Source organism: Thalassobacillus devorans (assembly GCF_011761345.1).
GTDB lineage: Bacteria > Bacillota > Bacilli > Bacillales > Halobacillaceae > Thalassobacillus > Thalassobacillus devorans.
This window is the reverse complement of record NZ_JAASRY010000010.1, coordinates 1-51,059: the sequence shown is the minus strand read 5'-3', so window position 1 is coordinate 51,059 and position 51,059 is coordinate 1. Positions and strand designations below refer to the sequence as shown.

The 51,059-nt window shown below is 43.3% G+C and carries 51 protein-coding genes and 2 tRNA genes; 3 read left to right on the top strand and 50 right to left on the bottom strand.

Going from position 1 to position 51,059, the window contains the following annotated elements:
* Positions 1 to 896 precede the first annotated feature (896 nt).
* The 14 genes from lysS to spoIIE form a co-directional block, all read right to left on the bottom strand.
* Entirely contained in the window at positions 897 to 2,381 is a 1,485-nt protein-coding gene (lysS, locus tag FHS45_RS19620; RefSeq protein WP_062438535.1) for a lysine--tRNA ligase, read from the bottom strand.
* 294 nt (positions 2,382 to 2,675) lie between these two features.
* The gene (locus tag FHS45_RS19615) at positions 2,676 to 2,903 is read right to left on the bottom strand and encodes a helix-turn-helix domain-containing protein (RefSeq protein ID WP_062438525.1); all 228 of its coding nucleotides are present in this window, start codon (positions 2,901 to 2,903) and stop codon (positions 2,676 to 2,678) included.
* Positions 2,855 to 3,388, bottom strand: coding sequence for a 2-amino-4-hydroxy-6-hydroxymethyldihydropteridine diphosphokinase (gene folK / locus FHS45_RS19610; RefSeq protein WP_062438523.1), 534 nt, complete (start codon positions 3,386 to 3,388; stop codon positions 2,855 to 2,857). Before folK ends, FHS45_RS19615 begins: the two co-directional genes overlap by 49 nt.
* Complete coding sequence (gene folB, locus FHS45_RS19605) at positions 3,389 to 3,751, bottom strand: dihydroneopterin aldolase (RefSeq protein ID WP_062438520.1); 363 nt, start codon at positions 3,749 to 3,751, stop codon at positions 3,389 to 3,391.
* A 2-nt stretch (positions 3,752 to 3,753) separates the two neighbouring features.
* Positions 3,754 to 4,578 carry a dihydropteroate synthase gene (gene folP, locus FHS45_RS19600; protein ID WP_062438517.1) on the bottom strand — a complete coding sequence of 275 codons (825 nt, stop codon included), beginning with the start codon at positions 4,576 to 4,578 and terminating at the stop codon, positions 3,754 to 3,756.
* 235 nt (positions 4,579 to 4,813) lie between these two features.
* Positions 4,814 to 5,743: a cysteine synthase A gene (gene cysK, locus FHS45_RS19595; protein ID WP_181949509.1), complete on the bottom strand. Its 930-nt coding sequence runs from the start codon at positions 5,741 to 5,743 to the stop codon at positions 4,814 to 4,816.
* 91 nt (positions 5,744 to 5,834) lie between these two features.
* The gene (gene hslO / locus FHS45_RS19590; RefSeq protein WP_062438514.1) at positions 5,835 to 6,722 is read right to left on the bottom strand and encodes an Hsp33 family molecular chaperone HslO; all 888 of its coding nucleotides are present in this window, start codon (positions 6,720 to 6,722) and stop codon (positions 5,835 to 5,837) included.
* Positions 6,723 to 6,728: 6 nt separating this feature from the next.
* Positions 6,729 to 7,520: a type III pantothenate kinase gene (locus tag FHS45_RS19585; protein ID WP_062438510.1), complete on the bottom strand. Its 792-nt coding sequence runs from the start codon at positions 7,518 to 7,520 to the stop codon at positions 6,729 to 6,731.
* 462 nt (positions 7,521 to 7,982) lie between these two features.
* Positions 7,983 to 10,031, bottom strand: coding sequence for an ATP-dependent zinc metalloprotease FtsH (gene ftsH, locus FHS45_RS19580; RefSeq protein ID WP_062438507.1), 2,049 nt, complete (start codon positions 10,029 to 10,031; stop codon positions 7,983 to 7,985).
* 119 nt (positions 10,032 to 10,150) lie between these two features.
* Positions 10,151 to 10,687: a hypoxanthine phosphoribosyltransferase gene (gene hpt / locus FHS45_RS19575; protein ID WP_062438504.1), complete on the bottom strand. Its 537-nt coding sequence runs from the start codon at positions 10,685 to 10,687 to the stop codon at positions 10,151 to 10,153.
* 12 nt (positions 10,688 to 10,699) lie between these two features.
* Entirely contained in the window at positions 10,700 to 12,097 is a 1,398-nt protein-coding gene (tilS, locus tag FHS45_RS19570; RefSeq protein ID WP_062438501.1) for a tRNA lysidine(34) synthetase TilS, read from the bottom strand.
* 93 nt (positions 12,098 to 12,190) lie between these two features.
* Positions 12,191 to 13,147: a serine/threonine protein kinase gene (locus FHS45_RS19565; protein WP_062438498.1), complete on the bottom strand. Its 957-nt coding sequence runs from the start codon at positions 13,145 to 13,147 to the stop codon at positions 12,191 to 12,193.
* Complete coding sequence (locus FHS45_RS19560) at positions 13,113 to 13,850, bottom strand: vWA domain-containing protein (RefSeq protein WP_062438496.1); 738 nt, start codon at positions 13,848 to 13,850, stop codon at positions 13,113 to 13,115. The genes FHS45_RS19565 and FHS45_RS19560 overlap by 35 nt, the downstream gene beginning before the upstream one ends.
* Positions 13,851 to 13,924: 74 nt before the next feature.
* Positions 13,925 to 16,369 carry a stage II sporulation protein E gene (spoIIE, locus tag FHS45_RS19555; protein ID WP_062438494.1) on the bottom strand — a complete coding sequence of 815 codons (2,445 nt, stop codon included), beginning with the start codon at positions 16,367 to 16,369 and terminating at the stop codon, positions 13,925 to 13,927.
* A gap of 297 nt (positions 16,370 to 16,666) precedes the next feature.
* Here spoIIE and FHS45_RS19550 point away from each other — a divergent pair.
* Both FHS45_RS19550 and FHS45_RS19545 read left to right on the top strand, forming a co-directional pair.
* Positions 16,667 to 16,743, top strand: a tRNA-Met gene (locus FHS45_RS19550).
* 34 nt (positions 16,744 to 16,777) lie between these two features.
* Positions 16,778 to 16,849, top strand: a tRNA-Glu gene (locus FHS45_RS19545).
* Between the two features lie 154 nt (positions 16,850 to 17,003).
* On the opposite strand, the gene FHS45_RS19540 is transcribed toward FHS45_RS19545, so the two are convergent.
* From FHS45_RS19540 to metG, 25 genes are all read right to left on the bottom strand, one after another.
* On the bottom strand, positions 17,004 to 17,396 hold the full coding sequence (locus FHS45_RS19540; protein WP_062438490.1) for a S1 domain-containing RNA-binding protein: 393 nt from the start codon (positions 17,394 to 17,396) through the stop codon (positions 17,004 to 17,006).
* A gap of 73 nt (positions 17,397 to 17,469) precedes the next feature.
* The gene (locus FHS45_RS19535; protein ID WP_062438488.1) at positions 17,470 to 17,844 is read right to left on the bottom strand and encodes an FtsB family cell division protein; all 375 of its coding nucleotides are present in this window, start codon (positions 17,842 to 17,844) and stop codon (positions 17,470 to 17,472) included.
* A 13-nt stretch (positions 17,845 to 17,857) separates the two neighbouring features.
* Entirely contained in the window at positions 17,858 to 18,448 is a 591-nt protein-coding gene (yabQ, locus tag FHS45_RS19530) for a spore cortex biosynthesis protein YabQ (protein ID WP_062438485.1), read from the bottom strand.
* Positions 18,445 to 18,747, bottom strand: coding sequence for a sporulation protein YabP (gene yabP / locus FHS45_RS19525; protein ID WP_062438483.1), 303 nt, complete (start codon positions 18,745 to 18,747; stop codon positions 18,445 to 18,447). The genes yabQ and yabP overlap by 4 nt, the downstream gene beginning before the upstream one ends.
* A 114-nt stretch (positions 18,748 to 18,861) precedes the next feature.
* Positions 18,862 to 19,125: an RNA-binding S4 domain-containing protein gene (locus FHS45_RS19520; protein ID WP_062438480.1), complete on the bottom strand. Its 264-nt coding sequence runs from the start codon at positions 19,123 to 19,125 to the stop codon at positions 18,862 to 18,864.
* A 19-nt stretch (positions 19,126 to 19,144) separates the two neighbouring features.
* Entirely contained in the window at positions 19,145 to 20,596 is a 1,452-nt protein-coding gene (yabN, locus tag FHS45_RS19515) for a bifunctional methyltransferase/pyrophosphohydrolase YabN (RefSeq protein ID WP_062438477.1), read from the bottom strand.
* Positions 20,583 to 22,187 carry a putative polysaccharide biosynthesis protein gene (locus tag FHS45_RS19510; protein ID WP_166761442.1) on the bottom strand — a complete coding sequence of 535 codons (1,605 nt, stop codon included), beginning with the start codon at positions 22,185 to 22,187 and terminating at the stop codon, positions 20,583 to 20,585. The genes yabN and FHS45_RS19510 overlap by 14 nt, the downstream gene beginning before the upstream one ends.
* A gap of 257 nt (positions 22,188 to 22,444) precedes the next feature.
* Positions 22,445 to 22,981 (bottom strand): stage V sporulation protein T, encoded by a 537-nt coding sequence (gene spoVT, locus FHS45_RS19505; protein ID WP_062438472.1) that lies wholly within the window; start codon positions 22,979 to 22,981, stop codon positions 22,445 to 22,447.
* 384 nt (positions 22,982 to 23,365) lie between these two features.
* Positions 23,366 to 26,902 (bottom strand): transcription-repair coupling factor, encoded by a 3,537-nt coding sequence (gene mfd, locus FHS45_RS19500; protein ID WP_062438469.1) that lies wholly within the window; start codon positions 26,900 to 26,902, stop codon positions 23,366 to 23,368.
* A 65-nt stretch (positions 26,903 to 26,967) separates the two neighbouring features.
* Complete coding sequence (fin, locus tag FHS45_RS19495) at positions 26,968 to 27,198, bottom strand: anti-sigma-F factor Fin (protein WP_062438466.1); 231 nt, start codon at positions 27,196 to 27,198, stop codon at positions 26,968 to 26,970.
* Between the two features lie 129 nt (positions 27,199 to 27,327).
* A complete protein-coding gene (pth, locus tag FHS45_RS19490) occupies positions 27,328 to 27,888 on the bottom strand; it encodes an aminoacyl-tRNA hydrolase (RefSeq protein ID WP_062438463.1) in 561 nt (186 codons plus the stop codon).
* 202 nt (positions 27,889 to 28,090) lie between these two features.
* Positions 28,091 to 28,750 (bottom strand): 50S ribosomal protein L25/general stress protein Ctc, encoded by a 660-nt coding sequence (locus FHS45_RS19485; protein WP_062438460.1) that lies wholly within the window; start codon positions 28,748 to 28,750, stop codon positions 28,091 to 28,093.
* Positions 28,751 to 28,837: 87 nt separating this feature from the next.
* Positions 28,838 to 29,791: a ribose-phosphate diphosphokinase gene (locus FHS45_RS19480; protein WP_062438459.1), complete on the bottom strand. Its 954-nt coding sequence runs from the start codon at positions 29,789 to 29,791 to the stop codon at positions 28,838 to 28,840.
* 15 nt (positions 29,792 to 29,806) lie between these two features.
* Positions 29,807 to 31,186: a bifunctional UDP-N-acetylglucosamine diphosphorylase/glucosamine-1-phosphate N-acetyltransferase GlmU gene (glmU, locus tag FHS45_RS19475; RefSeq protein ID WP_062438456.1), complete on the bottom strand. Its 1,380-nt coding sequence runs from the start codon at positions 31,184 to 31,186 to the stop codon at positions 29,807 to 29,809.
* Positions 31,187 to 31,398: 212 nt separating this feature from the next.
* Entirely contained in the window at positions 31,399 to 31,689 is a 291-nt protein-coding gene (gene spoVG, locus FHS45_RS19470; protein ID WP_028781775.1) for a septation regulator SpoVG, read from the bottom strand.
* Between the two features lie 205 nt (positions 31,690 to 31,894).
* Entirely contained in the window at positions 31,895 to 32,716 is an 822-nt protein-coding gene (gene purR, locus FHS45_RS19465; protein ID WP_062438452.1) for a pur operon repressor, read from the bottom strand.
* A gap of 59 nt (positions 32,717 to 32,775) precedes the next feature.
* Positions 32,776 to 33,642: a 4-(cytidine 5'-diphospho)-2-C-methyl-D-erythritol kinase gene (gene ispE / locus FHS45_RS19460; protein WP_062438450.1), complete on the bottom strand. Its 867-nt coding sequence runs from the start codon at positions 33,640 to 33,642 to the stop codon at positions 32,776 to 32,778.
* 73 nt (positions 33,643 to 33,715) lie between these two features.
* Positions 33,716 to 33,895 carry a small, acid-soluble spore protein, alpha/beta type gene (locus FHS45_RS19455; RefSeq protein ID WP_062438445.1) on the bottom strand — a complete coding sequence of 60 codons (180 nt, stop codon included), beginning with the start codon at positions 33,893 to 33,895 and terminating at the stop codon, positions 33,716 to 33,718.
* 174 nt (positions 33,896 to 34,069) lie between these two features.
* A complete protein-coding gene (veg, locus tag FHS45_RS19450) occupies positions 34,070 to 34,327 on the bottom strand; it encodes a biofilm formation stimulator Veg (protein ID WP_062438443.1) in 258 nt (85 codons plus the stop codon).
* 303 nt (positions 34,328 to 34,630) lie between these two features.
* Positions 34,631 to 35,548 carry a sporulation peptidase YabG gene (gene yabG, locus FHS45_RS19445; RefSeq protein ID WP_062438440.1) on the bottom strand — a complete coding sequence of 306 codons (918 nt, stop codon included), beginning with the start codon at positions 35,546 to 35,548 and terminating at the stop codon, positions 34,631 to 34,633.
* A gap of 71 nt (positions 35,549 to 35,619) precedes the next feature.
* Positions 35,620 to 36,507: a 16S rRNA (adenine(1518)-N(6)/adenine(1519)-N(6))-dimethyltransferase RsmA gene (gene rsmA / locus FHS45_RS19440; protein WP_062438437.1), complete on the bottom strand. Its 888-nt coding sequence runs from the start codon at positions 36,505 to 36,507 to the stop codon at positions 35,620 to 35,622.
* Positions 36,500 to 37,063 (bottom strand): ribonuclease M5, encoded by a 564-nt coding sequence (gene rnmV / locus FHS45_RS19435; protein ID WP_062438434.1) that lies wholly within the window; start codon positions 37,061 to 37,063, stop codon positions 36,500 to 36,502. Before rnmV ends, rsmA begins: the two co-directional genes overlap by 8 nt.
* Before the next feature lie 98 nt (positions 37,064 to 37,161).
* Positions 37,162 to 38,448, bottom strand: a complete 1,287-nt coding sequence (locus FHS45_RS19430; RefSeq protein ID WP_062438430.1) for a G5 and 3D domain-containing protein — start codon at positions 38,446 to 38,448, stop codon at positions 37,162 to 37,164.
* A 348-nt stretch (positions 38,449 to 38,796) separates the two neighbouring features.
* Complete coding sequence (locus tag FHS45_RS19425) at positions 38,797 to 39,567, bottom strand: TatD family hydrolase (protein ID WP_062438427.1); 771 nt, start codon at positions 39,565 to 39,567, stop codon at positions 38,797 to 38,799.
* A gap of 808 nt (positions 39,568 to 40,375) precedes the next feature.
* Positions 40,376 to 42,325: a methionine--tRNA ligase gene (gene metG, locus FHS45_RS19420; protein WP_062438423.1), complete on the bottom strand. Its 1,950-nt coding sequence runs from the start codon at positions 42,323 to 42,325 to the stop codon at positions 40,376 to 40,378.
* 510 nt (positions 42,326 to 42,835) lie between these two features.
* Here metG and FHS45_RS19415 point away from each other — a divergent pair.
* Positions 42,836 to 43,111 (top strand): AbrB/MazE/SpoVT family DNA-binding domain-containing protein, encoded by a 276-nt coding sequence (locus tag FHS45_RS19415; RefSeq protein WP_062438421.1) that lies wholly within the window; start codon positions 42,836 to 42,838, stop codon positions 43,109 to 43,111.
* A gap of 103 nt (positions 43,112 to 43,214) precedes the next feature.
* Here the strand turns inward: FHS45_RS19415 and rsmI are convergent, their stop codons facing one another.
* The 11 genes from rsmI to FHS45_RS19360 all read right to left on the bottom strand — a co-directional run bounded on the left by rsmI (position 43,215) and on the right by FHS45_RS19360 (position 50,857).
* Complete coding sequence (gene rsmI / locus FHS45_RS19410; RefSeq protein ID WP_062438418.1) at positions 43,215 to 44,087, bottom strand: 16S rRNA (cytidine(1402)-2'-O)-methyltransferase; 873 nt, start codon at positions 44,085 to 44,087, stop codon at positions 43,215 to 43,217.
* Positions 44,088 to 44,351, bottom strand: a complete 264-nt coding sequence (locus FHS45_RS19405; protein WP_062438415.1) for a GIY-YIG nuclease family protein — start codon at positions 44,349 to 44,351, stop codon at positions 44,088 to 44,090. It abuts the gene before it with no gap.
* Positions 44,341 to 45,084, bottom strand: coding sequence for a tRNA1(Val) (adenine(37)-N6)-methyltransferase (locus FHS45_RS19400; protein ID WP_062438412.1), 744 nt, complete (start codon positions 45,082 to 45,084; stop codon positions 44,341 to 44,343). The genes FHS45_RS19405 and FHS45_RS19400 overlap by 11 nt, the downstream gene beginning before the upstream one ends.
* 86 nt (positions 45,085 to 45,170) lie before the next feature.
* Positions 45,171 to 45,524 carry a DNA replication initiation control protein YabA gene (gene yabA, locus FHS45_RS19395; protein ID WP_062438530.1) on the bottom strand — a complete coding sequence of 118 codons (354 nt, stop codon included), beginning with the start codon at positions 45,522 to 45,524 and terminating at the stop codon, positions 45,171 to 45,173.
* 16 nt (positions 45,525 to 45,540) lie between these two features.
* Entirely contained in the window at positions 45,541 to 46,368 is an 828-nt protein-coding gene (locus FHS45_RS19390) for a PSP1 domain-containing protein (protein ID WP_062438409.1), read from the bottom strand.
* A 6-nt stretch (positions 46,369 to 46,374) separates the two neighbouring features.
* Positions 46,375 to 47,361, bottom strand: coding sequence for a DNA polymerase III subunit delta' (holB, locus tag FHS45_RS19385; protein WP_062438406.1), 987 nt, complete (start codon positions 47,359 to 47,361; stop codon positions 46,375 to 46,377).
* 13 nt (positions 47,362 to 47,374) lie between these two features.
* Positions 47,375 to 47,815, bottom strand: coding sequence for a YaaR family protein (locus FHS45_RS19380; protein WP_062438403.1), 441 nt, complete (start codon positions 47,813 to 47,815; stop codon positions 47,375 to 47,377).
* 20 nt (positions 47,816 to 47,835) lie between these two features.
* Positions 47,836 to 48,165: a cyclic-di-AMP receptor gene (locus tag FHS45_RS19375; protein ID WP_062438399.1), complete on the bottom strand. Its 330-nt coding sequence runs from the start codon at positions 48,163 to 48,165 to the stop codon at positions 47,836 to 47,838.
* 43 nt (positions 48,166 to 48,208) lie between these two features.
* Complete coding sequence (tmk, locus tag FHS45_RS19370) at positions 48,209 to 48,853, bottom strand: dTMP kinase (protein WP_062438397.1); 645 nt, start codon at positions 48,851 to 48,853, stop codon at positions 48,209 to 48,211.
* A 17-nt stretch (positions 48,854 to 48,870) separates the two neighbouring features.
* Complete coding sequence (locus FHS45_RS19365) at positions 48,871 to 50,298, bottom strand: aminotransferase class I/II-fold pyridoxal phosphate-dependent enzyme (RefSeq protein WP_062438394.1); 1,428 nt, start codon at positions 50,296 to 50,298, stop codon at positions 48,871 to 48,873.
* A 376-nt stretch (positions 50,299 to 50,674) separates the two neighbouring features.
* Positions 50,675 to 50,857, bottom strand: a complete 183-nt coding sequence (locus FHS45_RS19360; RefSeq protein ID WP_229717962.1) for a sigma factor G inhibitor Gin — start codon at positions 50,855 to 50,857, stop codon at positions 50,675 to 50,677.
* Positions 50,858 to 51,059: the final 202 nt, after the last annotated feature.

Here is a 51,059-nt window from a genome sequence, read left to right as displayed (position 1 = left end):
ATGTTTGCACTGCTAAAGTGCGTTGTTCATTTCCTCATATAATGAAGAAATTATATTGACGTACTGGTTGGTTCGTTCAGTTTTCAAAGATCAAATTGTTTTGCCGCTCAAATTGGCGACTTAATTAATTTATCATGTGGTTGTTTTAATGTCAACAACTTTTCATGAATATTTTTGCTCGGTTGCTTTCTCTCTTAACGCAACGTTTAATAATTTATCATGGTTCCAGAAATGAATCAAGGGGAAATTAAAATATAAATTAATTCTGATTATTTAAGCGGGAGACTCTGTTAAACTTTTTTGCTTTTCCATGAGAGAGTTATTCCACAAAAGGGCCGAAAAGTCAAAGACTTGATTTCGAGACATTGTTTGAGGAATAGGGGCATTGGGGAAGGATTCGCTTTCCTGCGGGGGACCTGGCAAGCTTCCTCGGGCTGCGCCCTGCGGGATCTTGCCTTGCTCCTTCTCCCGCGGGAGTCTCACCCTTCCCCCACGCCCATTGCCATATAAAGATACTCGAAATCGTGTTTGGAAAGTCCAGCCCTATTTTGTGAGAGAATCCTATTACAATAGTAAGTTGACCGTATTTTCTGCTCCAAAAGCACTCTAATTCTGATGGAGGTTTCGAGAAACTAACCAACGTATGGTGGCTGGGTAAACGGTGAGACTCCTGTGGGATGAACATGAGCGGTGAGATCCCGCAAGGCGAAGCCTGAGGAAGCTCACCACATACCCACGGAAAGCGATCCGTTTTCCCAGCCACCATAATCGCAATCAAAAGTCTCGAAACTGAGTCTTCAGTAAAAGGGAGCTTTTATTGTAAAACACATCAAGATTTGACTGGCCAAACAAAAAGAACCCCAGCCGGTTATCAGCTGGAGTTCTCTTCTTCTTGATTAGTCACGATTTCTCATTTGCGGGAACAGTAACACATCTCTAATCGATGGTGAGTTCGTCAATAACATAACGAGACGATCAATACCGATACCTAACCCGCCAGTCGGTGGCATTCCATATTCCAGGGACTCTAAGAAATCTTCATCCATCATATGGGCCTCATCATTTCCTTGCTCTCTTTCTTTCAACTGGCCTTCAAAGCGTTCACGCTGATCAATCGGATCATTTAGCTCAGAGAAAGCATTCGCATGCTCCCGGCCAACGATAAATAACTCGAAACGATCTGTGAAGCGAGAATCTTCCGGGTTCTTTTTAGCCAATGGTGAAATTTCAATTGGATGACCATACACGAATGTAGGCTGAATCAATTTCTCTTCCACACGCTGTTCAAAGAATTCATTCAGGATATGGCCGAATGTCATCGTATCCTGAATTTCTATGCCATGCTCCTTGGCCAGGGTTTTGGCTTCTTCATCGCTCATGTCTTTCCAGAAATCTACGCCAGTATGCTCTTTCACTAAATCCACCATATGGCGTCGAGCCCACTTAGGTTCAAGGTCGACTTCTACTTCACCGTATGCAACTTTTGTTGTGCCTAGAACATCTTTTGCAATATGAGCAACGAGGTTTTCAGTCAAGTCCATTACATCATGGAAGTCGGCGTATGCTTCATATAACTCAAGCATGGTGAACTCAGGGTTATGGCGGGTAGATACCCCTTCATTTCGGAAGACTCGTCCAATTTCATAAACTTTTTCCAGACCGCCTACAATCAGGCGCTTCAAGTGTAACTCGATTGCGATTCGCATATATAAAGGAATATCTAATGCATTATGATGGGTAATGAAAGGTCGGGCAGAAGCTCCACCTGGAATTCCATGCATCATTGGCGTTTCTACTTCAAGGAAGCCAAGGCCATCTAAATAACGGCGCATCGACTGGATGATTTTGCTTCGTAATACAAAAGTGTCGCGGCTGTCCGGGTTCGTAATCAAGTCAAGGTAACGCTGGCGGTAGCGTTGTTCTACATCCTTCAGGCCATGAAACTTTTCCGGAAGCGGGCGCAATGATTTTGTAAGCATAGTGAATTCATCCGCTTTTACAGATAATTCACCGACTTTTGTTTTGAATACTGTCCCTGTTACACCCACGATGTCTCCCATATCTGCCGTATTGAATAGTTCATACGCGTCCTCTCCAACACGGTCTTTCCTGACATAGATCTGGATTTGACCGCTTAGATCCTGGATATGAGCAAATCCTGCTTTCCCCTTTCCACGCTTGGTCATAATCCTTCCTGCTATAGTCGTGTTGATTTCTTGTTCTTCTAGTTCCTCTTTGGTATAAGACTCATACTGTTCTTTCAGATCATCAGCTACATGGGTCCGGACAAACTTGTCGCCAAATGGATCCAGGCCTTTTTCGCGATAGGCTTCTAATTTTTCTCTCCTCACCCGCATGTGCTCATTTAATTCTTCTGTCACTTCAACCACTCCGTTTCCCTTACTGGTGTAGATATACAAACGACCTTTTCAGGCTGGCTCATGTTATTTCAAACTCGATTCGTTCCTCCATATAAAAACTGCCAGTATAGCACCTGGCAGTATTACAACTATGATTTAGTATAGAAAAGACTCAGGAAAGTGTCAATGTAAAGCACCAAGACCCGTTCATGCGGCGTCCAGCTTATTTGCCCAGCAATCACATGGATGCCTGTAATTTTGCCTGATAAAGGCAGGGGTAGCACTCACCTTTTACTTTCAGGTCTGTCTCCGCAATTAAACATAGAGGTCTTCCTCTTGGTTGTAATAAGCTATCTCTTCAAAAGTGATGTCCAATGTCTCTGCAATTTGCTCCAGATTAGAACGGCTTGGCTTACGGGCGCCGCGTTCTAACTCTCCAAGCACCGACACTGACATATTCATTCTCTTAGCGAACTCTACCTGAGTCATACCTTTTAATTTTCGGAATCCTTTAATCCTTCTTCCCCACTGATTGTCTGCCATGGAATTACTCCTTTTGTTTCATTCTTGGGTATTTTATTTAATATATCTTCAACTGTCCTATTAAGGTTAGGCAGGATAACTTCCGGGCTGACCTCTCCCAGCGGCACCATTACAAATGCACGCTCATGCATTGCTGGATGCGGAACAATAAGACGCTCAGATACGATATTTTCTTGATTATAGAGTAAAATGTCAAGGTCTATTGTCCGTGGCCCCCACTTAACTTCCCTTTTCCTTCCTAATTGCGCTTCAATGGATTGGCATATGTCGAGAAGTTCGAGAGGACGGAGTGTCGTCTTGATTTCAACCACCATATTTAAAAAATCACTTTGTTCCGTATATCCAACAGGCATGGTTTCATAAATAGAGGAGCTGCGGGTTAACTGGATAGCATGGTGAGACTCCAACTCAGTAATGGCTTCATCTAGATATTCTTTTCTTGGTTCAATATTGGAACCCAAGGCAATGTATACCTGGTTACCCATTCAACCACGGCTCCTGTATATCTCAATTGCCACCGATTGATAATGCCCGGGAATTGGCGGGTCTGGTTTGATCACCTTTACGCGGCAGCCTTCCATTTTCGAAAAAGCGCCAAGCAAACGGTCCGCCACGTCTTCCGCTACTGCTTCAACCAACTTTTTCGCTTCTCCCTCAACGATCCCTTTAGTGACTTGATATATTTCTCCATAATCAATGGATGCATTCATATCATCTGTTTTTCCTGCCTGCTCCAAATCAACATCCAGTTCCAAATCCACGTAAAATCGCTGCCCAAGCTTGTTTTCTTCTGGAAATAATCCGTGATATCCATAGAATTCCATCTTATTCAAATATATTTTATCCATGCTCATTCTCCTTTACCAACCATTGCGTCCATCATTTTAGCCATTCGCGCGACTGGTTTTACATCATGGACACGCACCATATGGACACCCTTTGATATCCCAAGACAAACCGTGGCGCCTGTCCCTTCCATGCGTTCTTCTGCCGGAAGGTCCAGTATTTGTCCGATGAACCTCTTCCTGGAAGTCGCCAGCAGCATTGGATAGTTCAATTCCTGGAAGGAATCAAGGTGACGCATTACCACCAGGTTGTCGTCATGATTCTTAGCAAAACCGATGCCCGGATCCAGGATAATATTTTCTTCCCGTACGCCAGCTTCCTTTGCAATGGTGATACTTTCTTTTAAATCCTCTTTCATATCCACAATCAGGTTTTGATATTCTGTATTGGCCCGATTATGCATCAAGATAATCGGAACATTTAAGCTTGCTGCAACCTCAGCCATTTTCGCATCTCTTTTAGCTGCCCAGACGTCGTTGATTATGTCAGCTCCCGCCTCAACTGCCTGGCGCGCCACCTCTGCTTTATACGTATCAATAGAGATCGGAATAGTAAGCACACTGGAAAGCTTTTTGATAACCGGGAGTACCCGTTCCAGCTCCTCACGTTCTGATACTGGATCATGACCCGGCCTGGTGGATTCTCCACCAATATCAATAATATCGGCTCCGTCCCTTTCCATCGCTGCCGCTTGTTCCACTGCTTTTTCTAAATCAGAAAACTTTCCCCCATCGGAGAAAGAGTCTGGAGTGACATTCAGGATTCCCATGATTAATGTCTTTTTATCTAAGTCGTATACTTGCTTCTTTGTATTTAATGTAAAGCCCATCGTTATTTCCTCATTTCCGTACGAAAATATTCCTTGTCTATTTTACACTATTTGAAAAATAAATTCATGATATAGAAAAGAACAAAAGCGCAAGCGCCTTGCTCACCAACAACAAGCTTAATTGGAGCTGGATGGAACCAATCACGTAAAGTTATCCACAAAAAGAAAATTTAATATTTTCCTTAGAAAACCAAAAAGGACTGCGTCACTTTTGCTTGTGACACAGTCCCTTACATTATTGCTGATCTTCAAATTGATATAGCGGTGTGGATAGGTATCTTTCTCCGTTACTCGGAAGGACAGCGAGTACCTTTTTGCCTTTTCCTAACTCTTTGGCGATTTTCCTGGCAGCGTGGATGGCTGCTCCGGAGGATACCCCTCCCAGAATACCGTCTTTTCTGGCTGCTTCTCTGGCTGCTTCATATGCATCATCATTAGATACCTGGATGACTTCATCATAGATAGCTGTATCCAGTATGCCAGGAACAAACCCGGCACCGATACCCTGAATTTTGTGCGGTCCTGGCTGCCCGCCGGATAATACTGGGGAAGCGTCCGGTTCCACAGCATATATTTTGATATCGTTATAGTGCTTCTTTAGCACCTTTCCTGCACCAGTTATCGTTCCACCCGTTCCTACACCTGATACGAAGGCGTCTAATTGGTCACCCATTTGCTCGACTATTTCAGGTCCGGTTGTTTTTTCATGAATGGCGACATTTGCCGGGTTATTGAATTGTTGCGGCATGTAGTAGCCATGTTCCTTTTGCAGTTCTTCCGCTTTTTTAATCGCACCTTTCATGCCATCAGCACCTGGTGTAAGTACCAATTCAGCTCCATAGGCACGTAGCAGATTCCGTCGTTCCTGACTCATCGTATCCGGCATGACCAGCACGGTCTTATAGCCTTTGGCTGCCGCTATCATTGCCAGCCCGATACCAGTGTTGCCACTTGTTGGTTCTACAATCGTATCGCCTTCGTTCAACTGACCGCTTTCTTCGGCGGCTTCAATCATCGCTAGTGCAATACGATCTTTTACTGAGCTTCCTGGATTCATGAATTCCAATTTCAGATAGATATCGGCACTGTTTTCATCTGCAGCGCCATTCAATTTAACTACTGGTGTATTACCGACCAGCTCACTGACATTCTTCGCAATTCTCATTATCTCACTCCTAAACCCGAGTATTTTTATAGGATTTATTAATAATGTACGCAAAACTCACGGAAATGTCAAACAATTCATGAACTTTATTTTATTCTCCACCCTTGTTACTGGATTGCAGCTCTTTTAAATCTTTCACGTCAAAGTGATAAGCTTCATTACAAAAATGACAGGTTGCCTCTGCACCATGATCTTCTTCAATCATCGTCTGAAGTTCTTTATCATCTAGGCTGGCAAGGGCAACTTCTACCCGCTCTCTTGAACACTGGCATCTGAACTCCACAGGTACACGATCGAGTATATGCACATTATCTTTACCTAATAACCGGTCCAAAATCTCCTCCGGAGTATTGCCTTCCCGGATCATACTGGAAATAGGGGGGATTTCACTTAACCTTTTTTCAATGGTACTGATGGTCTCATCATCAGCCCCCGGCATCATTTGAATAATAAATCCACCTGCTGCAAGAATGGAGTGATCCGTATTGACCAGTACACCCGCACCTACTGCTGAAGGCACCTGCTCAGAATTCGCAAAGTAATACGTAAAGTCTTCGCTCACTTCTCCCGACACAATAGGAACTTGTCCGGTGAAGTGGTCTTTTAATCCCAAATCTTTGACTACACTTAAGGTCCCTTCTGTACCAACTGCACGGGCTACGTCCAATTTTCCCTGGGCATTCAAGTCAAAATCAACATGCGGGTTCTTGACGTATCCCCGGACATGACCACGGGCATCAGCATCTACAATTACCGCTTCGATCGGGCCATTTCCCTCAAGTTTGATAGTTAACTTATCATCGCCTTTTAGCATGGTACCCATCATCGCACTGATCGTCAGCGTTCGGCCAAGTGCTGCAGAAGTGGTAGCCCAAGTATCCTGCCTGCGACGTGCTTCTTCTACGGTTTTCGTGGATTGTATGGCATAGGCGCGAACTTTTCCTTCAAATGCAGTAGCACGAATTAAATAATCTGTCATCTATCATCATTCTCCTTTGAATTCTTTTTTTCCTTTATTCCGTTGATAAATGGTATATAGACCTTTCAAGGTCAAATAAGGGTCAACGATATCAATCGTAGCAGATTCATCAGCAATCAAACCAGCTAAACCACCGGTAGCGATAACTTTAGGATTAGACGGAGCGGCTTCTTTCATTCTTCTCACCACTTCATCCACCTGACCGACATACCCAAAAAACACGCCGGACTGCATCGCTTCCACTGTACTCTGACCGACAACCTGTCCCGGATTTCTGATTTCAATCTTCGGTAGCTTAGCAGCTTTTGCATACAGAGCTTCCATGGACACATTGATACCAGGCGATATGACACCGCCGACATATTCCGCATTTTCGTTGATATAACAATAGGTAGTTGCTGTTCCGAAATCAATGATTACCAGCGGTGCTTTATGCTCCTGCAAAGCACCGACAGCATTAACGATGCGGTCTGCTCCTATTTCCTTCGGGTTCGGATAAGTCATTGCCAACCCTTCATCTACTTCATCAGCTCCGATGATCATCGGCTTTCGCTTAAAGTAATTTCGGGACATCCTTTCCAAAGCAAACATGATCGGTGGAACAACCGAGGAGATAACCACTCCATGGATATCGGAAAAAACCAAACCCTCATGCTCAAATAAGGATTTGATCAACATTCCATATTCATCTTCTGTTTTATAACGGTCCGTTTTGATACGCCATTGAAATTTCAGTTTATCTTCTTCAAAAACACCCAGCACGGTGTTTGTATTCCCTACATCCAGCACAAATATCATGACATGACCCCACTTTATATATCATTTCTGAAAATTCATCATACCACACAACACATTCTTGCTTTATGATATATTTTCCTGCCGAGTCAAAGCAAGGCCAAAGGCTTAAAAGTCATTTCAAGTACAAAAGCGCAAGCGCCTTGCTAGTAATGACGTTCGACTAAAAACGGCACGTCCTCAAAAAAGACCTTGTCTTTTTCTGCGATGTACTTTCGTAGAAGTAGTTCTAGTGTGCCAACGTCGAACTGACCTGCGTCCTCGAAAAAGAAAACCACTTTTTCTTCGTGCGATGTCTTTCTAAGAAGCATTCCTTGTCCTGCAGGCCTCCGACAAGCTTAAGCCAAGCCTCGCCGTGACGTTTTTGGTCACAGAGAGGCTTGACTTAAGACCTCGAGGGGGTAGGCGCTGGAGCTGGAGACAAGAAAAAAGTCACGCTGCACTGGGCAGCGTGACTTTTTGTATTTATTCTTTACGTTCAGAATCATTTTCTTCTTCTGTTTCCTTATTATCTACGGTTGGACCTTCTTCTGGACCCGTAGGCTTGTTGTCCGTTTTGATTTCATCCTCTTTCGATTGGACGTTGACACGGACATCGGAAGTAGCGTCTTTATCAGCTTTTTCCTTTTTTCTCGCTTTCTCTCTTTCTTGTGCCAATTCTTCTATTTCTTCCTGTGTAGGAAGGCGGCCTTTTTCGAAAAGGGATTTGATTTCCGTCGCATCCAACGTTTCGATTTCCAGCAATGTAGAAGCGACAAGCTCTAACTTATCACGATTTTCTGTCAAAATCGTCTTGGCACGGTCATAACAGTAGTTGATAAAGTTTTGTGTTTCTTTATCGATATCATAGGCGATTTGATCACTGTAATTCTGTTCATTCTGGATGTCACGGCCAAGGAATACCTGTCCGCCAGAGTTAGAACCGAATTGCAATGGACCCAACTTCTCACTCATGCCATACTCGGTAACCATCTTACGAGCAATGCTGGTAGCACGCTGGAAGTCATTGTGGGCGCCTGTACTTACTTCACCGAAAATGACTTCTTCCGCTACACGTCCACCGAGCAAGCCGGTAATTTTATCAAACAGTTCCGGTTTAGTCATGAAGTAACGGTCTTCACGTGGAAGCATGACAGCATATCCGCCAGCCTGGCCACGTGGCACGATGGTAACCTTGTGTACCATGTCCGCATCATCCAATACCATGCCGATGATGGTATGGCCACTTTCATGATAAGCAACGATATTGCGCTCTTTCTTAGAGATGACCCTGCTCTTCTTCGCTGGACCAGCAATGACACGGTCGATGGCTTCATCGACATCTTCCATATCAATCGAGTCTTTATCAGCACGGGCAGCTACAAGTGCCGCTTCGTTCAACAGGTTCTCCAGGTCTGCACCTGAGAAACCAGGTGTACGCATAGCTATCGTCTTCAAATCGACATCTTTACCTAATGGTTTATCTTTAGCATGAACCGCAAGAACTTCTTGTCTTCCTTTAACATCTGGACGATCGACCGTGATTTGACGGTCAAAACGACCAGGACGTAGTAATGCCGGGTCTAAAATATCCGGACGGTTGGTCGCTGCAATGATGATGATCCCTTCATTGACACCGAAACCATCCATTTCTACTAATAGCTGGTTCAAGGTTTGTTCACGCTCATCGTGACCGCCGCCAAGACCTGCTCCACGCTGACGACCGACCGCATCGATCTCATCAATGAAGATGATACACGGAGCATTCTTTTTCGCATTTTCAAACAAGTCACGGACACGTGATGCACCAACACCGACAAACATTTCAACGAAATCCGAACCACTGATAGAGAAGAATGGAACACCTGCTTCTCCGGCAACAGCACGGGCAAGCAAGGTTTTACCTGTACCCGGTGGTCCGACTAGCAGGACACCTTTCGGAATACGTGCGCCAACTGCAGAGAACTTGCGAGGATCTTTCAAGAAGTCTACGACCTCTACCAGCTCCTGCTTCTCTTCATCAGCACCGGCCACATCTTTGAAACGGACCTTTTTCTTCTCTTCAGTATACTGTTTCGCTTTACTCTTCCCGAAATTCATGACACGACTTCCGCCGCCTTGTGCCTGGTTCAACAGGAAGAAGAATAAAATGAATATAATGATGAACGGAATCATGGTTGTCAGGAAAGAAACCCAGGCACTAGGCTGTTCCTCTTCTTCCACCTTCAGGATACTTTGTTCCTGAGCGGTATCCGTTACATTTGTAATCATTTGATCATTCGCAGGAATTTTAGCTGTGAAGGAATTATCACCCTCTTCACCGCCGCCGCCTGTAAGCGTCCCTTGAACTTGATACACTCCATTGACAGGTTGAATCGTCATTTCTTCGATCTGACCGCTGTTCAAGTATTCATTGAACTCGTTAACAGTCAGCGTTTGCTGTGGTTCACCTTGTCCTCTAAATAGACCGACTACGCCGATTACTACGAGGAAGATAAGTAAATAAAATATTGTGTTACGAAATATTCGGTTCATTGCCTACCTCCTCCCAATCAACAAAAACTATATTAAATAGTATCATACTAAAAAGTACCAGCACAACTAATTACCCTTAAACAATATGTGAACATTTTGTGTTTCATGTACCATCATTTTTACCCACCATAAACTTCCGGCTTAAGCACACCGATATAGGGAAGATTACGATATTTTTCATCATAGTCCAACCCGTAGCCAACAACGAATTCATCCGGCACTTCAAAACCGACAACATCAGCTTTAATATGGGAAGTACGGCCGGTAGGCTTATCCAGTAATGTAACGATTTTGATGGATTTCGCTTTCCGGTATTTGAACAGGTCTACCAGGTAGCTCAAAGTCAAGCCACTATCAATGATGTCCTCAATAATTAAAAGATCTCGTCCTTCCACCTGGGTGTTCAAGTCTTTTTCAATTTTCACTTCACCAGAAGAACGCATGCCATCATAGCTGGAAACATCCATGAAATCCATTTCCAAATGGGTTTCTATCCGTTTCAGCAAATCCCCCATAAATGGCATGGCCCCTTTTAATACGCCAATAGCCAGCGGGAATCTTCCTTCATATTCTTCTGTCAGCTGATCACCGATTTCTTTGCACTTTGCCTGGATCTCTTCTTCTGAAATCAGAACCTCTTTAATTTCGTTATGCATAGTTCGCTCCTCCTACCTGTCTTCCTTTGGCTGTGAATAATTTATTTCCAGCCACTCTCCCGATGTTCCTCCACTGCATACCGTACTTTTCTTCAAACCGACCAACCATAATATTTTTCCATTCTGATCCGTTATTAAAGGCCAACTATCCCTCGCTTCTTTAGGAACCTTCTGATCAATGAATATATCTTTGATTTTTCTTGAGCCATTCAAGCCTTTCCATGTCATTCGATCTCCCGGGCGTCGAGTCCGTACAATCAAAGGAAGCTCTACGTGAGTCACATCACAAGTGAGCGTGCACTTGTCTTCCTTGTTCTTGCAAGTCGTCAGCTTGACAGAAAGTTCCGAACCGTCAGGCAAGCGGTATGTATCACCGATCCCAAGCTCGCTCCTGTAAGAGGCGGGCTTGTATGAACTGTTAAAATGAAAAGTGATTTTTCCATAATTACGCTGCAACCATAAGCCACCAGGCCAGTCCAGCTTGCCATTGGCTATATCCCGTGTCAAAAAATCAAAGAATTGCTGCTCATGTATATAAGAAAAATCCTCAGAGTTTCCATCATAAAGATAGTTTAATATTAGATGAAAGGCCCTTCTTTGTAAAGCTATCGGATAGGTATTAAATTCAGAAACGGAAAAAGAAATATTCTTCTTATCCTTTTCAAAAACCGCCACCTTTTCCAACAGTTTCTCCGCCTGCTGTTGCAGGTATTCCTCATCCTCTTTCAAATCCTGGCTCAGCTTCCATAAATGCTCATTCAACTTCGGGTTTTCTGCCTTCATAAGCGGGAGAATCTTATGCCGAAAGTAGTTTCTCGTATATTTCGTATCTTTATTCGAAAGATCTTCCCTCGGGTGGATATGATACTCTTTACAATAAGCCAATATCTCCTCTTTGGTTACCCCTAAAAACGGACGTATAATCTTCCCGCCTGCAAAGTCTCTCTTCACGGGGATTCCAGTGAGCCCTCCCGGAGTAGTCCCTCTGACAAGACGCATCAGCATCGTTTCTGCCTGATCATCCCCATGGTGGCCAAGCGCAAGAATTCCCGCTCGTTTCTTGTTCATTTGTTCCTGGAAAAATTGATAACGTAAAATCCGGGCTGCTTCTTGTGTATTCAGGTTGTACTGTTTCTTATACGTAGGAACATCCACGGAGGTTCCCACAAAATCGATATTCCATTGTTTACATACTTCTTTCACATACGTTAAGTCCTCGATGGAAGCTGCTCCACGCAGGCCATGATCGACAGAAGCAGCAATCAAAGAGAGCCCCCATGGCTCTCGTATCGTTTTGAAATAATGCAGAAGTGCCATAGAATCCGGTCCGCCGGAAACAGCAATCAGTACTGTCTGTCCTTGTTCTAACAATCGATTTCGCTCGATGAATGCATCGACGGCCGTTTTCATGTTACTTCCACCTCAAGTAGTATTAGTATTTGATCAATACTGAACACCATTATCCTATCATTTGTAGCCTTGCTACTGCAAAACATAGCAGTTCTACCAGGCAATTATAGAAAAGAGAAAATAGAAAAGGAGGAGAGACAAAAATATCACTCCCAGCTCTGCCGCGGCGAATGACGTTTTCCGGGCTTCTTTTCTTCTCGAGACCCTCGTATGCCTGTTTTCCATCATCTTATATTTGGATGGACCATTTAATATAGAAGATAACTCTTTTTTCATTTCATAGCTAGAGGAGTACTCCCCGTGCCACGCTTTCTTAATAAGCCGGCGATATGGCTTGAGAAGTTCAAGCTGCTGCAATTTCTTTTCTAGTGTTTGCTGTGGATTCGCACCTCTCTCAAAACGTCTCCCGTGGGCGACTTCCATCATGACCATCGTCAATGCAAATAAATCATAGGCAGGGTCAGCTTTACGTGATCCACCTTGCCAATATCCCCGGTCATAGAATTCCGTATATTCTTTAATAGCACGCCCTATTTTAGTGGTGCCACCCACATCGATCAGCCGCAATTTAGGTGGAGGCGATGTGACAAGCAGGTTATCTGTCTTCAAATCACCGAACACCCACCCTTGTTCATGCAATTCCTCCAAATCACTCAATAATTGCAGCATCATGACCCCCAGCCATTCTTTTCCCCTGCCATGTAAAAAGCTCGCGAGTTCCTGGCCTTTCAGATATTCCATAACATAGTAAGGGTATGTCACACCAGCCGGAGTCACCCAGTCATCCACGTCCAACAAAGAAGGCCCAAGGCGCTTCCCCTGGACCTTTTGAAAAGTTTTTAGAACATTCACTTCCGTAATGATCCTAGAACTGTCTGTACCAATTTTAAGCGCTGTATAAACGCCATTCCGCTCACATAAATAGACGATGCCGCATGCGCCTTCCCCCAGCTTTTGAATTACCTGATATTGCGTACCGTTCCATTTCCCCCGGATAATGGTCCCTCGTTTTAAGTTAGTAACCAGTTTCTTCGTATGGTTCACTTGCATGTTTCATACTCCCAAACAAGCTTTTTTTGCCGAACTGGTACATCGCTTCTTTAAGCGCAGGCCCGGTAGGTGTGATACCTCCGCTTGCCAGCTTAGGAAAAACTTTAGAGATACCATCTAATTCAGGGGTCCAATCCATTAATTTGTGAATCGGCTTCATTTTATTTGGGAAACAGAAGATGCTGAAGCGATTGTTCCCAGACCTTGCATTCAAACTTAATGACAAGTCAAATAGAGCCTCCTTGACGGTAGAAAGCTTCGGAGTCATGCTGGCGCTGGTGTCCACAAGCACAAGCACCTCCAGATCACACGTCTCCCCCAGGTCCTCCACCACTTCCATCACTTCGCCGCGTTTGTCCGGCGGCAGCTCCTCAAATGTCTGCTTTTCTCCGAGGATCTGCTTCAGCTCCTGATTGACAACCCCCTGTAACGTTTGTGTCATTGCCTGTTTGGTGACCATTTGCACGGTTTGAGAAAGTGCTTTTTGATAGACGATTTGACTTACGCCTCCGCCAGACATGGCAATCGCTTCAACTTCTTCCAGCCCTTCCGGCTGCTCACTTTGATCATCATCAAGAATCCCGATGACATTCACCGTGATACCCTGATCATTAGCCAGCGCAGCAATGGCAACCGGATCTTCCCCCTGATTCGAACATCCATCGGTCAATAACAAAATCTGCTTCAGTGTACCTTTTTTCATTGGATCACCCCTTCAGTTCCTTACCATCATCATCGCCGAACATCGAGGGGTTTATACCTGTCCAAAAGTAATAATCAGGCCTCCTTACGTTTATAGGGAATTGCTTTCCACTGTGGATGGTTATGGTCCAGTCTTGCAACAAGGACGGTCATATCATCTTCAATGGCACCGCGTGTACGGATCACTTCTTCCAAAATCAAATCCGCTACAGCTTGCGGGTCATTGGTCTCCATCTCTCTTATTTTCCGCTTCAGCCATGCTTCCATATTCTCTATATGCTTCGGTCCTTCTAATATTCCGTCACTCATCATAATTAATAGATCTCCGGGTGCTAACTGCTCACTAACTATTTCAACGTCGACATCCTTGATGATGCCGATCGGAAGGTTGCTTGATTCTATCTTCATCATTTGCGCTCCGCGCTTTATATAACTCGGAGTGCTGCCGATTTTTATAAATTTTGATGTGGCGTCCTGTAAATCTACGACAGCCAGATCCAGGGTAGAAAAAATTTCGTCTGTTGTTCGCAGCGAGAGTATCGAATTGATCGACTTGATGGCCACCTGTTCCTGGATGCCTGACTGTAGTATCTGCTGCAAGAGTCGCAATGTCTCCATACTTTCCTCATGAGCACGGATGCCGTTACCCATCCCATCGCTGATCGCAAGGGCATACTTCCCCGCGCCTAACTCCATCGTGGAATAGCTGTCCCCAGAAATAAACCCGCCATCCTTAGCAGCATGCGCTACACCTGTTTCCATGATATATCGCTTGGCTGACTGGAAGGACAGCTCACAGTAACCGTTTGGAAATGGCGCGATATTTTCTTTTGTCACAATAATCGTCTCATCCAATATATCTGAAAGCAGCGGCGCAATCAGTTTTGGACCTTCTCCATGATAATTTCGCACATAGAAAGTAAGGTCGATATCGATATTACCGGCATCGAGGGTATAAATATCCAATGTTTCAATTTCTAACCCTAATTGATTGATAGCATAGGTGATCTCCTGCTCCTGGACTTCATGGTTCTCCCTTTCCTTGGTAATTTCTTTTGCAAAATCTTCCATCACTTCTGAAACACCGCGCAACTGGTCAGCAACAAACCTCCTGCTTTCCAGCACTTGTTTTTTCAACTGCTGATTTGCCTGGTAAAAAGAAAGCTCCTGTTTCATCGTATCGATGAGCTTTTGGGGTTTGACACAGTATTGGTCGACATTCTTGCGAATCAGTCTGCTCGGCTCGTCCCCTCCCTCAAGATCCGTCATCAAATCGGTCATGATATTGTACGTTTGATCGAATTGTTTTGCCCAGCATCGCTCCTTTTTAAAACAGGATTGGCATGTTTTTTCCGTAACATGGCTTAAAAAGTAATCTTTTTCCCGCTGGTGTTCCTCTGTGTCTGTCTGATCGTCATAGAAATGAAAGCTTTTGGATAGGGCGCGAAACACATCAGAAAATTTTTCCACACGCACAGCAGTCACATCGCGAACTTTTTGTAAATATTGTTCCTGTTCCTGAGAATGCTCCTGGGTGCCTGGGATATATCGGGCCAATTTTCGAATCCAGCCTTCCGGCGTCAAAGCAAAAAGTATAATGGCCAAACCAGTCTCCATAAGCGACGGTGATAATGTTGATACAGTTCCCCCATATATACCGATCAATAAAGTACCAACAATCAAACCAACGCTGACACCGGTTTTCTTACCCTCTTTAAGCAATCCTCCAAGCAGACCGGAAAAAGCTAGTAAACTCATTTGATAGAGATTCGCGACATTGGCAAGACTCAATACTAGTCCGGTCACGACCCCGACTGTCGATCCGATAGCCGCGCCGCCAATGAAAGCCAGGAATAAGACCAGGTATCTGGAGAATATTTGTTCTAACGAGACATCCTGGATCTGCCAGCCGATCGTTCCTGTCAATACAGAGGCGAGCAAAATGATCATACAGACGATTTCTTCATTTTTTAAGGTCGCTTTATACCTTTTAGGTGATAATAGTGGAACACTCTGCATAAATATCAGGACAAGCATTGCGCTTAGTACGCCTTCAGCAGCCATAAGCAGCGCTTCATATGGTTGCCATGCATCCAGTAAGGTGAATGCGACCGATCTTGGAAGGACACAAGCTAAGAACGCCATCAACGGTAACAGCTTCTGATGTTCTTTCCATGTATGTACAATGAAGGCAAGTAACAAGAACGTCAGCATCGCTGTAAACACAAAACCCGTCTGCAGCCAGCCATAAGTAGATGCCCCGATGACAGCAAATAGGACGACAGCTGGAACACGATCTCTTCTAAGCCACCACACCGATGCGATCAACGCGATGACAAAGGGCGAAATGGAAGATAAGATGACCGCTCTGCCCAGAAGCAAAGCGATGATCATCAGCAACCAGCCTTTGTCGATCAACAAGTACTTCGCTCTACTCTCCGCTTTCTTCTTCAGCTTGCTGAGTCGTGCTTTTTCCATCCCAATAGTCTGTGAACCCTTTCTCGTTAATGTCCCCAACATCTTCACCACTCCTTCTTGTTGCTCTATTAAATCACATATCTATCATGTAATTTGTCAAAACAAGAAGAGAGCAGTAACAAAAAGTTCGACTGATTTCCTTGCTGAAAAGTACCCTTCTACAAATTAGTCGTCGTTTATTCGCCCCCCATTTAGAGCAAGGAAGGGGATAATCCCTGTAACTGTACCGTTTCTATCATTTTCAAAAATTGACAGACTAATCCGAAAATAGAAATTCTGTTGACACTTAATCTATCATGTTGTAATATATTGCTTGTGACTTTGAATGAAACAATTCATGGCGGTGTAGCTCAGCTGGCGAGAGCGTACGGTTCATACCCGTGAGGTCGGGGGTTCGATCCCCTCCGCCGCTACCATTTATTTTTACAAGGTTACATAACCAAACGACAAGGCCCGTTGGTCAAGTGGTTAAGACACCGCCCTTTCACGGCGGTAACACGGGTTCGAATCCCGTACGGGTCATCCATAACAATCTAGTTCCGCTGAGGCAGCATATAATGAAGCTGCCTCAGCTTTTTTATTGGAAGAATAATATTTTTCTATACTAAAAACGGGCTGCCATTTCTGGCAAGCCCGTTTTTTGGCACGTGCATTATATATTCATATAGGCAGCAAGTTAGCCTTTTTTAGCACCTCGACCTCCGCGTTTCGATTCCGTGTGCTTCTTCAATGAAGCCAGACGCTCATCACTATCTTTCATAAAGCGATTCATCTTTTGTTCGAATGTTTCTACCGGCTTACGATTCTGCGGCTTATTATTACGACGACCATAGTTCTCTTTCGCTTTCTTAATGGAAAGGCCGATTTTTCCGTCTTTACCGACATTAATGACTTTCACTTCCACTTTGTCGCCTTCGCTTAAGTGATCATTAATATCCTTGACATAGTTGTCGGCAACCTCACTAATATGGACTAAACCAGTCTGCCCATCGGGAAGTTCCACGAATGCTCCAAAATTAGTGATACCAGTTACCTTACCCTGCAGCTTGCTGCCTACTTCGATTGACATAAAAAAAATGCTCCTCCTTAAAATTTCGATAAATATCCTTCTTTACTATTATATATAAGCAATGAAAAGTGTGTCAATAAGATGGGTCTTCTTCCGGAAGTTTGAAGATAATCTCGCCTTCTTTTGAAAAGAAGTAATTCGTCCTGGCAATTTGAAGGACGTATTCTTCATTATTCAATAATTCGATTTCTTCTTTTAAGTTCTTTTCCTGATTTTCAAGCGCCACCTTTTGTTCCTGGAGCTCTTCCATACGTTCCAGCTTTTCATTATACATCGCTTGTTGTTTAAAATGATAAGTCAGCATAGATCCCATGACAACCAGGACCAGGATGGTAAATAGTGCCAGCCTACGAAACAGACGCTTTTTCTTTCTATGTTGTCGTTCTACGTATGTATCATACTGTTTCATGTAGTTCGATTCTATTCGTGTGACTTGTTTTTCGGCCATCTACTCTGCCTCCTTATCGTTTCCATAAATTTAACAGCTTTAGTATTCTATTCTTTATTGTAACGTAAAATCCTGCCAGCGTGTGTAAGTATTTTTTCATATTTTCCGGGAACATTTTCCACAGCAGGCGGGCAACCAATCGAAGCGGCCACCATAGCACGCGCAGCACGAATATACTACCCGCTAACAGCAATGTCGAAACCCATATGATGATAGCAGTGGCTACCTTCCATAACCATTTTATCGGCTTTACAATAAATAGATTGAAGCATCTGAGAAAAAAACGGACCAAGGCTTTAATAATGCGAATCAATCGCTCAAGCATCCGCGTGTAAATGCCCTGAAACAACGCGCGATAAGCTGCATAACCACAGAATACGGATAGGAATATATAAAAACGCAGCTCACCATAATTGACTTGATATAACAGAAAAAAGAGAATAAATGCTTGTAAAAGCCAAAAGCTGATGACAATGGTATAGTTCATCAGCGTTCGTTTACGGTACAAATGTTTGAAACGTTTTAATGTATCCATGGCGGCACCCAGATATATTCCGCCTAATATCATAGCAGCCATTGCGAGAAACTGGGTAGTCAGAGTCATTTAAACAGCTTGCTAAAGAACCCTTTAGCCTTCTCCGCATGGTGTTCATCCAAGTAAGTCATTTCAAACACCTTACCCTTGATTGATACAACCCCCTGTTCAACATCGAGGTTTTTCATTTGCAGGTTTTCCCCGCGTATCACTAAATATCCAAGACTGGTCTGCAGCAAAAACTCTTCGTTATCAAAGCTGTCCACTTCTTTTACCCCTGTAATTTCGAGATTCTTTCTATTCATCATTCTCACATGGTGCTCGGCTTGTCCACGCATATTATTAGCATTCTTTTCATAATATTCCATGCTCTGATCCCCCTTCACTTAGTACAACCTATGAAGAGAAAAGAAAAAATAGAACCCGCGGAAGTGGACATACATATGCAAAAGAACCACCTCATCCGTTGAGGTGGTTCTGCATTATGACTGTTGCACTGCTTCTTCTTTTACAATCTCGTATAGAGATGAAGCTTCATCTTTTTTAACATTTTCACGCAGCGCTTTAATTTCAAGCGTCAATACTTTTTGACCAAATTGGATGACCAGTTCATCCCCGACTTGAATATTCGTGGCTGCTTTAGCCTGGTTGCCATTGACGGTAATCCGCCCTTGATCGGCTACTTCTTTCGCTAACGTCCTTCGTTTGATCAAACGGGAAATTTTGAGAAACTTATCCAAACGCATAAGTCACTATCTCCTTTTTTTATCGTTTTTTGGCTTCCACCCACCATGACTCCATTTCATCCAGCGACAAATCCTTCAGTGCCACTCCTTGCGCAGAAGCTTTTCGCTCTATATAACGAAAACGGTCACGGAACTTTTCATTCGTCCCTTGCAGGGCGCTTTCTGCATTGATTTTATAATGACGGGCCAGATTAGTGATGGAAAATAGCAGGTCACCGAGCTCTTTTTCCATTTCCCTTGCATCACCAGCTAGCTGCGCCTCTTTAAACTCCTGCCATTCTTCTTCTACTTTACTCCAGACTGGCTCTGCTTCTTTCCAGTCAAATCCTACCTTGGCCGCCCGCTTCTGAATATCTTCTGCCTGCAGTAAGGAAGGGAAGCTATCAGGTACCTGGTCCAGCAAGGACTCCGGCTGGACACCTTTCTCCTGCTTTTTTATTTCATCCCAATTCGTAATTACCTCTTCAGATGAGTTTACTGATATATCTCCAAAAACATGCGGATGTCTGCGGATCATTTTTTCCGTTATCGATAATATTACGTCATCGATGGTGAAAAATCCTTCATCTTCTCCAATTTGACTATGCAGCATCACTTGCAGAAGCACATCTCCAAGCTCTTCCACCATCGAGTCATCATCCAGTTTGTTGACCGCATCGATAAATTCATATGCTTCTTCAATCAAATACTTGCGTAGAGATTCATGGGTCTGCTTTTTATCCCATGGGCAGCCATCCGGCCCACGCAGTTCACGAATCACTTCACGCAACCGGAAAAACTGGTGGTTCAAGGAACCTTGCGTTACCGGAGCAAGATAAACACTGGTAAGATTATTCAACTCCACAGAACGGTCCAAATCTTCTAATGCTACCGTAATGACTCTTTCTTGTTCACTACCCGCTGCCGTGACAATCGTAACGGGGTGTTCCGGATTCAAATCCTCTAACAGGGCCAGTTTCACTTCTGATGCGATCATACCATCATATACCTGGGTAAAAATGATATGCCCTAAGTATTGCAGCTGCGAACGATCGAAGGAAGTGGCATCGATGAACTGCATCCCTTCGACAGGATCGATTTTGAGGGCTGTATATACATCATCAAGATAGCTCTGCCCTCCAGCCACCTCTACTTTTACTTCTCCGCGCTCTTCTTTTTCGAGGAGGAGCTGAACCGTACGTTCCGCCACCATCGGATGTCCAGGTACAGCATAAGTGATGGACTTTTTGGAGGCAGCCAATACAAGCTGGTTGACGATTTCTTTATAAACTTCTTCAAACTGTTCATGCTTCTCATAGATGTTATCAAAGGGTCTAAAGGTCAACCCTTCCTTTTCCAATTCAGCTACAACAGGATGCTCTGCCGTTCTAAGATAAATTTCACGGGATTGATTGGTCAATTTCTTATAAATCCCCAGAGGAAGCTGGTTGATATCCCCAGCTCCCAGTCCGATCACTTCAATGGTGTGCATGCTTATGTTTCCTCCTTGAAAACCAGTTGAAAATCGCTCCCACGGCCGGGATTTGTTCCATTTCTTTATCAGTGAATCCTTTGACTAAGGTGAAAGTGATAAAATAAATGATCCCCCCTAGTCCAGAAACCGAAAGCGTGAAGATTAGTAACCCGAACCGGGATTCCAGTAACAGCAGATAGGTTTCGACGATAATCGCTAACATCAAAAATATTGCCATTACTACTAAAGCAGTCAGAATTTTTATAAATGGAAGGCTGCGCCAGGCAGACGGTCGGAACCTTCTTCTCATCAGCTTCAAATTCCAGATTAATACTAGAGCAGCCGCCACAACCGATGCCCAGGCAGCACCAGACAATCCAAACACGGGGACTAATATCTCGTTCCCCGCCCATTTCAATACGGTTCCTGCCAAAATGACACCCGCTGTCTGAAAGACAACATCGACCCCCTGAAGAACCGAAGACGTGGTGATTGCCAAGGAACTGAATAAAACAACAATCATTAATATACGTAAATAGGATGTCCCATTGGAGTTCTGGTAAAGCAATTCATTAACATAAGGAAAAATTATGATCAGGCCGGCGGTTGCACCAGCTGCTAATAACAAGCTCATTTTCAAAGCTGACTGTAAGTGCTCATGAAATTTGTCTGGTTCCCGCTCCAGCCGTTGTTTCGTGATCGTCGGAATTAAGGCGAGAGCCAGAGAAGACCCTAACACTGCCCCCAGCTGAATCAACGGCTGCCCCCGATCGAACACCCCTTTGGACACCCTGGCCTCATAAGAATCCAGCCCAAAACCTTCCAATCCAGGAACCAATGTAAAGGCATCAGCCATTTGAATCAATAATAAAAACATATAGTTTATGCTAATAAATAAACCATGGATAAGGATGGTCTTTAAAAAATAGCGATAGGAATGCTCTCTATGTACATAGTGCTCGCGTGATCTTCTTTTCCAAGCAAGCATACCGAGAAAAATGGCAGCAGCTATAGAACCAGCCACCGAAGCTGCTGCTGCCCCTGTACCAATGGCATAATAATCTTCTTTACCAACTAAGGCAACCGCTATAGTAATAATAATACTCACGCGCACCAGCTGTTCTACAATTTGAGATACAGCCGTCGGCTGCATATCGTTACTTCCTTGAAATGCCCCCCTCATCACCGAGGTGAATGGTAAGACAAGAAAAACTAACGCGCTTGCTCTAATAGGTGAGCTTAATCTTTTATCCCCCATCCACTCTGCAATCATGCCTGCTTGAGTAAACAATATTAAAAACACAACAGCACTTAAAGAAAATATGATGACGAATACAGGGATGAAAAAGGAGCGTAGTGCCAGCTCTTTTTGTTTATCTCTGAAATCCGCTGCCAATTTCGATACAGCCACAGGAAAGCCGTACAACGATAGCATGATTGCTACTCCAAGGAAGGGGTAGATTTGCTGATATATATAAAAGCCCAGATCCCCTGTTATATTTTGAATCGGAATCCGGTAACCTGCACTTAATATTTTGCTGAAAATCCCCGCTAATGTGAGGATGAAAGCACCTTTGAAAAAATCTTTGGTTTCAATCTTGTCATTCATGTTGGTACGCCTTTCCATCATACTTCCACTCATTATAGCACAGGTGCATGATTTTCATCATTCATCCGATTCCTGCCAACAGGTATATAAATCCTTACAAAGAATTATATCCTTTTTAAAGTATTAAAAAGCCGTATGACACCTTTATGGTCATACAGCTCTTCCACTACTTATTAGTACAACGTAACCTGCCGCAAATTCCTGATAGCAAACGTCATCGTCTTCTTCCTTAAAGTATAGATAAGATCTTTAAAACTCTATTCCATCTGGCGGGCAAGAAAGCTTGCAGCCGTTTCTACAGACTTAGCTTCTACGTCTCCAAGTGCCGGGCCTTCTTTCGAATAGATGACCACACAACCGATCGGATCGCCCTGCGCGATAATCGGTCCGATAACGTAGGATGCCAATTCCTCTTCACGGCCTTGCACCAATTCGATCTGACTAGAGTTCTTTTCGGTCACTACCGAACGGTTATCAATGGCTTGTTCAATCTTTGCTCCAATATGCTTGTTCAAATAATCCTTTTTCGATCCACCAGCTACGGCGATAAATTCATCTCTGTCACAAATTAATACCGGCTGCCCTAAAGAATCGAATAAGGCATCCGCATATTCCTTCGCAAAGTCTCCTAATTCACTGATCGGGGAATACTTTTTAAGTATGACTTCACCCTCTCTGTCAACGAAGATCTCTAAAGGATCACCTTCACGTATTCTCAACGTTCTGCGTATTTCTTTAGGAATAACCACTCTTCCTAAATCATCAATGCGACGTACAATTCCTGTTGCTTTCATAGCTGAGAAGCCTCACTTTCCTTGATGATTAGTCTTAATATTTTTGGTGATAAGATACAACAAAAATACAGTTGATGACTATAGTATGAATCAACAATAAAAACCTATTCACCTAAACAATGGATTTATGGTAAGAAACAGGGATAAAAAAACAGAAATTAACGAATCGGTTGCCATGAATAGAAAAATGGAGCAAGGAAACGACTCGCTTTCCGCGGACGTACGGTCAAGCCTCCTCACTTCGTTGCGTGGTCTTGTCATGTCCGTTTTTCCGCAGGAGCCTTGTCGTTTCCTTGCTCCCTTAATTTTTTTATAATAACCGACTTTTATCATTCATCTTCTGATTCTCTCCAATAAAAGGGTGATGGCACTCCTATTTCCCGTTTAAGCTGTGGAGACTTCTCTTTTCATATCCGGGAGTCTTTGAAGGAATTCGTCTACTACTTCATAACGGCGAATGTATGACTTTCTATCCCATTGGAAAGTGACCTTCAGTTTCTGGTCTTCTGTTCCTAATTGCACAATTCTGCCATAGCTGTTTGCAAGTTCGAATAACTTAGCACCATCGATGTTCTGACTGGATTCGACTTCCATCAGCAATTCAATCTTCTGCTTTTTCTCGGATATCGATTCAATACCTGATTGTTTGGCATGCATCTTCATGGAAGAAGCCAGAAAGAGGTTTTCTACTTCATCTGGATAATCTCCAAAACGGTCGATAATTTCATCTCGCAAATCATGGATATCCTCGACATTTTCTATCGCCTGGAACTGCTTATAAATATCGATTTTTTGCTTTTCATCTGAAATATACGTATCAGGCAGGTAGGCATCGATCTGAAGATCCAGCTCCACCTGGAACGGCTGTATTTCTTCTGGCTCTTTCCCCTGCCTCTTCGCTTCAATCGCATCCTTTAACATTTGAGAATACATATCAAAGCCGACAGAGTCGATAAAACCATGCTGCTGTGCACCAAGAAGATTACCTGCCCCGCGAATGGAAAGGTCCCGCATGGCAATTTTGAAACCGGAACCAAGTTCAGTGAACTCTTTGATCGCCTGCAGTCGTTTTTCAGCTACTTCCGTCAGCACTTTGTCCCGTTGGTACGTAAAGTAGGCATAAGCGACGCGATTTGATCTTCCAACACGTCCACGCAATTGATAGAGCTGGCTGAGTCCCATTTTGTCTGCGTCATAGACGATCAATGTGTTTACATTTGGAATATCTACACCAGTTTCAATAATCGTTGTGCTGACCAGGACATCAAACTCTCCTTCTAAAAAGGAAAACATGACATTCTCTAACGTAGTCTCGTTCATTTGACCGTGAGCAGCGGTGACCCTGGCCTCAGGTACCAGCGCTGAGATCTCCTCTGCCATCCGTTCGATATTCTCAACCCGGTTGAATAGGAAAAACACCTGCCCGCCTCTCGCCATTTCCCGTTCAATAGCTTCCCGCATGAAGACAGGATTATATTCCAGTACGTACGTCTGAATAGGGAATCGGTTTTCTGGGGGTGTCTCGATCACTGACAAGTCCCGGACTCCAAGCATGGACATATGCAATGTTCTTGGAATTGGCGTGGCTGTCAATGTCAAAACATCGACATTGGTTTTCAGTTGTTTGATCTTTTCTTTATGTTTGACACCGAACCGCTGTTCTTCATCGACAATCAATAGACCGAGATCTTTAAACTGGGCATCTTTCGATAAGAGACGATGGGTGCCGATCACTATATCTACCAGCCCTTTTTTCATTTGATCGGTTGTTTCTTTTTGCTGTTTTTTTGTACGGAAACGGCTTAATAGCCCGATATTGATCGGGAATTCCTGAAAACGTTCCATAATGGTTTCATAATGCTGCTGTGCCAGGATAGTCGTCGGTACAAGAATTGCAACCTGCTTTCCTTCTGCAACTGCTTTAAAAGCGGCGCGGATTGCGACCTCGGTTTTTCCATAACCAACGTCACCACAAAGAAGCCGGTCCATCGGCCTTATTCTTTCCATATCCGCCTTGATTTCTTCAATACATTGCAGCTGATCCTGGGTTTCCTGATAAGGGAATGAGGCCTCGAATTCCCGCTGCATTTCTGTGTCTCCCTGAAAAGCATGGCCTTTAGAAGCTTCCCGCTCGGCATAGAGCTTGATTAAATCATCCGCAATGTCCTCAACAGAGGACTGTACTTTGCGTTTGACTTTACCCCATTCACTGCCGCCGAGTTTGTATATTTTTGGTTCTTTCCCTTCTGAACCGACATACTTCTGAATCAGATCAATTTGTTCAATTGGTACGAACAGCTTATCGTTTCCGGAGTATTTAACGAGCAGGAAGTCTTTGTGGACACCATTCATGGTCAATGTTTCTACCCCAAGGTATTTACCAATCCCATGGTTGGCATGGACGACATAGTCTCCCACTTTCAGTTCCTGGTAGTTCTTAATCCGTTCTGCATTGGACAATTTCTGTTTACGCTTCGGCTTTGATGTTTTCTTCTTGAACATCTCATTTTCTGTGATGACAGCCAATTTGTGCATAGGCAGTTCGAAGCCACTACTGATATTTCCATGGATAATCGTGGGTTTCGAAAGCGGAAGTGTGACATCCTCTTTGCTGATGACAGCTTCCATACCATAATCATCGAGCACTGACTGCACCTTTGTCGCCCGTTCTTCGTTAGGCACGATAATCATGACGGAAAAGTGCTGCTTTTCCCAGCGTTCCATTTCGTTTTTCAATAAATTCATCTGGCCATGGAACTGCTGCATTTGACGACAGGAAATATTGACGACATTCTCCGGCTGGGTGTTGGGTATATGCCGTAAAAATACCGACAAATATAATCGTGGATGTTTGATTTTCGACCACACATCATGCCAATCATAAGAAATGGAAAGATCTCGTACGATTTGATTGGCCTCAAGCAGACTCTGATACCATTCTGCCTCTTCCTGATCAAGCCGTTGCGCCGTTTCCTGAATCCGGCTCATTTCATCCATGACCACAATTCCGTTTTCCGGCAGGTAATCTAGTAAATTGGCTGGCTCTTCGTAATAGAAACCAATATATTTATACATCTCCTGGAAACGTTCTTGCTGTTCCAAACGCTCCAGGTCGTGTTCAATGACTTCACTCAGTCTTGTTTTCGCCTCTGCTTTCGTCAGCTTTTTCAGGGAATGACTTAAGGCCTCTCCTAGGCGATGAGAGGCTCGGGTGAAATCTTCTTCAGTTATTAATAATTCCGTCGCTGGAGCGATCATGACCTCCTCCAGTTTTTCTTTGGAGCGTTGGGTTTCGGAATCAAAGGTCCGGATCGAATCTACTTCCGTATCAAAAAGTTCGATTCGGTAAGGAAATTCAGCAGTCAACGGGTAAAGGTCGATAATTCCTCCACGAATACTGAACTCCCCCGGTGAGGCAACCATTCCTGTTCGTTCATACCCCATATCAACCAATCTGGCAAGGTAGCGGTCAACGTCAATATCTTCACCGACTTTAAAAGGAAGACGGTACCGTTCCCAATAGCTTTTAGGAGGCAATACCCGCTTCAACGCTGAAACTGGTGTAATCAATATCCCGGACCCTTGATTCATCCACTGATTCAGCGATTCTATCCGCTGGCTTTTCAATTCCGGGCTTGCAATCGCAATCTCAGAAGCAATCAATTCATTGACCGGATATAACTGTACGCGTTCGGATTCCGTGATTTCCTGTAGATCTTCATATAATTGCTGCGCCTGTACCAGTTGATGGGTAACTAGTAAAACCGGCCGTTCCAATGACTCATTAACGATAGAGACGAGTGCGCTGCGAGCGGACCCGGATAATCCCGATACCATCTGTTCTTGCATGCCGGTGGTAAACCCTGATGCAATCGAATGGATATCATCTTGGTCATGCAAATATTTCTTTAATCCTTGCATAAATGATTCCTCCACTATCATCATTCTCACCATTCGGCATCCTTATTTCTCTGGTGCACGATGGTTTATTGTATAAAAAAGTCTAATTCATGATATTGGGGATTTTGATCAAGTGCCTCCTGGCAATTATCGCAAATTGTTTTTATGCGCAGGTCTCCATTTTGATGGAATTCAAGCATTTCTTCACGCTCCTGTTCCGTCAAATGATTAATACCGAGCATATTCTCATCTGCTATTTCTTGTTCTAATTTCCCCACAGTATTACTACAATGACGGCAAACATAGATGATTGACATCACACAACCCTCCTATTTAGAGCAATTGTGCTTAGTTTGACCGTCTTTTACTCCAATTATACGATTCTTACATTTTATGACTGCCTGTTTAAAGACATACCTGTCCCTTTTATTTCCTTCCAGACCTCATCATTGATTATATTCATTCATGACTTCCTGGAAAGGACGTTCTATCCATGCTTCACATGCTTTCGCTGCTTTATGGATGCTGTCCTGCACAGGTTCCTGCTGATCTTTATCGAAACTGCCAAGCACATAATCGACGACTGGCATCGGGACTGAAGGACGACCGATTCCCACCCGAAGCCGCTTAAAAGATTTGTCATGAAAATGATCGATAATATTCCGGATTCCGTTATGTCCGCCATGTCCACCTTTTTGCCGCAGACGTACCTTCCCTGGAGGTAAATCCAAATCATCATAGATAACGAGAAAGTCATCTATTTCAAAATCATAATAATCAGCAAATGCACGAAGCGCCTCTCCTGAGAGGTTCATGTAGGTCTGGGGTTTGAGCAGCAATACCTTTTCCCCATTCACATGCTCTATCGTATACAAGCTCTTGAACTTTTCCTGATTTAATTTCCAATGGTTGTCAGCAGCCAACTGATCGATGACCATAAAGCCTACATTATGTCTCGTTTTTTCATATTTCTTCCCCGGGTTACCTAAGCCCACAATACATTTCATCTTTTCAACTTCCTTTTACCTGTAAGTATCTATATTATTATAGCAAACTCCACGATAATAAAAACTTAGCTTCCATCATGGGTCTATAACCGATAGGCTTCCTGCTTCCTATGTTTTTTCATCCTCTAACACGTTAAACCTTCTTAAAGTCAAATAAAAGGGGCGCAACACGATGTCACGCCCCCTCATTATTCCATCTGTATTACTCTTTATCGTCTTCCTGTTTTTCTTCACTTTCATCGCTCTCGTTTTCAGCTCCAACTAATTCTGGTTCTGCCTGTTCATCATCTGTTTCAGGTTCTTCAGGCATTTCCTCTGGCGGAGTAACAGAAACGATTGTCTGATTTTCGTCATCCAGAATTTCATAGTTACGGCCCTGCTTCAAGTCGCTTACCATGAGGCTGTCGCCGACATTAAGCTCAGATACATCGACTGTAATTTCTTCTGGAATATTGTTTGGCTTTGCACGGACTTGCAGGTGGTATAGTGGCTGCTGCAGAACTCCGCCTTCTTTTGAGCCAATCGATTCACCGTCGAGACGTACAGGTACTTCAACATCCATCTCCTGTGCCATGTCTACAATATAGAAGTCTGCGTGAATCAGCTCGTCCTTCAGTGGATCGATTTGATATTCATGCAGCATAACATCTACTGTTTTGCCGCCTTCCACGTCAAGAGAAATAATTGCGTTCCTTCCCTCGTCACGTACAGTTTTCAACAACTCGATGCTGTTGACAGACACGGTGATTGGATCTTTTTCTTTACCATATACAACTGCAGGGACATTTCCTTCTTCACGAAGCCCCCTGTTTGCTGATTGTTTCGTATCTTTTCTTTGATTTGCTTTTAATTGAATTGCCAAGTTAATCACCCTCCATTGAAATAAAAACCATCTATTCTGTAATGTTTCCCTTTCGCTGTCTGAGCTAAACCTGTTTTTCTAATTAAATCAATCGAACAAGATACTGATGGATTTGAACTCATGCACACGGATGATCGCTTCACTGATCAATGGCGCAATCGATAGTTCGGTGACTTTGTCAATTTTCTTATCTTCACCAAGTGGAATCGTGTTAGTGACCACAAGTTCCTTGATTTGGGAATTTTCAATCCGTTCAATTGCAGGTCCGGAGAGTACCGGGTGGGTACAGCATGCATATACCTCTTTCGCACCATTCTCTTTCAAGGCGTTGGCCGCGAGTGTAATCGTTCCTGCTGTATCAATGATATCATCAATCAGGATAGCCGTTTTGCCTTCAATATTACCGACGATGTTCATCACTTCGGCAACATTCGGACGCGGACGGCGTTTATCGATTATAGCAATCGGAGCTTTCAAAATATCGGCCATTTTCCTGGCACGTGTGACGCCGCCATGGTCAGGGGATACAATAACCACATCATCAAAATTCTTTTCCTCAAAGTATTCCGATAGAAGCGGGACTCCTACCAGATGATCGATCGGGACATCGAAAAATCCTTGAATCTGCGGTGCATGTAGGTCAAGCATCAATACACGTGTCGCACCGGCAGTTTGCAGCAGGTTCGCCACAAGCTTAGCTGTGATCGGTTCACGCGAGCGTGCTTTCCGGTCCTGGCGGGCATAACCATAGTATGGCATGACGATATTGATCGTACGCGCCGAAGCCCGTTTCAATGCATCAATCATAATTAGAAGTTCCATAATGTGTTGATTTACCGGAGCACAAGTAGATTGGACGACATAAACATCGCAGCCTCGGATACTCTCTTCAATATTGATTTGGATTTCCCCGTCACTGAATGTCGTCACTGAACATTTTCCTAATTCCGTCCCAATATTTTCGGCAATTTCCTGCGCCAATGATGGATTGGAGTTAAGAGAAAAAACTTTCAACGATGGATCCTTATAACCAGTTGCCATTTGAAATACCCTCCGTTAACCTTTTTGGGAATGCTTCATTTTAGAAGCATATCCTTCTTTATTTGTTTGACGAGAACGTGCAATGGAAAGCGCCTCTGACGGTACATCTTTATTGATAGTTGAACCAGCAGCTACATAAGCACCCTTTCCGACTGTAACCGGAGCAATCAAATTGGAATTGCACCCGATAAAGGCATCATCTTCAATCTTTGTTAAATGCTTGTTCGCACCATCATAGTTGACGGTAATCGTCCCACATCCGATATTCACTCCGGTACCAACCTCAGAATCACCAATATAACTCAAGTGAGAAGCTTTACTATTATTGCCGAATGTCGCTTTTTTCACTTCGACAAAATTACCAATTTTAACTTCATCCCCGAGATCTGATTGTGGACGTATATGGGCAAACGGACCAATTTGTACGCGTTGTCCAATATTACTGTCAGCAGCAACACTTTGCCTGATGACGGAACCTGCTCCAATACGAGAATTTGTTATCGTGGTATGAGGACCGATGATAGAATCATCTTCAATTTCGGTATTTCCATCAATGACGCAGCCTGGATGAATGACAACATCCTGCCCGATGTTCACATCCGGGCCAATATAAGTATGATCTACATCAATCAAGGTAACTCCGTTTCGCATATGCTGTTCGTTAATGCGCTGCTTCATCGTTTTTTCTGCTTGTGATAGAGCGACACGATCATTGACACCTAATGTTTCTGAAAAATCACCTGTCTGATAAGCGCTGACTTTTTCTTGTTTATCTTTCAAAATTTCAATGACGTCCGGCAGGTAGTATTCTCCTTGCACATTATCATTGGAAACATTTTGTAAGGCATCAAACAAGGCACGGTTGTCAAAGCAGTAAGTACCCGTGTTGATTTCCTGGATTTCTTTTTCTTCACTATTCGCATCTTTATGTTCGACAATGCGCTCGACCTCGCCGGTCGCCCCGCGTATGACACGTCCGTATCCGGTTGGATCGTCAGCATGGGCAGTCAAAATAGTGGCAAGTGCCCCTTCTTGATCATGATGATCGATCAATGCTTGTAATGTCTCTCCTGTCAATAATGGCGTATCCCCACATACAACAAGCGTGGTGCCTTCTTTATCTGCCAGGATACCTTCCGCCTGCAGCACCGCATGTCCGGTTCCAAGCTGCTCTTCCTGGATGACATAATGGCTGTCTTCACCTAATTGATCCTGAACTTTCTCAGCTCCAAACCCTACCACGGTGATCAATTCGCTTAACTCGACAGTGTTCAACTGATCTACAACATGCTGTACCATTGGTTTGCCGCATACAGGATGCAAAACTTTATACAGTTTTGACTTCATCCTTGTACCCTGACCAGCCGCAAGCACAACGGCATATCTATTACTCATGAAGTAACCCTCCATCCTATTTATCCATAAAAATCATATCTTAAAACAAGTGTTATTTCAACAATACCCTACTTGAAATGACGATAATTATAAACTGGGAGGGATACCAAAAAAAGACATGTTAAAACCCGGTCGAAACCGGGTATTGTTTAAACAAAATAAAGAAGCCTAACTCCTGTGAAGTTAGACCCCCCTGTTGTCATGATATTCACTTACGAAGCGCCGGCTTCTTCATACTCTACTTCTGCTTCACCAGCACGGTGGTATTCTTCAAGTACAGCGTCTTGAATTTTTCCACGAGTGTTCGAGTTGATCGGGTGTGCAATGTCCCGGAACTCACCATCAGGCGTGCGCTTACTTGGCATAGCTACGAATAGACCATTGTTGCCATCAATGACACGGATATCGTGTACGACAAACTCCTGGTCTAAAGTAATAGAAGCAATTGCTCGCATTCTTCCTTCAGTATTCACGCGTCGCAGTCTAACGTCAGTTACTTCCATTAATATTCACCACCTTTTCCCAAAAAGAACTTATTACATAAATTCCACAAAACGGCAAAAATTCCTTCTTTATTTAATAAAAATTTTTCACGGTTTGAAGTTTGACAAGAAATTAATAGTATTTAATATAGAAAAAGCGGAACCTCAGCCATTGGTATGACAGGGGTTCCGCTTCTTGTAACCATTTATATACTAATAAATTTTATTAGGTGATTTTATCTAATAAATTTCCAGTTGCAACCTTAATTTGTTTATTACGGTCATCCACATTCAAAATTTGGACGAGGGATAAATAATCTTCTACGACACGGTCTTCGTCTTCATCTTCCGCTTCAGCCAGGACACCGATACCTGCTGTAACGGCGTTAAATTCTTTTAAAAGGTTCTGCATACCTGCGATGGTGCCTCCCGCCTTCATGAAATCATCGATGATCAATACCCTCGAATTTTCCTTCAGGCTGCGCTTCGTCAACACCATCGTTTGGATTTTTTTGGTGGATCCGGAAACATAATTGATACTTACAGTGGACCCTTCCGTCACTTTGGGATCTCGACGTGCAATGACGACCGGAACATTCAAATAAGAAGCTACAGCGTAAGCAAGTGGTATTCCCTTTGTCGCCACTGTCATCACGACATCGACTTCCTTATCGGCAAAGGCTGAAGCAAACAGGCGCCCGATATCACGGACCGTATGGGGGTCACCCAGCAAATCACTCATGAATAAGTAGCCTCCAGGAAGGAGCCGTTCAGGGTCTTCCAGCCGTTCACATAATCGGCTGACAAAAGATTCACTATAGGCTTTGGAAAATTGTGGGATATATTTAACGCCGCCTGCCGCTCCCGATACCGTCTGCAAATAACCAATGCTTTCTTTTTGGAACATCTGGTTGATGATGCCCAAATCTTCACTAATAGAAGATTTAGCCGCCTGATACGTCTCGGAAAAGAACGGCAAGGAGACTAATTCTCTCGGATGATCTAATAAATAGTGGGTCATTGCCACCAGTCGTTCACTTCTTTTCATACGCACACCTCAAAATCCGAATATTATCATCTAATATTACCAGATTCATACGGTTTTAATCAAGTGTTGGAACGGTATCCTAACATACGGACGAGGTATACTTCATCACAAAAACCCTTCAAGCTATTGAATATGCGTTGCGCTCTCGTTTCTTGGTGAGCAAGTGAAAATACCGTAGGGCCACTTCCACTCATCAGCACGGCATCCGCCCCGGCTTGTGCCATTTGATGCTTGATCTGCCTGACTTTTGGATGAAGTTCTAACGTGACAGACTCCAGAACATTGCCGACATTATCACATAGCTGTTTAAAGTCTCCAATTTCAAGTGCCTCGATCATCGATGAAGTATTGGGGTGTTCCCCCTTTTCCCCCTGATATTTTTTGTAGACTGTAGCAGTAGAGACCCCAATGGCAGGTTTTGCAAGGACGACCCAGCAAGCAGGCGGTGCAGGCAGGTTTACGATCTGCTCCCCCCGGCCTTTTGCTAACGCGGTCCCCCCATAAACACAAAAGGAAACATCAGAGCCGATTTCACTCCCTAAACTGGCAAGTTCATCAATGTTCAGCGCAAGCTTCCAAAGACGGTTAACGCCGCGTAGTACAGCCGCCGCATCACTGCTTCCTCCAGCAAGCCCTGCAGCGACAGGGATGTTTTTTTCGATAAATATCCTGACGCCTGCCTCAACCTGGTATGTATCTTTTACTAATTTGGCTGCCCGGTAGGCGAGATTTCTTTCATCATTAGGAACGAACCTGCTTTCAGACTCGATAATGATCTGATCTTCCTCCAACGCCTCCAGCGTAATTCGATCTGCTAAATCAATCGTCGTCATGACCATTTCAACTTCATGAAATCCATCATCACGTTTATATAGAACGTCTAATGAAAGGTTTATTTTCGCCGGCGCTTTTTCATACACATACATGGTTCCACCTACTTTTCCTCATCATTCCTATAGGAGATTGTACCATATTTCCTTTCAAAAAAGGGAGCGTCCATCAGGACCGCTCCCTTATCATTTGTTCCTCGGCCATTTGAATGGCGCGTTTCACGATATTTCCGGCATCGCGGGTTGTAATTCCACCCCAGCCTTCCTTCTTAATCGTGTCATAGAACCCAAGTTCTTTCGCAATTTCTTCTTTAAGGTGATCCGACATAACCCCTCTTCTTCTGCTCATCCGTTTACAGCTCCTTTCAAAAAGCTTAGTTACGGACATTCCTAGCATATGTCATTCAGGGGTATTCATTCAGTAACTAATGGGTAACCACGGGAAAAATTCCCTGACATGATTATGGACTATTTCTGATAAAATGAAAAAGAACAGTAAACCAATGTTTACTGTTCCAGATAGCTAGCTTGTAGCTAGTTTGTTCATTTCATCAAAGCTTAATTCCACAGTTTCCGTAAGTACATCCGCATAGCTATAAGATACTCGTTCAAAAGCATTTTCCTCCTGGTCAAGCTCAACAATGAACACAGATGGATACGTTTCTGCCAGAACACCGGAACGTTGGATGGTCTTTCTCCGTCCTCCATTTGCTGTCAATGTCAATCGCTTACCAATTTGGCCTTCAAGGGATTCTTTTATTTCGAATAACGTTTTAGCCACTACACTCCACCTCACTGTATATAAATATAACACAAGCCATCGACGATGTCAAATAAAAACTTATATTATACCAGTATGACAATTTTAATGTCAATAAAATAATTGCTTGTGTCACGATATCTTTATTATTCCTGAAAAAGGTAAAAATATGTATATTAGAAAAACTGGTTCCATACTTTAATCTTTTAGCAAAGTTATACTTTCTTAAAGTAAAAAATAAAACGGATCAATCTAAAAGGCTAAAGCATAGGAATTAATGCGCTTATTCTCCCTTTTAGATCATCCGTTTATATTCTGGGTACACTAAACTTTTGAATTGGTGTCTTCTTCTTTATCATTTTCTTCATTTTCTTTCTTTTCCAGTATTTCCAAGGAGCGAAAAGGCATACCGACCCTGAGCAGGCCTCGCGTCTCGACCCCGCCAAGCCCCTCTTCACCTGTCAGGGTATTACGCAATACTTCCCTTACATTAACTTTATCCATGAATGACGTATAGGCGATGCGCGCAACGATATAGACAGGATCCAAAGCGTGAATGTTTATTCGCTGTGGTGAGCTTGCGTAATTAGCCCCGGCTTTAATCAACGACTCGAAATGGGATTGACAGGCACCTGCAAAAATAACCAGTTGATCCAGGTGCGATGCCTTACTTCGGATTTCACGAACCGTGTCAACGAAATATTGGGAATGTCGATACGCACGTAAGTCACGAACCGATCCTTTATGCTTGGAAAAAGAATCGTGACCGGTAATGACGACAATATCAGGCTGGATCCTTTCAATTAAGGCTCCTATTTGAATCGGCATTTCTTTTTCACCCATATGGGTTCCATGTACTTGTATGCCTAACTGTTGATAGAGTTGGATGCACTTTTTCAGAAAAAGTTGATCTCCGTCAACATGGAGGACACGTGGAGCTATTTGAAAATAATTATTTTCAAATTTAAAGCCATCTGTCGACTCATGATCCCTTTTTTCTTTCAGCAGCTGATAGTCCTGGCGGAACAACCGATAAGAATAGTCTTCCTGCACTTTCACTTTCTTTTTATGTGCTCGGTATTCTTCACCTGTCACTTTCTTCAAATCAGAAATACGTGCATCTGCCTCCAGCCGGAAATCTTCTCCGAATAAAAGCACCCGATCCTCTTTGACAGATTGAACGCGGAATAACAAGTCGTGTTGATAAGAGATGCGCGTTACTAAATCCCCTTTGACAATCATCTTGCCACCACCTCATACATTTCACTAACATAGCCTATGTGAAATATATGAAGATGTGTACTCCCTAAGGGTTAAACCGTCTTTTGTTTCTCATAAAAAGCATTGGCCAAAATCGCAAATTCTTCCATCGTCAAAGATTCTCCCCTGCGGGATGGCTCAATTGCGATATTCGTCAGAGTTTCCCTGATTTGATCTTTTTCCAGCTTCCCTTTGAAATGACGGGAGAGGTTATTCATCAATGTTTTACGACGCTGACCAAAAGTTGCCTGAACCGTTGAGAAGAAAAAGTCTTCATCGGTGACTTGTACGGGCGGCACGTCACGAAGAATCAACTGCAGGACAGCAGAGTCGACATTTGGCTGGGGCATGAATACGGTTTTAGGGACATTCATCACCACTTTTGCTTCTGTATAGTATTGAACGGCTATCGATAATGATCCGTAGCTTTTTGTATTTGGTGAAGCTGCCATTCGATCTGCCACTTCCTTCTGAATCATCACAGTGATATTGTCGACCGGAAGTCGTTCCATCAATAATTTCATCAAAATAGGGGTTGTAATGTAGTAAGGAAGATTAGCAACAATTTTTAAACTCTGTCCCGCTTCAAAGTTTGTTTTGATCACTTCATGGACGTCCGCTTCTAAAATATCCTTGTTGATGACCGATACATTATTGTATGAAGACAGGGTTTCTTCCAATATCGGGACAAGTCGCTGGTCAATTTCAAAAGCAACCACACGACCAGCATTTCTCGCCAGCTGCTCGGTAAGTGCTCCTATACCCGGCCCTATCTCAATTGCGCCAGACCGTTCATCAACCCCGGCATATCGCACAATATTCTCTAAAATATTGGCATCAATTAAAAAATTTTGTCCCAGACTTTTCTTAAAGGAAAAACCATATTGTTCGAGAATTTCTTTCGTTCTCGTCGGGGTGGCTATTGCTTTTTGGTTATTCATCGTTTTCCTCCTGTATCAACATTTCCATTGTTTGTTCGAATTCCTGTTGCGAAATATGGAACATATTCAGACGCTTCAGTAATTGTTTACCGTTGGTCTTCCCAATTCGAAGGCGTTCCCCCAATTTGTCTCTTCTTCGACTTGCATGGTGCCCACCTAACAATCCATAGGCTAATAAATCGGCCTTTGTAATTTCATTGTTCTCTGTTTCGGTTAATTCATATACAGTGGCGAGAGCTTCTTGAATCGCTTTTAAGGACGCATGCTCAATTCCGATCCCCTGATCAAATTTGGACCTTGCCTGATCTTTCGGTAAAAAAGCATGTTTGCATCCAGGAACGGCATCAGAAATTATCGTACGAATCCGCTCACCTGGAGCATCAGGGTCTGTAAAGATAATGACGCCACGCTTTTCTTTGGCATGTCTGATTCGCTCAATTATTTCCTGGTTGATAGCTGATCCGTTGGATTCAATTGTATCCGCGTCCACCGCTTGCTTTACTTTAGTTGTGTCATCTTTTCCTTCTACCACAATCACTTCTTTAATTTTTCTCACTTATACTCCTCCGTGCAGAAATACGCTAGTAGTTTTCAGCATACCACGAAATGAAGGCAAAAGAAAAAGCAGAGGAGCGGGTCCCCTGCTTGTTGTTATTATTCGAGTATTTTCACTTGCACTGTTTTACGTCCGAAGCTCTGCGCCTTGCTCTTGGAAGACATGAACAGGTCGATCTTATTACCATTGATCGCTCCACCTGTGTCTCCGGCAATTGCATTTCCATACCCTTCTACCCATACTCTTGTACCAAGTGGAATGACGTTCGGATCGACAGCAATAACTTTCGCATCAGGGTTCGCTTTCAGGTTGATGCCTGTCGCCGTAATGCCGGAACAACCACTGCAGCTGGCAGTATAAGCAGTGGCGCTCATTTGCAGTGTTTTGGCCGAGCTATCTGAGTCTCCACGGGAAACTGTGGTGTCACTGTCGTTATTACTTGTGTTCGATTTCTTCGTAGTACTATTATTGGAATCCGAAGATTTACTCGTATTATTTGATGCTTGCGTTACAACTTTCTTTTCCTCTTCTTTTGTACCAATTGCAACGATTTTATTTTGACTTTCCTTTTGCTGTTCTTCCTTGATCAGCTTCCGGTCGATCTCTTCGCCATTTTTCAATGTCACTTCGTACTTCTTTGTGACCAGTCCTTTTTCACCGTCCGTAACCGTTTTTCTTTCCCCTTTCGGAATAGAGCTATCCTGTTTAGTTACTACAGAAAAGTCTATTTCTTCTTCGACTACATCGGTGACTTTTTCTACACGTGTGATTTTCACTGGTGTCTTTTCTGTCAGTTGTTTGGACGCTTGAGGTTTCATTTCATCCAGCTCACCTAACTCGATTTCCTGATCGTTCAGGAAGGCACCGACAGTGGAAGCGGTAGTCCAGACTTTTGTTTTCTCACCGCCATCATTTATGGTGACCTGGAATGCTTTTGCAATTTCTATATTCATACCAGGCTCAATCGGATCCTTTTCCGTATGAGAAACCTCGTCTCGATTTTTAAAATGAAGATCCTGCTCCTCAAAAAACTCTCCGACTGTATCGGCAGTTGTATAATAATCTTTTTGTTCGCCATCGATTACTACATGGACTGGCTCGGCACTTTGATAATCGACTTCCATTCCGTTAGCCAATGCAGTATCTTTTGGATGCGATAATTCATCATATTCTGAGGTGTTGATCTCTAATGTCTGCAGAAGTTCACCCACTGTGTCGGCATGTGTACGTAGCTGGGTTGTTTCCCCGTTATGATTGACAGTGACTTCTGCTTTGGTTGCTTCATGAGTTATAACTCCAAGTAAGGCAAACAATACGGCGCTGCTAATAATAGTTAAGACCAGCGTAGTTTTTGAAGCTGGCAACAACTTAGAAAATATTTTCATGCCCCGTGCCTCCCCCTTTTTGTACTTTAAGAATGTTTATCTTTCTTAAAGGATTAAAGTATAAGAAAAAATTCCTCATAAAAAATAATTGCGTATGTAAAACCAAAGCTTGCTCGCTCGGTTGCACAATACCCAATATACACGTCCGACCTTCGAATTAAAATAACAAACATGTTACAATTCTCATACATTTGTATAATAAAATAGGAATAAAGTACCTTTCATACAAAAATCGACATCAAAAAGACAAGCAACACCACATTTCTGTACGACTTTCTTCCTGTGCTCTTGAATTTAAAAAACCGTCCTCTTTTGAGAGGACGGAAAAAATTCACCGTTTTTATTCTTTTATTGGTGAATGTTGAAGAATTTCAAGGCATTTCTAGTCGTTTTTTCGCTCACTTCTTCCAATGAAACGCCTTTCAAATCAGCAATTTGCTCTGCCACTAATTTAACATAAGCCGGCTCGTTTCGTTTGCCGCGGTTAGGATGAGGAGCTAAAAATGGACAATCGGTCTCTACCAGCAAGTAGTCAAGATCAATCGCTTCTGCCACTTCTTTTGGCCGTTTAGCATTTTTGAAGGTGACTGGTCCCCCGAGAGAAATCATAAAATTCATTTTCACACATTCTTCCGCAATCTCTACGGAACCGCTGTAGCAATGCATGATGCCTCCTACTTCTTCCGCTTTTTCTTCTTTTAAAATATCCACGATATCCTGGGTCGCTTCCCGGTTATGGATAATGATCGGCATGTTCACCTTTTTGGCTAAGTGTATTTGTTTGCGGAACACTTCTTTTTGGACATCAGCAGGAGATTTATCCCAATGATAATCAAGACCCATTTCCCCTAAGGCAACTACCTTCGGGTGGGAAGACAGTTCCTCCAGCCAGTCAAGGTCCATGTCTTCCATGTCAATGGCATCCACGGGATGCCAGCCAACAGCAGCATATATATTATCATGGGACTCTGCGATCTCAATCGCTAATGGAATGGTCTGTCGATCGAATCCCACCACGACCATATATTCTACTCCTTCATCCTTTGCACGTTGGATGACTTCATCGCGATCTTCCTTAAATTGTTCTGCATTTAAATGGACATGTGTATCAAATAACATCATTCCAACCACCTTTCAAAGTTAAGCTTTTTATAGTTATGACTCTGTTAAAACTCCTTGCTGATTTACAATTAATGCTCCCTTTTGCTGAAGACTCAGTTTCGAGATAGTTGGGTCCGTTACCATAAGTGGAAAGGGATGGTCTGGGAAACGACTCGCTTTCCAGCTTCATCGCCTAGACACTCGCGTCATAAGCAGCCCATCAACGGGAAGAAAGATCTCTTCCCTTTTGCTGTTCTGCTTATGCGTGTCGTGTCTCTCAAGGCGATTACGCATTCATTTCTTTCCTGCGGGGGACCTGGCGAGCTTCCTCGGGCTACGCCCTGCGGGATCTCGCCTAGCCCCTTCTCCCGCGGGAGTCTCCCCGTTTCCCTGCCCATCCAGCTATTTTTGTAATAAACGGACCCTTCAAAAGGGGAAAGAGCTACAATAAAACCTTTATCCTCAGGCATTAAGAAAGGATGTAAGGGTACCAAAATCTTCTTTCTATTATCATAGGGCATTTTTTAAAAGTGTGATTTCGAGAACTTCCTATGGCAAAGGGGCGTAGGGAAACGGTGAGACTCCTGTGGGATATGCGGGATCGCTGAGGCCCCGCAAGGCGAAGCCTGAGGAGACTCAGCACACGCCCACGGAAAGCGAATCGTTTCCCGGAGCCCCTAATCCCCAATAAATATCTCGAAATCAAGTCTTCGACTTTTCGGCCCTTTAGTGGAATAAGACTCTTATGGTAAATCAAAATAAATGTTCTTAACAGAGGCTTTTATAAGCAAAGGGAAAGCCATTTTTAGCTTTCCCTTTTGTCCAATTATTTAACTTTCGCGCCATTTTCCAGGGTCTGGTCAATAGAAGCTAAGGCAAGTTTACCGCTCTCATCTTCACCAGCTAAAATCATTCCCTGGGAAAGTTCGCCGCGAAGTTTGACAGGCTTCAGGTTTGTTACACATATAACTTTCTTCCCGATCAGCTCTTCCGGCGTATAATGTTCTGCAATCCCTGATACTACCTGGCGCTTTTCATAACCAAGGTTTAATTGAATTCTTAGCAGTTTATCTGCTTTTTTTATCTTGTCTACCTGCGTTACTTCCGCTACACGGAAATCCAGTTTCATGAAGTCGTCAATCGTAACTTCTTCTGACTGTTCTTCCTTCTTCGGCTCTGGTTTTGCTGCAGGCTTTTTCATCATGTCTTTGATTGCTTGAATTTCAACCTCAGCGTCAAGGCGAGGGAAGATAGGATCGTCTTTTTGAACATTGGTCCCTTCAGGAAGCATCCCGATTTGTTCCAGGCTGTCCCATTGCTTCAACTCTTCCTGGTCTACTCCAAGCTGCTTGAAAATTTTCTCCGGAGTCTGCGTCAGGAATGGCTGCAGCATGACAGCGATATGACGCAAGGATTCGGCCAGGTGTGCCATCACATTGCCAAGGCGTTCTTTCTTACCTTCATCCTTCGCCAATACCCATGGCTGTGTTTCATCAATATATTTGTTGGTGCGGCTGACAAAAGTCCAAAGCTGGGAGAGAGCTACCGAAAATTCCATATTTTCCAGGTTATCTTCTACTTGTGCTTTAGTATCTTTCGCCAGTTGCTCCAGGTTCTCATCATATTGATCTTCACCAGCCTTAAATGCCGGAATCTCGCCGCCAAAGTACTTACTGATCATTGCCACCGTACGATTCAACAAGTTCCCTAAATCATTGGCAAGATCATAATTGGTACGTTCGACGAACCCTTCCGGCGTAAATACACCATCAGAGCCGAATGGCACTTCACGAAGCAAGTAATATCGAAGGGCATCGAGTCCATAACGATCAATCAGTTTCACCGGATCGACGACATTTCCTTTTGATTTGGACATTTTGCCGTCTTTCATCAGAATCCACCCGTGAGCGAAGACTTTCTTCGGTAGAGGCAAGTCCAAAGCCATCAGCATAATCGGCCAGTAAATCGTATGGAACCGTACGATTTCTTTTCCGACAAGATGAACATCCGCCGGCCAATATTGTTGATACCTGTCATCATTGTCCGTGCCATAACCCAGCGCAGTGATGTAATTACTGAGTGCATCAATCCACACATAAATAACGTGCTCGGCGTTACCTGGGACTTGTACACCCCAGTCGAAGGTGGTACGAGAAACAGCCAGATCTTCCAACCCTGGCTTGATAAAGTTATTGACCATTTCATTTTTACGGCTTTCCGGCTGGATGAACTCCGGATTTTCTTCATAGAAGGCAAGCAGCTGGTCGACATACTTGCTCATCTTAAAGAAATAAGATTCTTCTTTTACCTTTTCCACCGGGCCTCCACAGTCAGGGCATTTTCCATTATCCAGCTGACGCTCTGTGAAGAAGGATTCACAAGGCGTACAATACCAGCCTTCATACTGATCGAGGTAGATATCCCCCTTTTCAAGCAAGTGGGAGAAAATCTTTTCGACAATATTTTTATGACGGTCCTGGGTCGTGCGGATGAAATCGTCATAGGAAATATCAAGCTTTTCCCATAGATCCTTGATTCCACTTACGATATCATCTACGTAGGCTTGAGGCGTGACATCTTGCTCTTTTGCTTTACGCTGGATTTTTTGACCGTGCTCATCCGTTCCAGTCAAATACATCACATCAAACCCTCGTAAACGTTTATACCTCGCCATCGCATCTCCTGCTACGGTAGTGTAGGCATGACCGATATGGAGATTGCCGCTTGGATAGTAGATTGGTGTTGTAATATAGAATGTATTCTTTTCTTCTGGCATCCTTTTCCCTCCTCAGACTATATTCGAAAGGCTAGCGTCTAGCCTTTATTGAATAACTTTCCGTATCTCCTTATTGTATCGATTTATATAAAGGATTTCCATTCCTAACATTAAAATATACCGTAGAAACCTATGAAATTCAAAAAATGACCCAGGAACAAAGATAGATTATTGAGCGCATATCAAAGTAATTTTATATTTTTTGTCGAAACACCCCCATATACTGACAGAAATCTGTCGAATGGTATGGTCGGAATCCCTGGTAAAGATATTCAATTAATTGTAATAAATTATCAAAAATGTTACAAAGTTGAATCTTGAAAAACCAGCAATATCCCAACATGGATACTAAATACTTCAATAACGTACTATATCTAGTAGCTTTAACGAGTTAATGTGTTGAGACAATTGGAAAAATTAAGAATTGACATAGCTGGCAAAGGTTGGTATTATGACCTTAGACAGATGTCGAAATCTGGCGAAAATTTTTGATTGAGGGGAGAAACAAAAATGAAATCTACTGGTATTGTAAGAAAAGTTGATGAACTTGGACGCGTAGTTATTCCGATTGAGCTTCGTCGCACATTAGGAATCAACGAAAAGGACGCATTGGAAATCTATGTGGATGATGATCGGATTGTATTGAAAAAATATAAGCCGAACATGACATGCCACGTTACTGGTGAGGTATCTGAGGACAACCTTTCTCTAGCAAATGGCAAATTGGTACTCAGCCGCGAAGGCGCGAGCAAATTGATGAAAGAAATCGAGGACAGCATTAAATAAGTAAAACAGATAAAGAGACAGAGATGTAAAATAAAAAAAGCACTGACTGAAACGACTGGCAGTCAGTGCTTTTTTAAATTCCATGACGGTTGAAAGGAACATGCTATTCTTCTACATGGTACGCTTGATACACCTCACGTTTTGGAAGTTTACGGTCGATTGCCGCTTGCTTGATCGCTTGTTTACTGGACATGTCCTCGTTATTAATGTAATGCTCAACATGATCGATAACCGATAAACTGCTCCACCATAGCTCATCCTGTAGTACCTCAGTCTTATTACCCTCCACCACAATACAAAACTCTCCGCGAAGTTCATTTGTTTCCGCCCACTCGAGCACTTCGTCGATATTTCCCCGGAGGTATTCTTCATAGCGCTTCGTCAGCTCCCTCGATAAAGAAGCTTTCCGTTTTCCTAACACATTCTGTATCGCTTTTAAGGTTTCTTTCAAGCGGTGCGGCGATTCATAAAATACGAGTGTGGATCTAAAAGACTTGATACCCTCCAATTCTTGTTCCCGGTCCTTTTTTTTGCGCGGCAAAAACCCATAGAAATAAAACTTTTCTGTTTCCAGCCCTGATCCAATTAAAGCGCATAGAGCTGCGTTCGCTCCGGGAAGTACAACCACCGGAATATTGCTGGCGATAGCAGATTGGATCAGTTCATAACCAGGATCAGATATTCCCGGCATTCCAGCATCACTGACGATGGCAAGGTCCTCTCCGTTTTCCAGTATCTCGATTAACTGATTTTCACGGGCGTGCTTGTTATGTTCATGGTAACTTACCAAAGGCGTATGAATGTCAAAGTGACTCAATAACTTTTTTGTGTTGCGCGTATCTTCGGCAGCTATTTTAGCAGCTTCCTGTAACGTTCGGACAGCCCGGAAGGTCATATCTTCGAGGTTACCGATTGGCGTTGGCACAATATAAAGTGTGCCATAATCAGATGCAGCAAAACTTTTTTGTATTTCCATTCAGTCTCCCTCACTCTTTAAAGCAATCAATGCTTCTTTTTTAATCCTGCTCAACCGTTTTATTTGAAATTCCTTGCGCATGGCGGCTGTTTTTGTTTCGAAACTTTCCCAGTACACCAGTTCAAATGGGCCGCGGCCTCTGGTGTACTTTGCACCTTTGCCCCTTTCATGTTTGGCGAGGCGCTGTTCTAAATTATTGGTATACCCCGTATATAAGGAACCATCATTGCATTTCAACATATATACATAATGGCTATTTTCCATAAAGGATGTTCCTTAACTCATCCGTATATTCACCCTCATTCGTGAAGGCATAGAGTGGTGGGAGGATTTTCAGATCGGCATTCCCGTCCTTGATTCCTTCCACCAGTAAAATATTAGCTTCTTTTCCCACTTTCGGGTACACGAGTCGGAGCCGTTTCGGTTCGATTTTATTTTTTCGAAACAGCGTCAATATATCTGCCATCCTGCCCGGTCTGTGTACCATAGATACCTTTCCTCCAGAGCGGACAAGCTTACTGCACGATTGTACCACTTCATCAAGGGAACAGTATATTTCATGTCGGGCGATCGTCAAGTAATCATTTAGGTTCTGCTCTTTTTTCCGAGGTGTAGGAAAATAGGGAGGATTGACGGTCACTAAATCGAACTTTCGGTTCCCGTATCGTCCTGGCATGTCCTTCAAATCACCATGGATCATTTCCAGTTGACCCTCCAACTGGTTCAGTTCGACATTGCGCACCGCCATATCATATAACCGTTCTTGAATTTCAACTCCTGTTATTTGGGCTTTCGAGCGACGGGACAGGAGCAGGGGAATGACACCATTCCCTGTGCATAAATCAATGATTTTCCCTCTCTTGATTGGAACGTAGGTGAAGTCAGCAAGCAAGACCGCATCGAGGGAAAATGCAAAAGCGCTAGGACTTTGGATGATTTGCATCGTCTCATCCGCTAATAAATCATCTATCCGTTCATCATCTTTCAATACAACCATCTGTTTTCCAGCTACCTTTCTTACTCATTTCTATTATCTTATAAAAAGAAAGCCTCTCCTTATGGGAAGGAAAGGCGGTGTTCCGTTTATTTTTTCTTGTTCAGGAACGATAGACAGAACAAACAATCTTCATCTCTTGGACTGCCAAAATGTAAGTTGCAAATGTGGAAGCCTTCTTCATATAACCGGGCGAGGTTATCATAACCTTCCCCTACATATGAATCCTTGGAAGTGGTTTTTCCTTTTGATGCTTGTTGCCGGTCAGGCACTTCTGTCTCCCTGTCCAGCCGCTTCCTTAAGTGGTGGTTTTCCAGGGATAAGTGTTGGTTCTCCTCTAAAAGATGCGCCAACTGGGTTTTTAAATCACCTAATTGCTGATATAGTTCTCCAATTTGTGATTCTAAATGGGATACTTGCTCGAAAATTTCTTTCTTGTTCACGCTTCCTTCCACCCCGTCATTCTGTGGCTTGGGTTGAAACGGCTCCTTCATCAATTAAATCCTGCAACGTATATTCAAGGGTACGTTCGAGCTCAGGGAATTCAATTTGAACAAGGCGTTCCAGCATATTGATTCCTACGACTTTTCCTTTACCCATTGAAGTGGTAATCCGCTGACCAAGATCAGGAAGTTCACGTTTGGCTGCTTCATAGTCATCGTTCTCATACTTTAAGCAGCACATCAAACGTCCACATAGTCCTGAAATTTTCGCCGGGTTCAGCGAGAGGTTTTGATCCTTGGCCATTTTAATGGAAACTGGTTCAAAATCACCAAGGAATGTGGAGCAGCATAACATTCTTCCGCAAGGTCCGATACCGCCAAGCAGCTTCGCTTCATCCCGTACTCCGATTTGGCGAAGTTCAATCCTGGTTTTGAATACAGATGCCAAATCTTTAACAAGTGTCCGGAAGTCTACTCGCCCATCGGCAGTAAAATAAAAAATCACCTTATTGCGGTCAAATGTATATTCCACATCAACAAGCTTCATATCAAGCTTGTGGTCTTTAATCTTTTCTTCGCAGACAGCGAAAGCTTCCTTTGCATTTTCTTTATTCTCGGTCACCGTCAATTTATCTTTTTCATCTGCGATCCGGATGACCTTTTTTAAAGGCAATACAATGTCTTCTTCGTCTACCTGCCGGTTGGCAATGACCACTTTCCCGAATTCGATCCCACGGACTGTTTCTACTATTACGTAATCATCCGTGGACATCTGGATGTTCCTTGGGTCAAAATAATATATTTTACCCGCTTGTTTAAAGCGGATGCCTATCACTTCGATCAATTATGATCACCTCTTCAAGTGAAGTGTAAGTTGTTCCATCACAAGGGTTGGATGGACATTCTGATTTATCTTCCGCTTCGCCTCAAGGATAGATGATAAGCCGCTGACTGCGTTTTGACGCGTCAAGGTCATAGACATTTGCTCCATTCTATCTCTTTCTTGCTGGTAAATGATGGCCTCTTCCCGTTCCAACTCATGATTGATCATGTCCTTATACCAGAACATCAATAAGTCCAAACCGCGTTGAAGCTGCTCTCTTTCCTTAAAATGAGGCATCCACTGATGATTGATAAATAAAAGCGCTTCATTTGGTTTATTGTTCAGCACTTCTATTAATTGTATCACTAATTTTCGTGCATTAGCAAACCAATCATCCGCTTGAATTTCCAATGCTTCCGACAAATTATTCGTCATTTGCGAAAGCAGTTTTGCATTTGATTCACTTACACCTTCACCGGTCAGTCTCTCTTCGATACCCTGAGAATTGAGCGGCTGAAAAGCCATCAACTGGCACCTGGAACGAATCGTATCCAGAATAGCATGACTGTTTTCGGTCAGTAGCATGGCTGTTGTCTGCTTACTGGGTTCCTCCAGAAACTTGAGCAGTCGGTTTGCAGCATTGACCGTCATTTTGTCAGCACTTTCGACAATATAGACTTTTTGATTCGATTCCAGGCCCGTATAGGTGAATTCTTTTTGGAGGTGAAGAATTTGATCTTTTTTTATCGACTGCCCATCCGGCTTGATCCAATGAAGATCCGGATGGTTTCCTGAGTGAATTCTTTTACAGGCATTGCATTGATGGCATGGTTCTGCCCCATCCCGATTTGGACAAAAAATTGCTTTTGCAAATAACAGACTTATCTCCCTTTTTCCTGTTCCTTGGGAACCCTGGAAGAGATAGGCGTGTGATATACGATTTTTATTAAAGCTGTTGATCAGCATTTTACTGACTAGGGGTTGGACTTGTTTCATATCTTCCCATGTATGCATTACGATTCCGCCCTTAAGTATACAAATTGATTAATAAACCCTTGACCTCACCAACTATCCCTAAAATATCAATCGACCTTTTCTCCTGATCCATTACAGCGGTTGTCAGCTCGGTCAATTTTTCATCAATCGCTTCAATGGTAGTAAGCTTTCGGGTTTGTCCATCCATACTCCAATTGTGGGAATGACGGGTAGTCATGCCGGACTCCACTGTTTCCTGGAGAAAGCTTTTGATCATCCGCTTATATTTAGCCAGATCCCGGAAAGACCGATGACGGGCTACACGTTCACCCTGTGCACTAATATCCCCTAATAATTTATGGAGCTCCTGCTCCTTCATTTTATGATTATGAGATTGTACAAGCGCATCGAATTCTTTCCGGCCTTTCCCGCTAGTGTTAGAGGGTTTTTGAGCGGCATCTATCTGCGCGCGTATTTCCTGACTGATTTTCACGTTCCATAAACCCCTTTACACTAAAATTGGAAATAGGATTCTACTGGCAAGATAAAAACGGTCGCACCACCAACTTCTACTTTGACCGGTTTTGGAATGTAGGAGTCAGCATTTCCTCCCATTGGAGAAATAGGTGCAACCATTTGTTCCCGCTGACTACAATTATCTTTGATGATTTCTAATGCTTCATCGACATTTTCATCATTACAACCGATCATTAATGTGGTATTTCCTGCTTTCAGGAATCCGCCTGTAGTAGCTAATTTAGTCGATTGGAAGTTATGCTCTGCTAAAGCGTCCGTCAAACGACTACTATCCTTATCCTGAATAACAGCAATGATCATTTTCATAACATTGCAGCCTCCCGTTTCCTTTTTTATATTATATCAAATATCAGCTATTACAATTACTATTTACCAAATATGGCTGCAGCTCTCGCAGAACTTTTTTTTGAACAGCCTCTAACGATTGTGAGGCGTCTATAACATGGATACGTTCAGGAAATTTTTCTATCAGCTTCTGATATGCCTCATAGACTTGATAATGAAAATCCAGCTTTTCCATGTCCAGACGATTTTGCTCCCTGCCTTTATTAGCAGCAATTCTTTTTAGACCGTCCTCCGGCTTGATATCAAAAAATAAAGTAATATCCGGCATGCGGTTTTCGATGGCAAACTGATTGATCTGGAATACTTCATCCATGCCGAGGCCACGCGCATAGCCTTGATAAGCCAAACTGCTGTCAACAAAACGGTCGCAAAGCACAACCTTCCCTTCCTTCAATGCAGGCAGTACTTTTTCAACGAGATGCTGCCTACGTGCAGCAGCATATAATAATGCTTCTGTACGTCCATCCATTGAAGTATGAGCCGGGTCCAGGATGATATGACGAATCTTTTCTGCTATTTCAATACCACCAGGCTCTCTGGTTGCTAATACATCATAACCCTTAGTATTTAATTCTTCTGCAACAGTTTTAAGCACAGAAGTTTTTCCTGCGCCTTCGCCGCCTTCAAACGTTATAAATATTCCTTCCACACTCATTCTCCTCAAATCTATTTAAAGGTGACCATTCCCTCTTTAATTTCCTCATTATGAAAACGGGTACCCTGGTCAATTAACTGCACTATTTGTTCTATATGTTTCTTTGTAATTGTTTCCCCTTTTACCAGCAGAGGGACACCGGGAGGATAGGGTACTACCGGCTGAGCCGCTACCTTACCTGCTGCCTCCTGCCATGGGGTGAATACGCTTTGCATCTTTTTCATTTTTTCATAAGAAAACGTTAGTTCCTGAATCGTTTCCGTATACAGGCTGACCGTCTTTATTGTAGCATGCTTTCGTGTTGTTTTTAATTGTTCGTTAACGATAGAAATCGAGTTTTTAAGGCGACATAAATTAATGTATTCCCCTAGCCCTGTTACGAGCAATAGCTGATCGGGAAGTGCCAGTTCCGGAAATACGCCTGCATCCTCCAATAGAGCTGCTATTTGAAGGCCATTCCAGCCTCGATCTGCCTGCAGAGTGATTTTAAGAGGATCATCACACCTGCTAACTGGCAGTACGGTCCACCCGTCCCCTTCAGCTAAAATTTCTCTGATTTTCGATGCATGCTGAATAGCCCTCCCAACCATCTCTTCGGTGGCGTTAGCTAGAAAATGCCGGGCTAAGTCCAGGCTCGCCATGAGAGGATAAGAAGGACTGCTCGATTGGAAAACTTGAAGAAAATAACGGAGCCTTTCGAAATCAATACGCTCCCCGTTTGCATGGAGCAGTGAAGCCATGGTCATAGCGGGTGCCATTTTATGCGCTGATTGGACGACGATGTCTGCCCCTGCTTCTAAAGCGGGGGGAGGAAAAGGACGGCCTAAGTGGAAGTGAATGCCATGAGCCTCATCAACCAGTACAGGTACTTCAAAATGATGGACTGTCTTGATGATTTCTTCCATTTCATATGTACGGCCAAAGTAGTCTGGATAAGTTAATACCAGTCCTTTTGCTTCTGGAAAACGAACCAGTGCTTCCTCTACTATTTCCACCTCTATTTTGCTGTATCTTGCTGATTGTTCCTCATAGCTGGCCGCCAAAAAGACGGGCTGAGCCCCAGCCAGTTCTAAACCATGTAAAATGGATTTGTGACAATTCCGCTGGACAATCACCTTATCTCCCGCCTGACATATCGTTAGGAGCATCGCCAGGTTTCCAGCAGTACTTCCATTAATTAAAAAGTAGGATGAATCACTGTGAAAGAAATCAGCCGCCAATGCTTGTGCCTGTTGTATTGGTCCGTGTGCATCATGTAAATCATCCATACCGGTAATCTCCGTAGCATCCATCTGAAGGAGCGATTGAAACTCATCCATACCTCGGCTTGAAAATATTTTTCCATTTTTATGCCCTGGTACATGGTAGGAGTCAAGTTCGCGATTTTTATAATTCACCAGCATATCGTAAAGTGGCGTGTTTGTTTGGTCTAAAGACATAAAAGGCTACCCCTTTTTAGTTACAATGAAAATCCCCTTCATCTTATCTAACTCACCGAGTGATTACAAGCATAGACGCTGGTAAGAGGCTTATTCAACTAAAGGGCCGAAAAGTCGAAGACTTGATTTCGAGATAATTTGGGTCCGTTGCCGAATCAGGAGTAAGGGCGGCTGTTATAAACATTAACGAACCCGCGAACTATCCGAATGCAAGGTTCCTTGCTTTGTAATTGCATAGAAGCCGCTTTTCCCTCAATTTATAGCTTTTATTACCAACGTAGAGCGTTTCCGTTACCCATACAAGCGTAAGGAGGGCCGGGAAATTGCGAGACTCCGATGAAAAAAGACCTTCGCTTGGACTGCGAAGATCTTCATGTTAAGAATGAATTTTTGAGGGCACTATATTTTTCAACTTATTAATATAAAAAGAATATCTAGCATCTCCAGGTTCTGTTTCTATGATTTCTTTCTCACAAGTTTCACAAACAAATAATTGATAGATATGAATGCCCTCTGTCGTATTACGCTCACATATGCCACAGCGATTGATTGATTTCAACACTATCACCTCCATGGCTTTAGTATGGACCAATCTATCATCTCTTATACTATTTTTTCAGTGTATTTTAACATGCTCGTACAATGCTAGATACAAAATAAACCCGGAAGCTTTGGGAAACTTCCGGGTTTTTCGATTGCCTAGCGGCGTCCTACTCTCACGGGGATAAACCCGACTACCATCGGCGCTGGAGAGCTTAACT

Excerpts from the sequence above, each read along its gene's own strand:
- FHS45_RS19615 (WP_062438525.1), bottom strand. The coding sequence starts at position 2,903 with ATGGCAGACAATCAGTGGGGAAGAAGGATTAAAGGATTCCGAAAATTA.
- folK (WP_062438523.1), bottom strand. The coding sequence starts at position 3,388 with ATGGGTAACCAGGTATACATTGCCTTGGGTTCCAATATTGAACCAAGA.
- folB (WP_062438520.1), bottom strand. The coding sequence starts at position 3,751 with ATGGATAAAATATATTTGAATAAGATGGAATTCTATGGATATCACGGA.
- folP (WP_062438517.1), bottom strand. The coding sequence starts at position 4,578 with ATGGGCTTTACATTAAATACAAAGAAGCAAGTATACGACTTAGATAAA.
- cysK (WP_181949509.1), bottom strand. The coding sequence starts at position 5,743 with ATGAGAATTGCGAAGAATGTCAGTGAGCTGGTCGGTAATACACCAGTA.
- hslO (WP_062438514.1), bottom strand. The coding sequence starts at position 6,722 with ATGACAGATTATTTAATTCGTGCTACTGCATTTGAAGGAAAAGTTCGC.
- FHS45_RS19585 (WP_062438510.1), bottom strand. The coding sequence starts at position 7,520 with ATGATATTTGTGCTGGATGTAGGGAATACAAACACCGTGCTGGGTGTT.
- ftsH (WP_062438507.1), bottom strand. The coding sequence starts at position 10,031 with ATGAACCGAATATTTCGTAACACAATATTTTATTTACTTATCTTCCTC.
- hpt (WP_062438504.1), bottom strand. The coding sequence starts at position 10,687 with ATGCATAACGAAATTAAAGAGGTTCTGATTTCAGAAGAAGAGATCCAG.
- tilS (WP_062438501.1), bottom strand. The coding sequence starts at position 12,097 with ATGAAAACGGCCGTCGATGCATTCATCGAGCGAAATCGATTGTTAGAA.
- FHS45_RS19565 (WP_062438498.1), bottom strand. The coding sequence starts at position 13,147 with ATGCAAGTGAACCATACGAAGAAACTGGTTACTAACTTAAAACGAGGG.
- FHS45_RS19560 (WP_062438496.1), bottom strand. The coding sequence starts at position 13,850 with ATGAAAAAAGGTACACTGAAGCAGATTTTGTTATTGACCGATGGATGT.
- spoIIE (WP_062438494.1), bottom strand. The coding sequence starts at position 16,369 with ATGTTGGGGACATTAACGAGAAAGGGTTCACAGACTATTGGGATGGAA.
- FHS45_RS19540 (WP_062438490.1), bottom strand. The coding sequence starts at position 17,396 with ATGTCAATCGAAGTAGGCAGCAAGCTGCAGGGTAAGGTAACTGGTATC.
- FHS45_RS19535 (WP_062438488.1), bottom strand. The coding sequence starts at position 17,844 with ATGGCCGAAAAACAAGTCACACGAATAGAATCGAACTACATGAAACAG.
- yabQ (WP_062438485.1), bottom strand. The coding sequence starts at position 18,448 with ATGACTCTGACTACCCAGTTTCTCGCAATGGCTGCTATGATATTAGGC.
- yabP (WP_062438483.1), bottom strand. The coding sequence starts at position 18,747 with ATGGAATATTATGAAAAGAATGCTAATAATATGCGTGGACAAGCCGAG.
- FHS45_RS19520 (WP_062438480.1), bottom strand. The coding sequence starts at position 19,125 with ATGCGTTTGGATAAGTTTCTCAAAATTTCCCGTTTGATCAAACGAAGG.
- yabN (WP_062438477.1), bottom strand. The coding sequence starts at position 20,596 with ATGCACACCATTGAAGTGATCGGACTGGGAGCTGGGGATATCAACCAG.
- FHS45_RS19510 (WP_166761442.1), bottom strand. The coding sequence starts at position 22,187 with ATGAATGACAAGATTGAAACCAAAGATTTTTTCAAAGGTGCTTTCATC.
- spoVT (WP_062438472.1), bottom strand. The coding sequence starts at position 22,981 with ATGAAAGCAACAGGAATTGTACGTCGCATTGATGATTTAGGAAGAGTG.
- mfd (WP_062438469.1), bottom strand. The coding sequence starts at position 26,902 with ATGCAAGGATTAAAGAAATATTTGCATGACCAAGATGATATCCATTCG.
- fin (WP_062438466.1), bottom strand. The coding sequence starts at position 27,198 with ATGTCAATCATCTATGTTTGCCGTCATTGTAGTAATACTGTGGGGAAA.
- pth (WP_062438463.1), bottom strand. The coding sequence starts at position 27,888 with ATGAAATGTATTGTGGGCTTAGGTAACCCGGGGAAGAAATATGAAAAA.
- FHS45_RS19480 (WP_062438459.1), bottom strand. The coding sequence starts at position 29,791 with ATGGCAACTGGTTATAAGGATCCATCGTTGAAAGTTTTTTCTCTTAAC.
- glmU (WP_062438456.1), bottom strand. The coding sequence starts at position 31,186 with ATGAGTAATAGATATGCCGTTGTGCTTGCGGCTGGTCAGGGTACAAGG.
- spoVG (WP_028781775.1), bottom strand. The coding sequence starts at position 31,689 with ATGGAAGTAACTGACGTTAGACTGCGACGCGTGAATACTGAAGGAAGA.
- purR (WP_062438452.1), bottom strand. The coding sequence starts at position 32,716 with ATGAAAAGAAGTGAACGACTGGTGGCAATGACCCACTATTTATTAGAT.
- ispE (WP_062438450.1), bottom strand. The coding sequence starts at position 33,642 with ATGTATGTGTATGAAAAAGCGCCGGCGAAAATAAACCTTTCATTAGAC.
- FHS45_RS19455 (WP_062438445.1), bottom strand. The coding sequence starts at position 33,895 with ATGAGCAGAAGAAGAGGGGTTATGTCGGATCACCTTAAAGAAGAAATT.
- yabG (WP_062438440.1), bottom strand. The coding sequence starts at position 35,548 with ATGATTGTCAAAGGGGATTTAGTAACGCGCATCTCTTATCAACACGAC.
- rsmA (WP_062438437.1), bottom strand. The coding sequence starts at position 36,507 with ATGAATAACCAAAAAGCAATAGCCACCCCGACGAGAACGAAAGAAATT.
- FHS45_RS19430 (WP_062438430.1), bottom strand. The coding sequence starts at position 38,448 with ATGAAAATATTTTCTAAGTTGTTGCCAGCTTCAAAAACTACGCTGGTC.
- FHS45_RS19425 (WP_062438427.1), bottom strand. The coding sequence starts at position 39,567 with ATGTTATTTGATACACATGTCCATTTAAATGCAGAACAATTTAAGGAA.
- metG (WP_062438423.1), bottom strand. The coding sequence starts at position 42,325 with ATGCCAGAAGAAAAGAATACATTCTATATTACAACACCAATCTACTAT.
- FHS45_RS19415 (WP_062438421.1), top strand. The coding sequence starts at position 42,836 with ATGAAATCTACTGGTATTGTAAGAAAAGTTGATGAACTTGGACGCGTA.
- rsmI (WP_062438418.1), bottom strand. The coding sequence starts at position 44,087 with ATGGAAATACAAAAAAGTTTTGCTGCATCTGATTATGGCACACTTTAT.
- FHS45_RS19405 (WP_062438415.1), bottom strand. The coding sequence starts at position 44,351 with ATGGAAAATAGCCATTATGTATATATGTTGAAATGCAATGATGGTTCC.
- FHS45_RS19400 (WP_062438412.1), bottom strand. The coding sequence starts at position 45,084 with ATGGTTGTATTGAAAGATGATGAACGGATAGATGATTTATTAGCGGAT.
- holB (WP_062438406.1), bottom strand. The coding sequence starts at position 47,361 with ATGCATACATGGGAAGATATGAAACAAGTCCAACCCCTAGTCAGTAAA.
- FHS45_RS19375 (WP_062438399.1), bottom strand. The coding sequence starts at position 48,165 with ATGAAAATGATCATTGCTGTTATTCAGGATAAGGATAGTAGTCGTTTG.
- FHS45_RS19365 (WP_062438394.1), bottom strand. The coding sequence starts at position 50,298 with ATGTCTTTAGACCAAACAAACACGCCACTTTACGATATGCTGGTGAAT.